This window comes from Salinivibrio sp. MA607, assembly GCF_001996245.1.
GTDB lineage: Bacteria > Pseudomonadota > Gammaproteobacteria > Enterobacterales > Vibrionaceae > Salinivibrio > Salinivibrio costicola.
Genome location: NZ_MUFJ01000021.1, coordinates 1 through 57,671 on the forward strand (window position 1 = coordinate 1; position 57,671 = coordinate 57,671).

Consider the following 57,671-nt stretch of genomic DNA (forward strand, 5'->3'; position numbering starts at 1 on the left):
ATGATATCCATTATCATTTGATGATAGGAAAAAGGTAGTGATTCAGTAGTACTGCAGGGATGCAGCCTCACCAACCCTGCAGTGTTGTGACGAATAAGGATAATTATGAACACCATAAAAGCAGTCGGCTTTTCACTCTCGCCGCTGGCGTTAGTGATGATATCCATTATCATTTGATGATAGGAAAAAGGTAGTGATTCAGTAGTACTGCAGGGATGCAGCCTCACCAACCCTGCAGTGTTGTGACGAATAAGGATAATTATGAACACCATAAAAGCAGTCGGCTTTTCACTCTCGCCGCTGGCGTTAGTGATCAGCGCCCATCTCGCCCATGCCGCCCCTTCTGCGGCCAATACCGAAACCATCATTGTGACCGGTAGTAAGATTCAAACGACCATCGCCGATTCCGCCAGCACCAACTGGGTAATCACCAATGAAGAATTAACCCGTGAAATTCRAGGCGGTGAGTCATTAAAAGGCGCGCTCGGGAAGCTGATCCCAAGCTTTGACTTTGGCAGCACCAACGCACGCACCAATGCCTCACAGAATTTGCGTGGCCGCAGCGCGCAAATCATGATTGATGGTGTCGCATTGAATGCTGCACGTACCATCAGCCGCCAATTGGATAGTATCGACCCCTTTAATGTCGCGCGTGTTGAGGTACTGTCAGGCGCGACCTCCATTTATGGCGCGGGCGCAACCGGCGGTATTATCAATATCATCACCAAACGCGGTGAAGCGGGCGATGCCCAGCTCGAGGTTCACACCGGCGTCACCACTGGGTTTAACAACAGCGACGACCTGACCAAAAAAGCCGCGGTCGCGGTATCCGGCGGCAGTGATACCTTGCAAGGGCGCTTGTCAGTAGCGTATGAAGGCAAAGGCGCGGCCTACGACGGCAATGGCGATCCTATTCTGCCCGATGTGACCCAAACCGATACCCAATTTAATGACAGCATTGATATGATGGGCAGCCTCGATTACCGCCCAGATGACGAACAGCATCTCTCTCTAACTGCTCAATACTATGATAGTCGGCAGGATACGGATTATGGGATTGATTATGGGCCTAAAACCAGTATTTATGGAGGAGCGATTACTGTATTTTCTGGCTTATTAGATTCTAATAAACTCAAGCGTTCAGAAGGCCTAGAGCTTGACGAACAACCTTTCACTGAGCGTATGATGTTAAACGCTCAATATAGTAATGTTAATTTACTGAATCATTCATTACTTGCGCAAGTTTACTATCGTGAAGAGACTTTTGGATATTTCCCATATCCCAGATTAGTTGGCAACACTTTCACCATGAGTGCTTCAGAGCAAAGCAATAATGTTATCGGAGCGAAGTTATTATTAGAGAAGGAGTTGGGAGCTTTCACACTCAACTATGGCGTCGATTATAGCCATGAAGAGTTTAATGCGTTCCAGCGTGTTTATGACCCTGATACTAGCTATGCTAGCAATGGCCTTGAGTTCAAACATATAGGGGACATAGGCCGCTATCCCGACTTTACTACCCAAAATGCAGGCATATTTGCGCAGGCGGATTGGTCAATAACAGATAAACTCAACGCTTTTGCAGGATTACGGTATCAATACACCAAGTATAAAGGCGATGACTTTATTGGATTTGCTCAGCAAGCATTAACATTAGTTTCCTCTTCTCCAGAAGCTGATGCCATTCCAGGTGGAACCACTGACAAAGACATCTGGCTGGCAAATGCTGGGTTAAAATATGACCTGACCGACAACCAGCAAGTTTGGGCTAACTTTAGCCAAGGCTTTAATATGCCGGATCCAGGTAAGTTTTACGGCAAAGGCGATTACTCCGGAACCACGTTAAAAGAGAGTGTGAATGTGGAAAACACCCCGCTGGATGGTGCTAAAACAAACTCCTTTGAACTTGGTTGGCGCACCCAACAACAAGACTATAATGCTCAGCTAGCTGCTTATTACTCCCTCTCAGATAAGACTTATAAATATAAAAAAGCTAGCTTAGAGTTAAACAGTAATAAAAAGCGTATTTACGGCCTTGAAGGACAGATTAAATATTACTTCACTGATGTCTGGTATAGCCGCGCGCAGGGTCACTTAGTGCAAAGCGAAACCAAGAAAAAWGGTAGCTGGGATGAGCTGAGTATCTACAATGCCAGCCCTTCTACTGCAATGGCGGCAGTGGGTTACGATAACTTCGATTGGGGCACCGAGCTCAACCTCCAACACGTTGGCGATTTGTCGGACGAGGCAGGATATAACCTAGAAGGCTACGAGCTTGTCGGTCTCAATGGTTACTACACCTTGCCAGTAGGCCAGATTAATTTTGGTATCCAAAACCTACTTGATAAGCAATATCAAACCATTTGGAGTCGTAAAGCACAAAACGCCTACAGTGAACAGCCTGAACCATCGAAACAAACTGCCGCAGCACTGTTTGACTACGCCGGCGTAGGGCGCACCTTTAGCTTAAGCTACAGCGCCACGTTTTAACTATGTTCCTTTTCGCGCCCAGTCCTCGCTGGGCGCCTTTTCTCCTAATTTGTTTCACTCATAGTTGCACCACAACATTGCCTTAGTAAGCCCGTGTCTGTAAGGAGTTGTCATGACACATCCCCTGAGTTTGAATGCGTTTTTTAATGCGTTGTTTGTTGAGCACCCACACACGCGGGTGATAAAAGGTCAGCCTGATCACGCCTGTTTTCCGTGCGAGCAGGGCGAATTATTGTTGCCGCTCACCTACACCTCAGCAGCCGGTCGTCATCGCTATCAAGGGGACATACTGTGGCGCGGTGGCGAAGGTGAAGCTGCCCCTACTACCTTTGCCGATGCAGTATGCCGTATCGCCGAGTTGGTACCCGAGTTGAGTGGCGAGCGTATCGATCGCTTTGCATCACGTGTTAGTCAGTCTGACGTTTATGTGCAGCGGGCAGAGGCACATTGGCAACACAGGTTCGCCGACCGCTGGCCACAGCGTTTTATCGAATCGGAGCAGTCTCTGACCGGCGGCCATAGCATGCACCCAGCCCCCAAGAGCAATGAACCGTTGACGCCTGAACAGCAAGCGGCGTATTTACCCGAATTTGCCCAGTCATTTGCGATTGAATGGTTTGCGGTTGCGCCGGAGCAATGGACAGGTGAAGGGGTTAACCATGATGTACTCGACACCTTACAATCTTTGTTTGTCGATAGCGTGGGCTTAACCCATGCGGCCAATTTACCGCAAGGCTGGCTCCCCTTGCCCATGCATCCGTTACAAGCGCAAGCGTGGCGTGACAGTGATGACGCACACACACTCAAAGACAGCGTGATTGATTTAGCCTTGACCAGTAGCGGCTGGCTGGCGACCTCATCGTCACGCGCCATTTATCATCCCGACCATCCGTGGATGTTAAAAGTCTCGCTGCCCGTCAAACTCACTAACTCGGTACGGCTATTAACCGCCACCGAAGCCAAGCGTGGTACCTTACTGAGTAAAATGCTCAACGCAGCCCCCGGAAAAACGCTACAGCAGCGAGCCGCCACGACGACCTTTATCGAAGAGCCGGTCTGGTGCACTATTTTGTCCGCGCAAGGTGAGCCTTTATCACTGCCTCTGGTGAGCTTGCGCGACAATATTTTCGCCCGCCAAGCCGATCAAGATGTCCACCTGCTCGCCAGCATCAATCAATCGCATGAGCAAAGCAGTCAAATTGGGGCCCTGATCGCGCAAGCCGCACAGCATCATCAATGGTCACAACACGACGCTGCACACTATTGGTTAGCCGCCTTCTTAGACCATATTCTGTATCCCCTGTGTTTGGCACGCAGCGATTATGGCATCTTGTTACTGGCCCACCAGCAAAATATCTTGCTGCGTACCGCGCACGGTTTGCCTAGCGCCATGATGTACAGAGACTGCCAAGGTATTTGGGTCACCGACCCTGCCCCTGCGCTGTTCCCCGATGCATTCAGTGAAGGGTTACCAAGCTGTTACGTCCCAACCGACAAAGTTGATCCGTATCTGAGCTACTACCTAATTGGTAATACGCTAATCAATACGCTTTCCGCGATCAGCGAAGCCACCGGTGTCACCGAGCAGCGTTTGTGGCAGGTATGCCGTCAAGCTTTCGCAACTTGGCGAGCGAGCCATCCTGTGGATAGCCGCCTGTATGACTATCTTCTCGACTCGCCGACCCTGCACTGGAAACGGAACTTCCACACTTTCCTCGCCGATCACAATGAAGCGACACTGGCCGATCCCAGCCAAATTTACACGGATATCGATAACCCATTTTATGGTGATAACGCACTGGGCTCATGCGTATTTAAACCGGTCAATCTTGATCGCACCGTGGGGCTTCGCAGCCACTCGCTCGACGCGTCTTATCACCTCATCGACGTGATGGAACATGGTCAAGCCAAAGCGACCTTCGTGCTGCACAAACCGGACAATGACACCGCAACGCTAACCACGCGCTATTGCAATGATCAATCACTCTGGTGGGCGGCGGTTGAGCACGCCTTTTATCAGCATCAGTGCCAAGCACTGTATGCCAGTGATTATCCTCACGCTCTGCAATCCGTCGTCGCCCCCTGCACACCACTGACACTGTCGCAGTTTAAACAACACTGCCCGATTTGGCACCAAGCTCAGTCACCCTCCAATGAGGTATACCAAACCGCAGAGAACGGTTTAACCCACCCAACGCGACCTGAGAAACCACAAGGCGTGTTCTATCGTCGCTACTTTTATCACCTCAAGCGCACACTAACGCTACGTCCAGCAGAAACGAAACGCGATCTTGCTTGCTTTCACGCCTGGCACAACCATCCGGATATTGCCCCGATTTGGGAGTTAGAGGGCTCGCTCGAGTTTCATCGCCAATATCTGCAAAAGGCCCATCACGATGCGCACTTGCTCCCCGTGATTGGCGAGTTTGATGGAAAGCCTTTCGGCTACTTTGAAATTTATTGGGTCGCGGAAGACCGGCTTGGACCTTACTACGATGTCGATGCTTTCGATCGTGGTATGCATATGTTAGTCGGTAATTCCGGCTTTTTGGGTCGCCAATACTTTAATACCTGGGCGCAATCTATTATCCATTACTGTTTCTTAGCCGAGCCTCGTACCCGAAACGTAATGGGTGAGCCTAATGCAACAAATTGGCGCGTAGCCCGGATTGCTCGCGGTGTGGGCATGAAAAAACAAAAAGAATTCGATTTCCCGCATAAGCGCGCCGCACTGTTGCAATGTGAGCGTAACGATTTTTTCGCACATTATGCGCAATAAGGATGCAGTGATGACAAGGCATTACTCTGTTTTAGGTGTCGGGCTTGGCCCCTTTAATCTCAGTGCGGCGGCACTGCTGGCTCCCCACACTCAAACGATTTCAAGTTTGTTTGTTGAGCAAAAGCCACGCTTTGCATGGCATCCCGGGTTATTACTGGATGATGCCAAAATGCAAACCTCGTACCTGAAAGACATGGTGACGGCCGTCGACCCAACAAGCCCTTACACCTTTATTAATTACCTGGTTAAGACCAAGAAATTTTATCCCTTTACCGCGCGGGGCGAACAGACGGTATCGCGGTTAGAGTTTTCTGATTATATGGCTTGGGTGGCTCACCAGCTTCCCAATACCCAATTCGACACACCCGTCATTAACATTACGCCACACGGCTCAGGCTTCGCGGTAAATACGCCACACGGACAATTGACCTGCGATCATTTGATCGTTGGTACTGGTACCCAGCCGTTTATGCCTGACTGTGCTGCGCCGTTTGTGGGTGATCAGGTCTTTCATGCCAGCGAACTGGCACTTCGACAACCGGACTTGAAGGGTAAAAAAGTTGCCATTGTTGGTGGTGGCCAAACCGGTGCCGATGTCTTCCAGCATCTCTTTGATGGTGAATTTGGTAAAGTAGCGCATATTGATTGGATTTCTCGCCGTCCTAACCTGCAAGGATTAGATGAGAACCCTTTTACTGATCAGTATTTTATCCCTGATTACGCAGAGCAGTTTCATAGCCTCGACCCCAAGATCAAACACACTCAGCTTGCGCAACAAAAGCTTGCCAGTGATGGGATTACCGACGACTGCTTGCAAGGACTGTATCAACGCCTGTATCACGATAAATATGTGCGCCGGTCCCCGCAATGGTGGCGACTGCTTCCAGGACAAACGCTTACTGGGATGCAATCACACCAAGCAGGTTACCAGTTAGCGACCACAGCTACCTTGACCGGAGTAACCACAGCACTCGATGCAGAGGTGGTGATCTTGTGTACTGGTTTTTCTCGCGCACTCCCTCAGTGCCTCGATACTTTAAGCGACCACCTCGACCTTGATGACGAGGGACGACCGAATGTGAATGCTCACTACCGAGTAAAAATGCGTGAAGACAGTTCACTCGCTTTATATATGATGAATGTCGGCACCCATTGTCACGGTATTATTGAGCCACAATTGAGTCTCGCGGCCTGGCGGGCAGCAACCATTATTAATGCGATTAGCGACACGCCCCTATACGACATTACGCATCATCACGGCTTACTCGACTGGACGCTGACTGAGTCCTCCACACAGTCAGCTCAGATGCAAAAGGTAGCAGGCTGGTAATGGCGTACACACAAACAAAGCCCGCGACACAGACCGCTAAATGGCAGCCTATCACCTTAACGTCTATTGCTGCTCTGATGGGCATTGGACAAAACGGGCTGTTGGTCTCGCTGCCACTGTTAGTGACACAAGGCGGATTTTCACTGTCAACCTGGGCGGTGATCATAGCGGTGGGTAGTGTACTCTTTCTCCCTGCTGCGCCTTTTTGGGGACGTATAAGCGATCAGTACGGCCCCAAATTTGTGGTTCTTCAAGCCTTAATCGGCATGGCTATTAGCTTTGTCCTGTTACTGATCGCCACGCTGGGCGCGCAAAACAGCCTCAACCAATGGCCTTGGTTAGCATTAGCGCTGATGGCAAGAGTCGTGTATGGCTTAACCGTAGCGGGCATGGTTCCCGCCAATCAGCATTGGGCCGTGTTACTCGCTGGCGAGGCACGCCGCATGCAGGCGATCACCTCAATCAGTATTGGTTTAAGTCTCGGTCGCTTGGCCGGCCCATTAATCGCCTCGGCGGTTTTGATCGTCAGCCCGTATGCCTCACTTGTGCTGATGTTATTACTGCCATTAATCGCCACATTGGTTATCAGCCTCATGCCTCACCGTGAGGGCCAGAAAGATACATCAAGTTCGCCTGTCAGTCAGTGGCTGGCGCCAAAATCTATTTGGCCCTACATGGGTTACGGCCTTGCCGTATGTGCAGCGATTGCCCTATTACAATACAACCTCACGCCGATACTCCATACCATCACCGAATGGTCTGCCAGTAAAGTTAGCCAGATGATGAGCTATTTGCTTACCTTAAGCGGCATTGCAACGCTCACCGTACAAGTGTTGGTGGTAAAAAAACAGCGTCTAAGCATCGACCACATGCTGGGCATCGGCGCAATCAGCTTAGTTGCAGGTTATAGCTTACTTTTACTCCCTACCCTGGGCGCATTAATCGTTGCTATGCTCGTAATATCAGGGGCCTGTGCGTTGCTGATCCCTGCCTATACTAGCCAAGCGATGCAAAGGCTCGACAATGAACCGGGGAAAGTCAGTGGTTATATCGCTATGGCGCATACGCTCGGATATGGATTCGCGTCACTATTAGCGACATTAACACTTAATTATCCACCTCTTCCCATCATCACTTGCGTCAGCCTTGCAACCATGGTGCTACTGGGCATATTAAATGCAGCATATAAACAGTGAACCAACTAAGGCTCACCGTTTTTTCCAGCGAGTTTTTGCCGTTTTTCCGGCAAAAACTGAATGAGATCACTCAATCACACTATTGATATTTAAACTGAATCATTACCGGATAGTGATCAGAAAGCTCATTGTAGTAACCATCATGATAGGTTTGTCCTGCTTCTTGTGGCCACTCACCTTCTAAGTAATCCCAGTACCAGCTATCCTTCGCTTTTAAGCGCACAACCTGCATTTGCGGCTGGTTAACAGGCTTGCCATGATCGCGACTCCATAAAATATAATCTAACGTCGTGTTGTAATTCAGATCATACTCAAAGTGATACGCGTTTGCTTTAGTAAACCAGTTATGTTCAGCGGAGAAAGAGGTCACTTCAGGCTCAGAGAAGCGCAGTGCACCATTAAGTGCCGCTTTCATATCCTTAATTTCATCTTGACGGCTCCATTCCACATTCATATCTCCGCCGACAATCACGGGTTCGTCAGTCGGTATGTCTTTGTTGTTAATAAATTGTTTAATCTCGCCAAGTTGCCCTAAACGAACCTCGTGTTCTTCATCAGACATGCCATCATGCGTGGCTTGTAAGTGCGTACCTATCAAATGGAAGATCTCGCCATTTTTATCGATCTTAGCGTACGCAAACCCCTTATTTGCTTGATAGTCCCAGCTGCCCCGTAAACTGTTATTATAAATGTGCGCTTGCTGGGTCAAAATCGGATACTTGGAAATAATGGTGACGCCACCCCGCACGACGAAAGGAGAGTTAGAGCAATCTCCTGTTAATGCATCCCAACCCTCACCACTGCAATCTTGCCCCACATTGGGCGTTTGGTAAGGATATAGGTTGGCAAGTTGGTTCATTGCTTGCTCTGCTTCAGCGTTGAAGGCTTCGCTAACCAAAATGATGTCGGGCTGGGTATCCATGTCGGCAATCGCAGTCGGTAAACGAGCCGCTCGTTCTGCTTGATCCCAATCTTGTAGGTTGCTCAACTGCATGATGTTATAAGCCATCACGTTAAGTTCGCCAGCATGAGCGCTGACACTCAGCAATAAAGCCGCTACCCCTGAAAACAGTTTTTTTCTGTTCATATTTCCTCTTTGCGTTTTGCTTTCTAATTATGTTTGGGGCCAAGCCCACTCAAAGATTAGAACCCTAACGAAAAGAGGTTAGACCACACCAAGAATCCTTCGTATTTTATGATATGTTTGTAACTAAGATCACACTTGCGTAACAGCGCTGACTATTTCGCTTACTCTTTGGTCAATAGTTGTGTGTCTGTGGTAAACGTATGCTTTCTTAGCATGGTTGCTAGTTCGTGTTGTCGAACAGGCTTAGCAATATAATCATCCATGCCAGCCGCTAAGCATGCTTCTTTATCTTCTGCTGTTGCGTTGGCAGTTAATGCAATAATGGGGATTCGGTCCGTGCGAGACGCTTTACGCCTGATCAGTGCTGCCGCCTCATAGCCGTCCATGATCGGCATTTGGCAGTCCATGAAAATGGCGTCAAAAGGCTGACTGCTCCAAAGAGCTAACGCTTGCTCGCCGTTATCCGCTGATCGCACATTGATGCCTAACTGCGTCAGCATAGCTTCTGTAACGCGTTGATTAACTTTGGAATCCTCAACCACGAGAACATGTAGCCCTGCCAGTGATGTCCCCTTTCCTGTTGAACGAACAATACCCAACGTGGGCTGTCTTTGTTGAAGGATCCGAACTAAATTAGCTTTTAAATCATTAAATTGATAAGGGCGTCCAAGATAACCTTCAATGCCTGATCGCTCGATGCGCGGTCTATCAATCACATCAGGCGCAGCCGTCAGCATGATAATGGCTGGGCTTCTCTCACCCAATTCAGTGACAATTTGCTCGGCGAGACTAAAGCCATCCATTTTGGGCATGATCTTATCAAGCAAAACGACTTTAAATGGAGATTGGCTATCAAGCCGTTCTTTAATAAGCGGCAACGCATCATCGGGATGCATACAACAGGTCACTTGACAGCCGAGATTACTCAGTTGCGCGGTTGTAATCCGCATATTAAGACGACTGTCATCAACCAGTAGCATTGGCGCGCCCGCGAATAAATACGCCTCTACGGGCGTCGCAAGCGGCACATCTGCACATTCAAAGCGCGCCGAGAACGAAAATAGGCTGCCCACATCCACTTCACTTTCTAGGGTGATTCGCCCCCCCATCAGGTTGACAATTTGCTGAGAAATCGCGAGGCCTAACCCAGTACCACCTGCGGTTGCTGCTGAAGCGTCGCCTTGCTCAAACTTACCAAAGATACGGTTTTGCGCTTCAATCGGGACACCAGGTCCAGTATCTTTCACTTGAAAACGAAGTACACAAGCGTTTCCCTCATCAAGAACTTTGGTAATCGAAACGGCGACGTCGCCTTGTTCAGTGAATTTAATCGCATTCCCGACTAGGTTGATCATCACTTGACGTAATCGCGGTGTGTCACCAATTAGCAAGGGCGATATCTCTGGGTCAATCTCACAGCCAAACTGTAAGTGTTTCTCTTTAGCTCTCAGCGTGAACAAGTTTTCCAGATCTTTACCCAACTCAAATACATTGAGCTCTAATGGTTCTAACTCTAACTTACCTGCCTCTATTTTAGAGAAGTCCAAGATATCGTTAATCACATCCAGTAACGACATCGAGGAGGTTTCTAGCATTTCAACGAACTCTTGTTGTTCATCATTCAAACGCGTACTTTTCAGCAGCGATGCCATCCCGATAATGCCGTTCATTGGCGTACGGATTTCATGGCTCATGTTGGCCAGAAACTCGCTTTTTTTGTGGCTGGCCTTTTCGGCATCCAGCTTCTCGTTCTCAACCCGCGATAGCGTTTGGCGAAATTGAGTGACCATAGCATTGTAGCGCGCCTCAAACCCCCACCAACCGCGACATTCTGGTGGGACACTGATTTGATTTGGTAAGCCGTTGTCCCATTGATTCATCTGTTGGTGCAGAGCCGATAATGGTGCGGTGAGATACCGTTGCACTATCCACATTGACGCTATCACGCCCAGCCCTGAAACCCCCAACCAACCTATAAACGCCCACTTCGCACTCTCTCCTAGATAAGCACGTAATGCGGTATAGTTCGAGGCCACATCAAGCTGGCCAAGTACATATTCATTGCCTTCTTTTTTGGCAATTAATGGCCAACTCATCTGGATCGATTGTTGAGTTGGCTCTACACCACGTTCAATTTGTGTGCTGTCAGCATCATAAACGTGTATGTAGTCGATTTCTGGTTGTGCAATAAGTTGTTCAATTTGTTGTTCAAATGCTTGTGTTTCTACTCGCCATAGGTGATCAGTCATGGTGCGGACATCACGGCTGCCAACATCTTGTAACACGGGCTGGACCTGTGATTTATGGGATTGATAATCGGCAAAAAGTAATAGTGATGCGAATAAGGCGATGAGTATTACCCAGCATAGCGCCAGCTTTGTCATCAACGATACTGATAAGGAATGGCGTAAAATGGCTTTGCCTGCTTTCATAATCACCTATTTAATCGAAGAGCTTGCCCTATAAGCATAGAGCCCGTTCGTCGTTGGGGCGAAAAATATCCGGCTAGATACAAGGAAAAGTAGACAAAAAAGCGCTCCGGTTAAAGAGCGCGAAGGGTTTTATTTTCTGAGCGATCAATCCAACACGCCGCGACGTATTTGATCAAGCTCAATCGATTCGAACAGAGCCTTAAAGTTACCCTCACCAAAGCCTTGATTGCCTTTACGCTGGATAATTTCAAAGAAAACAGGACCAATAACTGTATTGGTAAAAATCTGTAGCAAGATGCCAGTATCCGCGTCACCATCAATCAGAACACGAGTATCACGGAGCTCATCAATATTTTCTTCGTGACCGCTAACACGCTGATTCACTTGCTCATAATAGGTCTCTGGCGTATCCATAAACGCCATTCCCCGATCTCGCAGCGTGCGTACTGTTTGATAGATATTCTCTGTCGTCATTGCAATGTGCTGAATACCCTCACCATTGTACGCTTTTAGGTACTCGGCAATTTGTGACTTATCATCACTGGATTCGTTAATCGGGATACGGATTTTTCCGCACGGAGCAGTCAATGCACGAGATTTTAGCCCTGTTTTTTTGCCTTCGATGTCGAAAAAGCGGATCTCTTTGAAATTGGCGATACGATCATAGAAATCAGCCCATACATCCATGTTGCCAATATCGACATTGTGCGTCAGGTGATCGATAACCTTCAATCCTGCATCGGCTTCTTTAAGGCGCGCTTGCCAATCAGGATAGAAGTCGAAATCAACCTCGTAAATACTCTGATCACCGTAACGATCAACAAAGTAGAGTAACGAGTCGCCAATGCCATATACCGCCGGGATGCTAAGCTCCATCGGACCGATATTGGGCTCAACCACTTTGGCACCTTGTTTTGCCGCGTAAGCAATTGCATGAACAGCATCTTGAACACGGAATGCCATCGCATTCACGCTCGCGCCATGATGCTCTGCAAAGCTTTGTGCCTGAGACTCGGGTTCGCCATTAACAATAAAGTTGGTATCGCCTTGGCGATACAGCCAAACATGCTTGTGTTTGTGCTTGGCAATTTCAGCAAAACCCATCAATGAGAATAGACTTTTCAACGCATCAATACCGGCTTGATCGGGGGCGGTATATTCCACAAATTCAAACCCATCTGTCCCTAATGGGTTAATGGTTTTTACAGGTTTTTGCAGTGTGGATGTCATAATGGTTCCTCCTTGTTGATGCCAGTAGGAATAGCATGACGCCAAAGTAAGCACTAGTAATCCAGCACGCTCAGGTCGTTACAATACTGTTAACCAATGCTGTAACTCTTACTGAACAGGAAAGAGATAATCTTACAAAGTTCTTTTTTATCAAGCTGATAAAACAAAACGGCATGTAAAGAGATTCAATCACCTCTTACACACTTTGTTTACATTAAAGAAACAAGAACAGGAGAAAGGGCGGGGCATTTTAGATGAACGCACCGACGCTCCGAAGAGCGACGGCCAACCAAGTAGGTAAGAGAGGCGTGGCCGATTGATAATGGCTTCCGATGAGCAGAATGTCGGGAAACCAGCTGTCTACAGGTGGGATCCTGTTGAACATCGTCTGCCATCAAGGTTTAAATCTTCAAGCTCTAAATCTTCAAGCTTTAAACCTTCAAGCTATAGCTGGTTTGCTGTGCGTTGGGGGTAACCGTTTTTTGAACTTGGTCCATCAATGCCTGTTGCTGCTGATTGTACGCGTCCGCTTTTGTCTTTTGCGCCTCTTGCTCAGCAACACGATCAATTAAAGCTTGATAGTCGCGTTTATCCTCGCGCTGCTCACTCGATGCGGCAGTCTCTTTTTGCTCCTCCCGCTCTTTACGGATGACTTCAGCGCGTTCTTGCACACTCATCGAGTTATTGAGACCGCCGTTGACCTGATCATCCTGACGGTCACGTTGACGCTGCATATATTGCTGCGACAAAGGTTGCGAGTTGATTGACGTCGGCATAGGTCCTCTCTTAAACAAGGTGACATCTTGATTAAATTTTAGCCTATTTCTCCTCAGATTGATATCACAATGTATGCTTAAGACGCTTGCCTTTGGCCCAGTTGTTGCACGTTGATCTTTCAGTGGCGCAACGTTGCGAGAAGAAGCAAAGGCTTAGATGACCAACCGCCCAAGAACCTATTGATCAATACAACAAGGAGAAAAACTATGCTGACCGGTAAACACTGTGTCATTACGGGAGCCGCTCAAGGTATTGGCCGTTCCATCGTCGAGACATTTGTCGAACAGGGAGCACACACCGTTTACGCGCTAGACCGGACTGTAGATAACATGCAAGACTGGCAAAACCATGCCGTAATAAAACCCGTGGCGCTCGATGTCTGCCACAGAGACGCTGTCGCCAGTTGGGTGCAGACGCTGCACCAACACAACGCAGTCATCGATGTGCTCGTTAACAACGCAGGGATCACGCGTGATAATTTGCTAACCAAAATGAGCGAAGAGGATTGGGATGCTGTCATTGATGTGAATCTTAAAGGGGTATTTACCATGACACAGGCGATAACACCGCTGATGCTCGCTCAAGAGCATGGCGCGATTGTCAGTTTATCGTCAGTGGTCGGTACCGATGGCAATATTGGCCAAACCAACTATGCCGCATCAAAAGGAGGTGTCATCGCAATGACAAAAACCTGGTCAAAAGAGCTCGCTCGTCATGGCGCACAAATTCGCGCCAACTGTGTCGCACCTGGATTTATCGAAACGCCTATGACTGCCAACTTACCAGATAAAGTCATCGACATGATGAAAGGGAAGACACCACTCGGGCGAATGGGTACCGCACAAGACATCGCGAATGCGATCAGTTTTCTTGCCAGCGACAACGCGAGCTTTATCACAGGTCAAACACTTAAAGTTGATGGTGGATTAGTCATATAATGACGTGATATTCATCCACAACATTGAGCGTTTTATGACCCCGACACTTCTTATCACTGGCGCGAATCGCGGAATCGGCTTAGCCCTTACCGAGCGATATCTTGAACATGGCTGGCGTGTTATTGCTTGTTGCCGCTTTCCGGGTTCCGCGCCGCATTTAATGACGCTAAAAAATCACTATGCCTCACTGACAACACAGGCGTTGGACGTGACAGACCACGCCGCAGTGCAACAACTTGCATCAAACCTCAGTGACACGCCCATTCACTTACTGAACAATAATGCCGGTCAATATGGTCCCAAAGGCTATCAGCTAGGAGAAACGGACACAGAGGCGTGGCGAGAGGTGTTAGCGGTCAATACCATTGCGCCACTAGTCATGGCTGAGTCGTTTACCCCACATCTCACGCTTGCCAACAATAGCGGACATACTCCTATTTTCGCCTTCATCTCATCAAAGGTGGGGAGTATGAGCGATAATCAATCAGGAGGGGGTTATATCTACAGAAGCTCCAAAGCCGCTCTAAACGCAGTCGTCAAAAGCTTATCAATTGATTTACGACCAAAAGGGATTCGCACCGTCGCCCTACACCCTGGCTGGGTACAAACCCAAATGGGCGGTCCTAATGCGCTGATTACCGCCGACATCTCGGCGCAAGGGCTCAAGCAAGTTCTCGATACACTCACCGACAGCCAAAGCGGACACTTTTTAGATTATCAAGGCAACACCATTGCGTGGTAGGCCTGTAGCGGTGGCGTTCAAATCGGGAAAAAGGTCATAGAGGCCATACTGTGTACCACTTGATTGATATTACGATTGGTACTGTCCGCCACCATCAGTGCCATCATATCTTGGATCAAGATCATCTGACTCAGTAAGCGCTCATAACTATAATTGGGGACACCATTTGCATTCATGCCGTTACTGAGCAGCAGCAAATGACCTTGATCATCACGACGGTTATTTAACAGCCACGCAATTTTTTCAAGGTTACGTGCACAGTTGTAAAGCTTTTGCTGATCAATATCATCGAGTAAGAAGAACTCAGTCTGGTGATTATAGCTAGCGCTTATCATCCCAGTGACACCGGCCATCAGTGCGAATACACGATCACCCTCGAACTCAGTAGAAAATGCCAGCGGCAACAATGCAATGCCGTCCATTCCACCCAGCTCACGGAATCCATTCTGGGGACGCTGCTCCGCCATTAGCTGGTGAACGCGTTGGTCGATGGTCATTCCGGGCACTTTTTTTAGCTCTCTGGGATTACGTTTATAGAGCTTGATCAATAGTCGTTCGGTGATCTGACGAATTTCGGCGATATGAATATCGGTAATCAAATCCATATCTGATTTCGCAAGATTTTTTATATCAAACGGCCGTCCCAGCTTTTGTGCACATCCTGTTAGGCTGAGTATCAATAACCCCACCCAAAACCCGCGCATCATAGTGTTATCCTTACATCCTTTGTCGGCGCTAAGGATACGCATTTCACGCCCAGTCGTGGACTGAAAGAGATAACTTTGTATGGAATATCACATTTTTTACGAACAATCAGAATCGCAGTCTCTGTAGCCCCTGCTAAACTCTTCAAAAGTGGTCACTCGGAAGAGCCTTATGCGACGCTGTCTCATTCATGCATTTTTTATCACCATCGCATTTAGTGCATGCACTTATGCCACTGAAAATAAAACCATTATATATGCAATACCGCATTGGCCACCATGGAGTGATACCAGTGAGTATCCCTACCAAGGTATTGATGTTGATGTGGTTAATGCTCTAGCGAACAAGATCGCTGTTGATGTAGAAACCGTTCAATGTGCATGGAAACGATGTCTGCGTTTGTTAGAAACGGGTAAAGCAGATATCGCGACAAATGTACTGAAGCGAGCCTCTAGAGAGCGCTATCTTTATTATCTTTCGCCGCCTTATCGAACCAATCTCATATACGCTTTCTATACTCACAAAGGCAGTATGATATCGATTAAACATCAATCTGATTTGTACTCATACTCAGTGTCACTCGAACGAGGCGCCAGCTTTACATCCGATTTTGATAACGACTCGAATATTACTAAACGCCCTGTTAGTCAAATAGACTTTGCGATTAAACAATTAATCAATCAACGTGCAAGTGTGGTGATTGGCGAAAGTCATCAAATTGACTACATGGTGGCGAAGTTCGATCAAAACGATGTGCTTGAAAAGCAGCCTTTGACCTACTCCGAAGCCCTTGAAAGTTACATTGTCCTAAGCAAAACGTCATCAAATTCACATTTAAAAAAACAGCTTACCGATGCGCTGAAACAACTGGTCGCATCGGGAGAGATAACAGAGATTATAGATAACCATAGCCGCAAAGCTACTCGCACTGACTAACGATTGTTCGTGGTTATTCCATATCGATCATCGCTACGCAATCCATCGCGATCACGCGTTCTTCATCGGTCGGGATCACCCAAACGCCCACCTCACTGTCAGCGGCTGAGATACAGATTTGGTTCAGTTGATTCGCCGATGCATCTAACCTGATGCCAAGCCAACCACATTGGTGCACGACACTGTCTCGTACGGGTGCTGCATGCTCGCCAACACCCGCCGTAAACACCAAATGATCGAGTCCTCCCAAGGCTGCAGTCAAACTCCCGATCTCTCGAGCGATACGATAACAATAATGGTCGATCGCCTGCTGGGCTCTGGGTTTATCACTACGTAATAATGTTTGCATATCACTGCTAATCCCAGACAAGCCTAACAGGCCAGACTCCTTGTAAAGGAGTTTGCTTACCTCAGCGACCGTCATTCCTTCTTCACCGATGAGGTGTAAAACCAATCCGGCATCAATTGCGCCACAGCGCGTCCCCATGGGTAACCCTTCTAGCGCTGTAAACCCCATGGTCGATGCAATACTCTGTCCTGCTTGGATCGCACATAAGCTGGCACCGTTACCCAAGTGAGCCACAATCACACGTGCTTGGGGATCATAATTAGGAATCATGGAAGGTAAGCAACGGCAAATATAATCATAGGAAAGCCCATGAAAACCGTACCGTTGAAAGCCGCGATCGTACATCGCATAAGGCAACGCAAATTGGCGAGCCTCTAAAGGCTGCTTCGCATGAAAGGCGGTATCGAAGCAGGCAATTTGAGGCGTACCTGGCAATCGCTCGTCTAGCGCTCGAATGGGTGCGAGGCTATAAGGTTGATGCAATGGCGCCAAAGACGTCAATGCGTCGAGTAGCGTCACTTTATCCGGGTCCAGGCGGGTGGCACAATCATAGTGCATCCCCCCATGAACCACACGATGTCCGACCGCAATGAGGCGTTCGAGCACATTATGCTGCCCTAACCAATCGAGTAACGACATAATAGCCGCCTGATGATCGTTGGCCTCAGCCGGAGCAGTGGCATGATTCCCGGCATGCATGATCACCGCGGTTCGTTCTGTCCCTAGTCCAGAGAACTGCCCCCGAAATACACAGACTTGCTGATCCATGTTGTCAGAATTAGACATTGCACCAGCGTCGAACAACGCAAACTTTAGGCTCGACGAACCACTATTGATTACGAGTATATTTTTCATCATCCACTAGACACGCGACTTATCGAGCGATTTTCGTTGATAGTCCGCCAGTAATAACGCTAGCGCGCTTGACGCTATTCGCGTTAAAGCGTCATCGGCTCGACTGGTTAACATAATGGGCACTCTTGCGCCCACCACGACACCGGCGCCTTTGGCATCGGCAAGATAGCTGAGTTGTTTCATCAGCATATTGGCCGCTTCTAGATCGGGAGCCATCAAGATATCAGCACGCCCTGCCACTGGCGACTCAATACCTTTTGTTGCACGCGAGTCCTCAGAAACGGCACTATCAAAGGCCAGTGGGCCATCAAGGACCCCACCCGTGATCTGACCGCGTTCGGCCATTTTGCACAGCGCGGCAGCATCAATCGTCGCATTCAACTTCGGATTAATCGTTTCAACGGCTGACAATATGGCCACGCGCGGATGGGCGTTCCCGATCGCATGCGCCAGCTCAATCGCGTTTTGAATGATATCGCGCTTTTGCGCGAGCCCTGGGTAAATATTGATCGCAGCATCGGTAATAAATAACGGTCTTGGATAGGTCGGAACATCGAATGCCATTACATGGCTTAAACAACGTTCAGTACGCAATCCTCCCTCACGTTTGACAACCTCGTGCAACAGTTCGTCAGTATGCAACGCGCCTTTCATTAATGCTTCAATTTGACCCGCTCGTGCCATTTGCACGGCGCGCTCTGCAGCCGCGTGACTATGCGGAGTATCGACAATTTCGAAGTCCTGAATATCCACTTCGGCGGTGTCTGCAGCGGCGAGAATTTTATCTCTTGGCCCCACCAACGTTGGAATGATTAGTTGCTGTTTTGCCGACGCAACCGCGCCACGAATAGAACTGTCATCAACGGGGTGGACAACCGCCGTATGCATGGGATCAGGATGATCCGCTGCGGTAAGAATCGCGTGTAACTGCCCGCGCTCAGACAAGCGCACTTCTGGCATGACTGTCCGTTGACGGCTTACTTTTTTAGTGGGGGCTAATACGCGTGCTTCGCCTTCGATGACAGTATCGCCGCGTTGATTTTCGCAACGACAGGCAAACACAATATGATGGCGTTTATCGTCCATTTGGTCGACGCGTACGATTACTCGAAGTACGTCGCCAAGCATGACCGGTGCTTTAAAGGCCAACGTTTGGCCTAAATAAACCGTCCCAGGCCCGGGTAACTTGGTACCGAGCACCGTTGATATCAATGCGCCGCCCCACATGCCATGGGCAATAATCTCTTGGAAACGGCTGCTTTTGGCAAAGTCATCATCTACATGAGCAGGATTGACATCACCGGACATTATCGCAAAAAGCTTAATGTCCTCCATGGTTAAACGTTTTTCTAAAAACGCCTCATCACCGATTGAAATTTCATCGTACGTCTTATTCTCGATGACCTCCTCGTTATGTGTCCCTGTCATAGTAAGCTCCTTAATCGTCTATAACGTCGAAAAATACGCTGATTTAAAAACGAAGATGATGACCGGCGTCGACGTAGTGCGTTAGCCCTGTCAGTACACACCCTGCATCAGCGGTAAGGTAAACAACCGCATTCCCCACATCCTGTACCGTTGCCAGTCGACGTAACGGCGATCGCGTTTCACCGTCTACCGCCAACGCTTCAAATTCTTTTAATCCAGAGGCGGCACGCGTACGAATTGGGCCTGGAGAAATGGCATGAACACGGATACCTTGCGGCCCAAGTTCAGCGGCGAGATAGCGCGTGGTCGATTCGAGCGCGGCTTTAACCGGTCCCATCAAGTTGTAATTATCCACGGCTTTTTCTGCGCCATAGTACGACATGTTAAATAATGTGCCCCCAGCTGACATAAGAGGCTCTGCCCGCTTAGCCATGCGAATGAACGAGTGGCAGGAAATATCCATCGCGAGCGAAAAGCCTTCTCGAGAGCAATCCACCACCCGACCGTGTAAATCATCTAACGGCGCAAACGCGATCGAGTGAACAACAAAATCAATCCGCCCCCATTTTTCTTTGGCACGCGCAAATAGCGCATCCAATTGGTGGTCATCTTGCACATCACACAACATCATTTCAGGATCCCCCATTGACGGCTTCAGGGGGGTGACAAAGCGCTCTGCCTTAGGTGACCCATACGTCACCAGTACGTCTGCGCCTGCTTGGTGTAACGCTTGGGCGCAGCCAAAGGCAATGCTATTTTCATTCGCCAGGCCCGCCACAATGCCGACTTTACCTTCAAGTGAGAAAGGATGTTCCACGATGTTCTCCCTAGATTTATAACGAAAGCGTGAGCCGCTCCACGTGAGGCGTTCAACACATAGAGCAGTTACACTAAAAAATGTGCTGCCTACTTTAGAGGACTCACAAGCTTTTAACTTAGACCCAAATCAGGACTAAAGGCAAAATTATAGATGAAATGAGAAGCAATCTTTGTAAGAAAACAAGACACTTTTGCAAAACTTTAATGACAAGGCTGCACAATAGGCTCAATGGAGAGCTTTTACTCAATTAAAGTAGGCGTGTGATAAATGAGCACTGAGCCCATGACGAAAAAAACGCCGCTTTTTATAGAAAAAGCGGCGTTATGCTAGCGTATATCGCGTGAATTTAAGCCAATTCGGCCATTACACATTTTGCAAGATCAGCCGGGCGATAGTACACGGACTTCATGACCTTGCCTTGACGAATCAATTTACCGTCAACCGTCACATCTGTTGCACATTTGGCAATAATCCCGTCATCTTTGGGGCTTGCCACAACCTCAATGCCTTTTTTCTCATAGTAGGCTTGGGTGTCCGCGAACGCCTGCGCATCGCGGCAAACTTTACTCATATTACTGCTATGCACTTCGTCCCAACAGGTTATGAAATCGATCCCGAGTCGATTAGCAATTTGCAATAAAATATCAACCATATAACTGACTTCAAGTTGATCACGATACCCGCGCGACCCCATCTGTACGGCGCGCCCCATGAGGACATAAACACTGTCGACGATAGCATCAACTTGTTCAACCAGTGAGTCAGCCTCAGCCAGTTCGGTCATCTCCTCAACCGCCAATGCCGTATGAAGATCATCTGCTTTGTCGTCTAATGAGGTTGGATCGTTACAAGGCAAGTCAAACGTGATTCGAAAGGCTTCAATATCACGGTAAAGGTGGTCGTAAATCGCTTGATCGAGAACTGCAAATTTCATGTTTAAAGCCCTTTGAGAAACAAACACGCATGGCGTCATGCTGGTACACAAGGGGCAATACAATAGCACTGCTGGCGGGGAGTTAAAATCAATTGCGCAGATTCTTTAATATGACCTAGCGCTACAGCGCAAATATTACTCAAGCTTGGTGTCTACTCGCCGTTACCGTTTTATAATGAGAAAACACGTCAGGCGAATTCTCGGCCAAAAGGATTGTTATTATGACCAAACGCTTATCGCTTGCTACGCTTTGTGCGGGCATGTTACTCGCCACAGCAGCACAGGCCCAAACATCGCCACTCAGTATCGGCGCTAGCGCCAGTGTTACCGATGTTAAATACGGATCTCAAACAGAGACAGGTCACACCTGGGAAGTGAATGGCACGTGGCGGCTGACCGATTATACCAGCCTGTATTCAGGGTATGGTGAAACCAGTGCCGACTTTGATAACGCCAATGGTACAGAAACAACGTTGACGTCCACCTATATTCCCGTTGGCGTACAAGTTAACTTCCCTATGACGATCGGCAGTGTCTACCTGCGTGGTGGGGGAAACTACTATCAAACCGAATTTGGGACGGATAAAGACATCGGTTGGGGCGCCAGCGGAACGGTTGGCTTTGAGTTACAACCGACTGTCGGTCCTAAAATGAACTTTGAGCTCACCTATGCCGATCGCGGCGATGCCGAAACGAGCTCCGTGAGTGTCGGTACCAGTATCGGCTTTTAACCGCTCATAGCAGGGTGCCAAACAACGGTCGTTACGATATAGATTACCACCGCGCGACATAACGCGCGGTGATATCATCGAAATACGGCAGACTACATGCCACCAGCAACATCAAATAAACTACCCGTCGAATAAGATGCATTATCTGACAGCAGCCAAGCAATCATTTCTGCTACTTCCAGCGTCGACCCCCCACGACCAAGCGGGATATTATCAGCCACACGCGCGACACGATCAGGCTCTCCTCCTGCCGCATGCATATTGGTATCAATTGGACCTGGGCGCACTGCGTTGACACGAATCCCTTCACGGCCCACTTCTTTCGCTAGCCCCATAGTCAGTGTGTCTAATGCGGCTTTGGTCGCGGCATAATCAACGTATTCATTGGGTGATCCGGTTTTAACCGCTGCGGAGGAAACATTAACGATAGCGCCGCCGTTACCACCACGAGATTGCGCCATGCGATGCACCGCCTCTCGGCAGCACAAAAAGGCACTGGTAACATTGGCTTGAAACATCGCGTTGATCCGCTCCGCATCCATACCGCTGACAGACGATTGCGGCAACATGATACCGGCATTATTCACCAATGCGGTGATATTCCCTAAGCGGTTATCCGCTTCACTGAACAACCGCTTGACACCTTCTTCACTCGACACATCGGCCTGAACGGCGATCGCGTTTACTCCAATCGCTTGAAGTTCATCAACAAGCGCAAAAGCAGATTCACTGTTGCTCAAATAGTTGATGCAAATGGCATAACCACGCTGTGCCAATAACTTCGCCGTCTCGCGGCCAATGCCGCCACTTGCCCCGGTTACAATCGCAACTGGATTCATTGCTACTCCTTTTCGCTCATTCTGCTGATACCGGTGGGTAGTATCCCATTCTCACTGCGCCCCAATGTTTACCTGCAACAAAGAGCGGGACAGAAAGGTCATGCATGACTTCACCGGTATCGCGCTTATAGGTTTGCAGCAGCATGGTATCAGTATGTTGCCCACAACGCCTACCTGTACGGTCATCAAATAAGCGTTTAGTCCGGTTACCGGTGATATCTTGCGCATAATCACCGGTTAATGGCTGACAAAAACGTTGATTATGCGTGGGAACATAACCGTTCGTGTCATTGGCTATCACGTAAACAATATTGTCATCGATGTCCAAAATAGGCTCTTGAATCGGCGGTAATAATCGATCACAAAACGTATCGAAACGGGTGGTGTATTTTTGTGGATGCGTATTGGCAATGGGTTGATAGTGGCGGTCAAACAAATCGGAAGGACTAATTTCGCCCTTCGCAAGGGCCTGTTCAAAAGCCGCTTCAATCCGATCTCGACATACACTCGCCGCTTTGAAAAAACGCTGATGAGGGCTAGCATCGGAGAGCTCAGCAAAAACCGCATTGGTTTTTTCTGCGGTATCCATTAATCCCTCGGCTTCTTTACTCAAGACCGTGACTTGCTCATCACTGATTTCAAGTCCAGATCGGACCTGTACCAGCGCGGATGCAATTTGCTCTAAACTGGCGCTATTCTGTGATGACCCATGGGCTATCTCTTTTACCGCTTCTTCAACCTGATCGGCTCCCGAAGAAAGCTCGGTTAAAATGTACCCGACACGCTCAACATTTTCAGTGCCTGACTCGACATCGGATGACAAGGCTTGAATATGTGCCATCACATTACTCGACTCTGCCATAATGTGTTTTATGATTGTCGCGACTTCACTTGTGCTCTGTGAAGTCCGCTGCGCAAGCTGTCGTACTTCATCAGCCACCACCGCAAAACCACGCCCCTGCTCACCAGCTCGAGCGGCTTCTATTGCGGCATTTAATGCCAGCAAGTTTGTTTGTTCGGCGATATCATCAATAACTTGTGCGACGGCACTGACTTTATTGACGTTGGCGTCCAGAGCTTCAATTCGCGCAACCGTTTCGGCGGTTTTTTGGTTAATATCTCGCATCTCAGCAATGGATGCGGTCAGTTCATTTACACCCTGCTGACTAAGATCCCGCATACGAGTCACTTGCTCAACCGATTCAGTCTCGACTTGGCAAGCACGCGAAAGAGTTTGCTCAATATGTTGCGCTTTATCGGTAATCTCTACCACCGCAGAAAACTGCTCTGTCAAACGAGCCGTTAAAATGTCAGAGCGATGCGAGACTTCTGCGGCCGTCATCGCGTTCATTGTGGCACGCGTTGCTAATCGTCCAACGGTTTCAGTAGGAATGTCTAGTGTAGCGTTTTCAACTGCAGATTCTTGCTCGTGTCGCGGGAACAGATAGAGCTTTACGGCAAGACCTATGCCCACAGCTTGACAGGCCAATATCAACACAACCCATGTAAATTGCGCCGATACTACAACCCATCCTCCAAATATAGACAGCGCACAAACGACGCCAAATGCGACCCAAAATCCCATTTTGTTATCCACTACGATCCTTGTCATTTTCCACCTATAATCCTTATCTTTGGAACGGATTAGCACACTCAGTACGCTAAAAACCTAACGGTTACAGACACCTGCTAATACCGAGAGACTTTCAGCCTTGGTCCATTACAGATGCCATATTTTTTGGGTCATCGCGGTGAACACGATCAAATTTAGACTAAAGCCGTATGTCTAACATCTTGGGGATTAACTGTTGCGACGCAGTTGCGATACAAAAATAAATGCGACTCATAAACATCGAGAGTGTCTTTATATGATAATTACCACAAACGTGATTAAATCCCACGCAAAATGCGCTAAGCTCTCCCTAGATTATTGTTATTAATGAGAGAACCATGATCCCCCATCGACGAATTCGCCAATCGATTCAGGCCTTTTTTATTTTAGTCACGATGAGCTTTTCGCTGGTATGGTTCTCATTAGCGGTGCTGCCAGAAAGCGAACAATTCGCCGTGATTTGGTACGTATCGGCTGCCGGCGCATTCGGGTTTAGCTGCTTTTCAGGCTACGTGAGGCTTGTCGCAGCCGCAGGCTTTTTCACCGGCGTCTTTTATGCCGATACCATGATGGGGATTCCCGCTTCACTCAGTGCCAGCATGGCGGCTGTCAACACTGCAACCGCCGGATTAGGTTGCACCATTTACCGATTAACGTACAAACGTTACGGTAACCCGTTCGAGAGTATGTGGCCCTTTATTCGAGGTTTAGCGCCCACACTTATCATCAGCCCTCTATTTGGTGCGACACTCGGTGCCAGTGTTCAGTCAATAGGAACCCATCAACCGTTCGATTACTTAGTACTTCGGTGGTTTATTAGCGAATTTGTCGGTTTTGTCGCCCTATTTCCTCTCTTGTTAGTCGTCAAAGAGAACCTCAGCGAACGACCTAATGATCGACTTGCGAAATCGAGCACGTTTTGGATCGCCTTGATAGCCCTGTGCTTGGCCGCGATCAGTACAATCAGCCTGTTGTTATATCTTTCACCTCACCCGTTTTTGGCGCTCACAGCGCTGTTTTTGTTGGCGGCAACACTGCAAAGTCGTCTGATTGGTTTAGGCTGTATCGCGTTAACATTACTAAGCTTTGACATTTTATCCGCCCTCGGTGCACTGACATTTCAAGTAGAAGCGGATCAAAAAGCCTCACTGTCTCGCATGGCGATGGCTGGTGCCGCCATGATGGTCGGGGTGATAATGACACAATTCGCATATAGCTATCGACGTCATCAAAAGCATCATCTGGAGCAACATGCGTTATTAACCCAAGCGATGCATAACTCCCTTATTGGTATGGCCATACTCGACCCTCGCGGCATCGTTCAAGACGCTAACGCGAGCCTTGCGCAGTTTTTTGCCTGTGAACCGCGTGTATTGCTTGGCTCCCATGTTTCTATTTTTACCCGCGAGCAAGATCAAGCGGCATTAAAAGACTATTTTAATGAACTGATCATGGGTCATACCGATAATAAACGGCTGGAGAAGCGCTTCCTGCGCGCGGATGGGGAGCAAGTATGGGGAAGGCTCTCTGTCACTGCGGTCCGTGACAAACATGCCGGCCATGTGACGCATCTCATCAGCCAAGTCGAAGACATTAATGCACTGAAAGCGGCACAGAGAGAGCAAAAACGCTGGCTAGAACGTTGGCGTTTTGCTTTAGATATCAACAAACTCGCCGTATTTGAATTGAACGTTCATACTGGCGTTATTCTGTTTTCAGGTTGGTCAGCGCCACTATTGGGGATCAGTGCAAAAAGCATCCAAACCTACCAAGCCTGGACCGCCCGAATCCATCCAGACGATTTACACGGCTGGGAGCAAGCCATGCGCCTGCTGGTTGAAGGGCGTACTGATCGTATGATCGAAGTATTTCGCTTTCAAAATGATCAGGGAGATTACCGATATCTACGGCAAGCGTCGGCGCGACAAACCGGTGAAGAGACAGAAACCGTGCTAAGTACGGTAATCGATGTCACCGAACAGCACCTAGCCAACCAACAAACCGATACCTTACGCCGCCGCCTTGAAGCCGCGACCAAAGCGGCTAACATTGGTATTTGGGAGTACAACGTCGCAGACGACACGCTCGAATGGGATGCGCAGATGTATGCGCTCTACGATATACCCGTCTCTGACGGTAAAGAAACATTGGCCACTTGGCAACATCGCCTCCATCCAGATGATGCCGATAGGGTCAAGCGTATACTCGGCAAAGCCTTCAAATATCAACAACGTATCGATACCCAATTCCGGATTCTCGATACTCACGGTCGAACGCGTTACCTGCGTGCCCTTGCCAGTGTACAAATCGATGATAGCGGCAATACCATACGATTGATTGGCGCCAACTGGGACAATACTGAAATAAATGAACTCAACCAAACCCTTGCCCAGGAGCGCGAACAATTAAACGTAGTGATGAATTCCATCAACGATGCCGTAATCACCACCGACGACCAGGGTCATTTGGCCTATCTCAACCATACGGCGCAGCGACTGACTCTCAATGGTGAGGCTCGACCCCTTGGACAAACCATCGACGACATTTTCCAACTGTATCGTCAACAACAGCGCGTGTTGCTTTCGAGTTTACATAATAATCAAACCGCGACCTTTTTTGAAACACAGATAAAAGATGCCTACCAGCTTGTGTTAGCCAATGAGGAGCGCGTCTATGTCTCCGTGGCAGTATCGCCGTTAACCAGTCATCAAGGCTATGTGTATATTTTACGTGATGTGTCTGAAGAACATGCGTTAATGGCGCAACTCGACTACAACGCTAACCACGATCCACTGACACATTTACCGAACCGCCGGGCCTTTGAAACCATCATGGAAAGGCACCTTACACAACACCATGACGATACCCCGTCGGTACTTACCTTTGTCGATCTCGACCTGTTCAAAATCATCAACGATTCTGTCGGCCACCATGCGGGCGACGATGTTCTCTGCCAAGTGTCTCAAGCATTGGCTGATAACATTCGCAGTGATGACACCGTTGCACGACTCGGCGGCGACGAATTTGCAGTCCTCCTCACACACTGCAATATGCGGGATGCCAAACAGACAATTGCCGATTTAATCAGTCGGCTCGAGAATCTATCTTTTTCTTATGAAGAGCGGATTTTCGCCATCAGTGCCAGTGTCGGCTTAGTCAATATCGGTGATGACGCCTTAACTCTGTCCGACTTAATGAGCCGCGCTGACGTTGCCATGTATGAAGCGAAGTCAGCGGGCCGTGGACAAATCGTCGACTATAACGATATATCAGGCTTCGCCCAAGGCCGCCACAACGATATGCAAATGGTCGGAAAAATTACCCGCGCATTGGCTGAGGATCGATTTACCCTGTATGGTCAACAAGTCGCTCCCGCGAAAGGACCAACCATTGAACACTGGTATGAACTATTAGTGCGGATGATTGACACGGATGGCAATATCATGAATCCGGGGCAATTTATCCCCGCCGCAGAGACCTTTGGTTACATTCGTGACATTGATGCGTGGGTGGCTAACTATGTGCTCAATACTCGCGCCCAAGAATTGGCCGACTCTGGCCTTAAATTTAATCTCAACCTCTCCGCGCACTCAATCAGCGATCCCAAGTTCCAAACACATTTGAAGGCCCTGTTAGCCTCATCCGTCTTTCCCGCTGAGCGCTTGTGCTTCGAGATCACAGAGTCAGCCTTAATTAGCCACTTAAATACCGCCGTTTCATTTATCGATGAGTTACGCGCCTATGGGGCTCACATCGCACTTGATGATTTTGGCGCCGGCCTATGTTCTTTCCATTACTTGAAACTCTTTAACGTTGATGTCGTGAAAGTGGATGGCCAGTTCGTTGCCAACCTCACCGATAACGAAAACGACATTGACCGAGTGATCCTCGAATCTATCGTCAGTATCTGTGACACCATGGGGTATAAAACTGTCGCGGAGTGGGTGTCTGATGAAGAAAAACTCGCGCGCGTACAAGAGATCGGCATTCATTATGTGCAAGGGTTTTTAATCGACTATCCCACGCCACTTGATACCTTGCTTGCCAACAAAGTATCGAACAAACAAAAAGGTGCTGAATAGGGTTGCGAGACGCCGAAAAGATAGGCAATTTAAGCTTTTTTGCTTGGACTGCCTGTTATGAATCAATACACGCTTGCAGGGTGTGGTGCAATCCTACTGTGGAGCAGCAATGTCGCATTGATCCGCCACGTGACCGAATTACTTGGCCCTGTAGGTGGCGCTGCCGCCATTTATACTATCGCGGCGCTCTGCTTAGTGGTTTTTGTCGGTACGCCCAAACTCAGCGATTTTCCACGTCGCTACTTAATTGTCGGCGGCGTGTTATTCGTGGTCTACGAATTATGCTTGTCGTTATCCCTAGCATGGGCTAATACGCGCACACAAGCGATCGAAATGGGCGTCATTAACTATTTGTGGCCGTGCTTAACCGTCTTCTTTTCCGTGCTTATTACTCGCCAAAAAGTCAGCCTTTGGCTTTATCCTGCCTTAATGATCGCATTTTTAGGCGTTATCTGGACAGTAGGCGGCAAACAGGGGGTTTCTTGGCATCATTTAGTCGCCAATATTCACTCAAACCCATTGAGCTATATCCTGGCTTTCAGTGGCGCCATCATTTGGGCCATATATTGTAATCTGACCCGCATGAGTGCGCAGGGAAAAAACGGCATCACGTGGTTCTTTATAGCAACGGCCATCACACTCTGGGTCGGTTTTGCACTCTCTGATGCGCCTGCGCTTTCCGGTTCTTGGTCGGAGGCAGTTTATGTGCTCGTGGCCGGTGCGGCAATGGGAGGAGGTTACGGGCTGTGGAACCTTGGTATTCTTAAGGGCAATTTGGTGTTCTTAGCAACCTTGTCTTATTTTATCCCGATCCTATCAACGTTTTTATCAGCGATTCTCTTGTCGACCGAGCTGACGCTCTCCTTCTGGCAAGGCGTGGCGATGGTGACACTCGGCTCATTGGCAAGCTGGTGGCTGACGCGAGCGCCGACCACCAGCAACAAGACCTCGAGTACCGCTAAATCACACTAGTGACGATGTATCCAGCCGCTCTTGCGGCTGGATACAGTTTACTGTGCCAAAGCTAACGCCGGTGTTGCCGCGCCATAATAGAGGCAAATACGCTGACCATTGATTTGTTCAACCTCAAACTCAATCTCGTAAATACGCTCCATCACTGGCTTGGTCACTACCTCATCAACGGGACCGCTCGATACCACTTCACCATCTTTCATCGCGACCATATTGTCCGCATAACAAGCGCTAAAGTTAATATCGTGCATCACGACCACCACGGCCTTGTTATATCGATGTGCCAGGTCTCTGACCGTCTTCATGATCGCCACCGAGTGACGAATATCGAGATTATTAAGCGGTTCATCGAGAAAGATATAATCGGTGTTTTGTGCCACCACCATCGCGATGAATGCCATCTGCCGTTGGCCCCCACTTAATTGATCAATAAAGCGGTCTTGTAACTCCGTTAACCCTAATTGAGCTAACGCTTCATCAATCACCGTATCATCATCTGCAGTCAGTCGCCCTTTAGAGTGGGGAAAACGACCAAATGCCACGAGCTCACGAACACGAAAGCGCATATTGACATTATTCGCCTGCCGCAACACCGCCAGCCTTTTTGCTAATGCCTCATTGCTCCATTCACTGAGCGGTTTATCGCCAATCAAGACTTCACCTGCATCACTGTCAGTGAGTCGACTCGCCATAGAGAGCAGCGTACTTTTCCCCGCACCATTTGGACCAATTATCGCGGTCACGTTACCCGGTGGGAACAACGCACTGGCCTGATTTACCACCTGGGTTTGCCCGTAGGCTTTCGACAATCCAATTAATTCAATCATAATGGTTAAAACTTGTTTTTCGTTAGCAGGTACAAGAAATAGCTTCCACCAACAAAGTTAATAATCACACTGACAGTGGTTTCAAACCCGAACCACTGCTCAACAACATACTGACCGGTTAACAACAAAAAAACTGCCAATACACTGGTCGCAAGAATCAAAAAACGATGCTGATAGCTCACAAACATTTGCCGGGCAAGGCTGACCACAATCAAACCAAAGAACAATACAGGCCCGACCAAAGCCGTCGATACCGCAATCATGATGGCGATGATCACCATCACCTTCAGTGTGAGTCCGCGCATATCGACGCCTAAACTGGTGGCATTATCTTCACCAAGTAAGCAAACATCCAGCTGATTGGCATAGCGGTAAAGCGCCAACAAACACAGCCCTAACACCGGCACACTGATATACACCAGATCGCGATTCGCATTGTTGAAACTGGCAAACATGGCATCTTGAAGTACCGCAAATTCACTGGGGTCAACTAATAAGGTGAAAAACTGGCTAACACTGCCAAACACACTCCCGAGTACGATACCAATTAACAGCAAGGTATAGACATTAGCGCGATGCCGACGAAAATACAGCGTAAATAGCACGCTCGCCGTCACCGTCATCAATGCCACACTCACCGCAAAGTTTAAATAGGCATTCACCAAAAACAGACTGGTTGAACCAAAGATCACCAGTAACAGGGTTTGCAATAAGACGTACAAACTATCAAAACCAAGAATTGAGGGCGTCAATATTCGATTATTGGTGATGGTTTGAAACACTAATGAAGAGGCCGATATTGCGATCGCTGCCAGCGCAATCGAAAGCACCTTCGGCGTACGCCTAGAAAGAAAGTAAGCATAATTATCCGCGGTAAGGCCATGCCCTAAGAAATAACCGGCGACCAGTAAAACGCCCACCGCAACAAGAGAAAGTTTGAGTCCATCACGCATTGGCTTTATCCCTCATCACTAAGTAGATAAAGATCACACCACCCAAAATCGAAATGATCATGGCAATAGGGACTTCATAAGGGAAGATAATTACGCGGCCTAAAATATCGCAACTTAAGACCAGTACCACCCCCCAAAAGGCGGTCCAAGGCAAATTACGCTTAATGTTATCGCCCATGAACAATGAGACAACATTCGGCACAATCAGGCCAAGAAAAGGGATCACACCGACGATCATCACCACGGCCGACGACAACAAGGCAACCACCATGACACCAAACAGCACCACTTTTTGATAATCCAAACCAATATTCTTGGCGAAGCTTTCTCCAATACTGGCGGCGCTAAATTGGCTCGCATAGGCATAGGCCACGGCACATACAGGCATGGCAACAAACAAGATTTCATAGTTCCCCGCCAACACCGATGAAAAATTGGCCACCGTCCACGCTTGTAAGGTTTGAATCAAATCGTATTTGTAAGCCAGGAACTGAGTAAGAGACGAGACCACGTTGCCGTACATAATCCCGATCAAAGGAACAAGCACGGTATTTTTAAATTTGAGGCGCTGTAAGAAACGGACAAATAGCCAAGTACCTGCCATCGCCGTACCGACAATCACGGTCAGGTCAAGCCATTGGTTTGCACCACTAAAAACCACGAGCGTAACCACATAGCCAAGCAGCGCGCAATCAATGGTGCCCGTGGTATCTGGGGAGGCGAAGCGGTTTTGACAAATCTGCTGCATAATCAGGCCGGCCACACTCAGCCCAGCCCCGGCAAGACAAATAGCCAGCAGGCGCGGAATACGACTGGTGGTAAAAATGGTCCAGGCTTCTGAATCACCGGCCCACAAACTATCCAAAGAAACGTGGGCGACACCGATAGATATCGACAATAGCGCCAGCACCATAAGGATAGGAATAGAAAGATACTTCACAACACGACTACCGTTGGGTCTGAAACCACAAAGACCCGGGAGAAGCCCGGGTCAACTTTTATCTGTAAAAAAGCAATCTATACAGAAAGCGATGCGTCATCAAAAACGATTAAAGTACGCGATTGACATCGTCGATCATTTTATCCATCGCCGTCATCCCAGCCATGGTGATATACCAAGCAGTTGGATCTAAGTAGCTGATACGTTGATTTTGGTGCGCCGGTGTCTTATTTACCAATGGGTTATCGAAACGCGCTTTAGCTTTTCCCTGTCCCTCACCAATCGCTTGCTCACGATCAAGCACCAGCAACACATCTGGATTGGCATCGGCAATGTATTCAAAAGAAATCAGGTTGCCGTGAGAGCCAGCCACTTCTACGTCATCACTTTTCGCAGGTTTTAGTCCCAGCTCGTCAAAAACCAGACCAAAGCGGCTTTTCTCACCAAACATCGCCACTTTACTGCCGTTGCTCATCACCATAAGCGCGTTGAAGTTATCTGCCACCGCTTTTTCATGTGTTTGTGCAATTTTGGTATTTACCTGGTCGATAATGGCTTCCACTTTTTCTTGTTTGTCGAAGACATTACCCAGCATGCGCCAGTTTTGCTGAACACTCTGCCAATAATGGTCATAATCGGCTTGGAACATAATGGTTGGCGCGATTTCTTCTAATTCACTCATCAGCGACGCCATACGCGCCTCTGCGATGATCAAATCCGGTTTTGCCGTAAAGATTGCCTCATAATCAGGCTCTTTAACGGTCCCTACCGCTACATACTTATCATCTTGGTAAGTTTTTGCTAAGTAATCTGGCATCAATGATTTCACCACGCCTACAGGTTCAACCCCCAGGCGGTCAAGCACATCGAGGCTGCCTTGCCCAAGCACAACCACACGCTGCGGCACATCGTCAATCTCAACGGTGCCCATGGCATGGTGGATGGTTTTTGCAGCAGCGTGACCACTTAATACCAAAGAAACGGTTAAAAGAATGAATTGGAAAAATGAACGAAAAGCTTGCATAGCCCTTTCCTCGCAAAAATTGATGGCAGCATGCTAACGCAGTTAAAACGCCAAGTCACGAATAGAAGTGAGAATTATTCATATTCATAACTCTATTGATAAAGCCGGATCAACACACCATCACGATAAGGGCGTCAGTTACTAAAACTGTTTTGATCTTGCGCAAAATAAAGACAGATATCAGACAGTGTTGTGTCTATTTCCCGTTTTTATCCGCGAATAAACCATCGAATCGGACCTATTTGGTTACAACGCAAGCGATTGCACCGACACTATCAACATATTTAGTAATCATTGGCCGGTTTACGGGTTAACATGGATATAGTTGTGATCAAGATCGCGCGGATATATGCGCTGGTTACATACACTAGACTCATCTCGAGCGGTATGACTGAAACGATAATTAAAGACAGCTAAGACTGTCGCAAATTCGGTACCGGATTGAGCTGAACTGCATCTAACGAGTTGTTTGAGGGTTATAATGAACGAAATTTTACTTGCGGTCGTCGCTGGCGCCATTGTTGGCTTTTTCTTCAGCGCGATCAAGTTACCATTGCCTGCTCCCCCGGTGATTTCTGGGATCATGGGCATCGTTGGTATCTACCTTGGCGGCATGGCTTATCAAGCCGTGATCGAACGCTTTTTCTCTTAACTTTAGATAATTGGAGCACACTATGGCTACCCCACATATTAACGCTGCAGACGGCGCATTTGCTGAAACAGTCCTGATGCCAGGTGATCCACTGCGCGCGCAGTACATTGCCGAAAACTTTCTAGAAAACGCGGAACTGGTCACTGATGTCCGTAATATGTTCGGTTACACCGGCACTTACAAAGGCAAAAAAGTATCGGTAATGGGTCACGGTATGGGTATCCCATCGTGCTCCATCTACGTCCATGAGCTGATCAAAGATTACGGTGTTAAAAACGTCATTCGCGTCGGCAGCTGTGGCGCAGTAAAAGATGATGTCAAACTGATGGACGTGATCGTTGCACAAGGCGCTTCCACCGACTCAAAAGTAAACCGCACCCGTTTTGCCGATCATGACTTCGCCGCTATTTGTGATTTCCATCTTATGGAAACTGCCGTTGGTGAAGCGCGTAAACAAAACGTCTCTGTGCGCGTTGGTAACGTATTCTCTGCGGATCTCTTTTACAGCCCAGAAGCCGATCTGTTCAACAAAATGGACAAACTTGGCATTCTTGCCGTTGATATGGAAGCAGCGGGTATCTACGGTGTCGCTGCAGAGCTAAACGCGCGTGCTCTCACCATTCTGACCGTGTCTGACCACATTATTCGTGGTGAAGCACTGAGCTCAGATGAGCGTCAAAAGTCGTTTAATGAAATGATGACTGTCTCGCTCGAGACCGCGATCAACCTGTAAATGTGGGTTGGAGGAAACGTGCCAAGCGGTAAACTGCCACCCGCTGCCGGTCAATTGCAGCTGAATTTTTGTAAAACCTTGACCTGTCCTAACTTTGGGTCAATGGATGAGCAAGATTATTTGGTTCAGCGCTCTAATCCGGCACGCCCAACGCTAGTATGCCGAGAATGCGGGGCGTTTCCTCCTCTGCTCAACAACCAGCAAGTTCATGCCGAGTTGATAGCCCAACGTCAACTCCATGCAGATGGACTATGTGCCTGTACCAACCCCGCCTGTGAGCACTTAGGTAAGCCAGTCTTAACCTACCGTCACTGTTACCATGCCTTTGGCTACAGCGGCGATAGACAACGTTATCGGTGTAAAGGCTGTCAAAGTACCTTTGTCGACCGTTGGTCTGGGATTAACAAAAAGAGTGAGCTGCAACAAAAGTTGCTGGCCTTCCTTTTCACGGGCCATACCGTGCGAGAGATCTGTCGTCGGCTTTCTCTCAATCCAAAGACCTTTTATGATCACCTGAATCAAATAGCTGCGCGTTGTCGACAAAAACTTGCCGCGTACGACACACGCTTTTTATCTGATACCTCAACAGGCCACCTCGCGAGTGTTCATGCACCGCTGCAACCTAACAGCGAAAATGGCGTACAATGGCTAGCGACCGGAGAGGCGCATAGCGGCTATATTTTGCTTCAAGATGTCAACTATCATTCGTATGATCATGACCATCTCACCGAGCATCATGATCCGTATCAAGACGCTTGCCGCTTTATGGCGACCACCAATGCAGGCCAGCGCTCGGAGCCAACACCACGCCCTGACGGCTTATTGGGTCGCGTTGACGCAAAATACCGAGAGGTGTTTTCACGCTCAAATGTGGAAGACCCTTACACCCAGCCGTTGCACTTTATTTACCCTAATCGTGGTACCCTGATTCGTCCTCAGTACACCACCTATGCCCATTATTTAAACCTCAAGCCTTTTATTGATCATTGGCAACACATTGTGGTGTTTTCTCCGCAGGAGCCCTTATTGCGCTCGGCTTGTTTATCCGTTTTCGAAGCCGATATTCGTGACAAACGGGTAWGCCATGTTTACGTCGAGCAAGATCCTTATTGGCAACCCGGCTCAGAGCCAGAAAAAATTGATATTGTGTTACTCAGTTGGTGGCGCGATCGCTGGGCGTTTACGCGCAGCGGTGCAGGGAGCAAAGCCATTTGCGATCATGGGCAAAATAAGGGCAGAGAAGCCTATTGGTTAACCCATGCAAGCTGTGATGCGATGAAGAAATATCAACAACACTTCCATCAGCAATTTGCACTGTTGGTTAATGAGCCACGACGCCGGTTACGCCCTGGAGGGTTACTGCCGTTACTTGATATTTACCGTGCCTGGCACAATTTATGTTGGCAAGATCACGCCCACGTCACGCCTGCTCAGCGTCTTGGATTAACCGATCGCCCGCTCACACTCGCGGACCTCATGCTTTAACGTCTCACCGCCCGATTGTTATCGATAGTTCAACCTAACGCCCGCGTCGTCTCCCTTGACGATACCGATGTTTCGCGTTATGAATCTCGATACTAAAAAGCCAGTCACGAGGATATAAGTATTGGATATTCAACTGCTGCGTACATTTATTGAAGTCAGCAAGACCCGCCATTTCGGTCATGCGGCGGATAATCTTTATCTGACCCAATCCGCAGTCAGCTTTCGTATTCGCCAACTTGAAACCCAGTTAGGCACCGCACTGTTTATTCGTCAGCGCAATAATGTTCGCCTCACAGAAGCAGGTGAGCGTTTATTTCCCTATGCAGAAACTATGCTGCAAACTTGGCAACGTGCGCAACACGATGTCAGTGCCATACAAGCCGCCAGTAGCCAATTAACATTTGGGGCGTCACCGATGTTATGGGAGCTTGATGGCGTAAGCGCATGGATAAATCAGATAGGTGCAGACCATACCGACTGGCTACTCCGTGCTGAATCAACGCCAAGGCAATTACTCGCTCGCCATTTAATTGAGAAGCGCATCGACGCGGGCCTAACGTCAGAGTTACCAAAACTTGAAGGGCTGCAGTCTCATCACCTTGGCAATTATCAATTACAGTTGGTCAGCCACGTCGCTCATCTTCATCTGGATAAGAGTGATGAGCTACCGCTTATCTATCTTGACTGGGGCACACAATTTGCGAGTGCACAAAGCCAAATAGCGCAGTTACAGCGCCCACCGGTGTTACACACCCAGTCGTGCCACCTGGCGATAAACTATTTGCTCACACATGGCGGCATCGCATTTCTGCCTTCCTTGGCGATTCAACAGTACCTAGATAGCAAGCGACTTCATTTAGTCGATAAAGTACAAGCACTTACCCATCCTCTTCACCTTATCTGGCTGACAAACAACGATAAAAGCAATTTAATCAGTCAGTTAATAGAATCAAACGGTCAGCTTTACGCCGGTTAAAAAAACGGTCGTTTGCGGCGAATTTCACTAGTCGGTGAGGCATTTTTCGGCTATCTTAAAATTGTTAGGCAACAACATACTGCCTAATCATCCGGCTACACGTAGCCTTAAAAATCAACAAGCGTTAGGAAAGCACCACCATGGCACAGTGGGATCAATGGTTAAAACACGGCTCTCAACAAAAAGAGAAGTTTAAATCTCGCCACCACGACGATTTTGATGACGATATGTCACACGGTAAAAAAGGCAAAAAACGTCAAAGCAAACGCGCGCACCGACCTCAGCAAGAGGACAGCTACTTCGGTGATGACCGCTAACTGCGTTGATACGTTTGTCGTCAAAATTAAAAAAGGCAATGCGTCGGCGTTGCCTTTTTGTTGCCACTTATCACCGAGACGGTGTTAGGCTTGCATCGTTCGCCAATGGGTATCGAACGCCGTTAATACGGCATGTGTCGTTTGCCACAATGGATTTTGCTTAAGTGTCTGCCAATCAATCGGCGTCCGTACCCGGAGTGCATCTGCCATTGGCACGGATTGAATCGGTAATGCATCTAAAACCGACACCGCACTTGCGCGATCATTGCAGATCAGCGTCATATCACACCCTGCATCCAGTGCTGCCTTAGCACGAGAAGGGGCATCACCAAACACATGCGCCCCACCCATGCTTAAGTCATCCGAGAAGATAATCCCTTTAAATCCGAGTTGCTGACGCAAAATATGAGTTAGCCAATAGCGTGAGCCACTGGCAGGCTGTGTATCATGCTGCGGATAGACCACATGCGCAGGCATAACCGCATCCAATAAGCCTTGTTCAATAAACGCTTTAAAAATAGCGAAATCAGACGACTGCAGAATATCACGCGGATCTTCAGGGGTAACTAAATGAGAGTCTTCTAACACAGCACCATGCCCCGGAAAATGCTTCCCGGTCGTTGCCATGCCGGCACGGCGCATACCCATTGAAAAGGCGCTGGCGTATTGCGTCACCACCTGTTGTTCTTCACCGAACGCGCGATCTTTAATGGCGGCACACGCAAAGCCGCGATCAAGCACAGGTGCAAAGCTCAAATCAATCCCATGCGCAATTAACTCGGCGGCCATCAACCATCCAGCTTGCTCAGCCATCTCAGTGGCTGCACCAAGTGCATGATAAGACTGTGCGGCCGGGATCGGCGTAAATGCCTCTCGAAAGCGTTGAACGCGTCCACCTTCTTGATCCACCCCAATTAAGATATCTCGGCCTGCCGCCGCACGAATAGACTGTGTCAGTGCGCGAAGCTGCGCGGAATCGTAATAGTTGCGGGCAAACAAAATCACGCCACCGACGCTCGGATGCGCGAGAATTTCTTTCTCTTCATTATCGATTTGCTCTGCGTGCACATCGAGCCAAACGGGTCCCATTATGTCTCCTTCATCCTGCGTTTATCACAGACGAATAATCAAGCACTTTGCGAGATATCGCAATCTGTTTATACTCGCTGTTTGTGTATACCCATTGCGCATTACTGCTATCGTACCGTCGTCATTATGCAAGGAACAGCCACATGTCATACTCTGGAGCCGATATCTATATTGGTGTCATGTCAGGAACCAGTTTAGATAATATCGATGCCGTCGCTGTCAGGTTTAACCAAGCCGGTCAAGTCGAGTCAATTGCGCGACACAGTGATCCGATACCGCAAGACATCAAAGCCACGGTGATTACGTTAAGCCGAGGTCAGCCTGTGTCAGTGACAACGCTCGGTGAGCTCGATCGTCGCTTAGGCGAATGTTATGCCGCGGCGATTAATTCCTTGCTCGAACACGCCGCCTTATTGCCTAAGCATGTCGCCGCGATAGGCTGTCATGGACAAACGGTGTATCACCAGCCAAGTGGGGATTACCCGTTTACCATGCAACTTGGCGACGCCAATGTGATTGCCGCTCGAACCGGTATTACCACTGTTGCCGATTTTCGTCGCAAAGATATGGCGTATGGTGGCCAAGGTGCACCACTGGTGCCCGCATTTCATAACGATTACTTTTCCGATAGCGAACAACCGACTGCGGTGGTCAATATCGGCGGCATCGCCAATGTCTCAATGATATGCCCTGATCGCCCGTTATATGGCTACGACACCGGACCCGGTAACATGCTAATGGATGCGTGGACACAACGACATCGCCATCAAGCCTATGATCGAGATGGTGAATGGGCGGCAAGCTGTGCGCCTTATCAGCCCCTGCTCCACCGGCTACTGTCGGATGCTTACTTTTCTCGCCCTGCGCCCAAAAGCACAGGTCGAGAATATTTTAACCTCGACTGGCTCGACCGTCAGTTGCTCGCGTTTTCGCTCTCCCCCGATCAGGTACAAGCAACACTTTTGGCACTCACCGTTGAGAGTATCGCCATGGCCATACGACCGCTAAAGCGCGGACGCATCTTTGTTTGTGGTGGGGGAGCACATAATCAAACGTTAATGCTCGCGCTGCAACAAGCCATGCCCAACTGGGCAATCGCTCAAACCGATGAAGTCGGGATCCGTTGTGACGATATGGAAGCCATTGCCTTTGCATGGCTTGCTAAACAAACACTCAACCACCAGCCTGGCAACGTCCCTGCCGTGACCGGCGCCAGCCAAGCGTGTTGCTTAGGTGCCATCTATCTACCCTATTAAGGAACATCAATGACAGCCCCCAGCGTCGAGCAACTCAAGCATTTATTATCCGAAACGCGTAATCCCAACACTTACGGACTCGATCAGCAAGATACACTTGGCTTGGTGACCATGATTAATGCCGAAGACCAAGGCGTCGCACTTGCAGTCCAATCACAACTTCCCGCTATCGCTGACGCTGTCGACCACATCGTAGCCGGGTTTAACGCGGGAGGCCGGCTTATCTATATTGGCGCGGGCACCAGTGGACGCCTGGGTGTATTAGATGCCGTTGAGTGCCCGCCTACTTTCGGGGTCGGACATGAACAGGTAATTGGCCTTATTGCCGGAGGCGAAAAAGCGATGTTTATCGCCCAAGAGGGAGCGGAAGATGATCCAAAGGCAGGTGTCGCGGATCTAGACGCCCAACACCTCAGTTCGAAAGATGTTGTCGTCGGTATTGCCGCCAGTGGCCGAACGCCGTATGTGGTTGGCGCGCTTGAATTTGCTAAGCAACAAGGTGCTGTCACCATCGCCTTATCATGTAACCCCAACGCCACGATCAATTCGCATGCTGATATCGCGATAACGCCCGAGGTCGGCCCAGAAGCACTCACCGGCTCAACCCGTATGAAGTCTGGCACCGCGCAAAAGTTAGTACTGAACCTATTAACCACTGCCGCCATGGTCAAAATCGGTAAGTGTTATCAAAACTTAATGGTCGATGTAAAAGCCACCAATCAAAAACTGGTGACACGCTCAACCCTGATCGTGATGGAAGCGACAGGTTGTGATGAAGCGACCGCGGTTCAGGCTCTGTCCCATGCCGACGGTGAGGTTAAGGTAGCCATTTTTATGGTGTTAACCGGGCAGGATCCGCATTTAGCAAGAAAGCATATTGAGCAAGCTAAAGGACATTTACGCGATGCACTCGCGATGACGCCACAACGCTGATCCTCATAATATCCGTCGCTCTTGCGAACGATAGCTCATACAAACGATAGTTCTTACAAACAATAGCGCTTACAAACGATAGCTCTTACAAACGATAGCTTTGCGAACGACAGCTCTTACGAACAACAGCGCTTGCAAATGACAGCGCTAGTAAACGACAGCCTCGCGAACGGTTTACACTTTTTGAGATCCACCTATCCAGATGAAGAGCGCCGATTTCGTTCGCGTATCACTGTACTCGGCTGCGCACTGTCCATACGTTCCACGTACGCTTGGTATTGGCTAAACGGTAAGGGGCGTGAATAGTAGTAGCCCTGCGAAACGTCCACACCATAACGCCGAAGCAAGCTCTCGGCCTCTTCACTCTCAACCCCTTCGGCAACCACCATCACCCCTAACGATCGCGCCATATCGGTGGTTGCACGAACAATACTTTGGTGGCGGCTACTTTTGGGAAGATCTCGCACAAAGCTGCGGTCAATCTTAAGCTCAGTAAAAGGCAATTGAGATAGAAAGTACAAAGACGAATACCCTGTCCCGTAATCATCGATAGAGACTTCAATACCGTTTGCCGATAGATCTGCAATCAACTGCTTGAGCCAATTGTAATCTTCCACCATGATCGATTCGGTCAGTTCGAGTGAAATTAAATTCGTGGGTATATGGTACTCTCGAGCCAGTTCAACCACACGATTGGCTAAATCAGGGATATAGATATCAGACGCACTAATGTTGACCGAAAGCCGACGACAGTGGCCACGGTTAATAAGCTGCGCTTGCTGCTGAAAAGCACGCTTAATCACCCAAAGGGTAAGACTATTAATAATCCCGACATCCTCGGCCATTCGTACAAACACCTCAGGCGATATCTGGCCATACTCTGGGTGCGTCCAACGTGCCAGCACCTCTGAGCCATGGATAGAGCCTGTGCGTAAATCAATTTGCGGTTGGTGATAGAGATCCAACCCATCATTCTCAATCGCATCTCTCAAATCCGTGACGAGCGAGACATGTAGCTGATGGTGTCGCTGCTCATGAGAATTAAAGTGCGCATAGCTGCCAACAAAAGGACGGTGCTGGTCAATGGCATTTAACGCTCGGCTAATAAGTAATCCTGGATGCTCACCATCGGTTGGATAGTGACAAACACCGATACGCACATTGACTTGCGTAACAAAGGATCCCACGCATAAATCACCATTTAAGCTATCAACTACAGCAGTTAGCACCTGGTCACACGTCTTGCGATCCACATCCTCAATTAAAAAAGCAAACACCCCTTCTTTTAGGCAGCCCAGGCGGTGGCTGGGCATATCACTGTCCGTTTTGATCGCTTGTACCGGCTGAACCGCTAAGGTGTCATTCATACGTGCAGCAATCGCATTGATATATTCATCGCGTGCACTTTCATCTAGGTAAGGCAATAAATTGTTATAGTTATCAATCGATAAACAGCACAAATTGAAATTGTTGTTGCGGCTAATGAGGTCGCTGATCACCATGTGCAATACGTTGTTATTAGGAAGACAACTCAAGGTATCATGAGTCAGCGCTCGCATTTCCTGCATCCTTTGAAAACGAAACCGCTCGGCAAGCGCCAGAGAAAATAGAATCATGGTTAGCGCAAGCGCTAGCATCAAGACATAACTTGACAACAGAGTGTAATCAATGTAACCCAGCATCAGTGCGTAGAATGTCAGTCCACCAGCCATTGCGGGTAGCCAACACAAAATAAATAGAAACAACCAGTATTTACTCGGCTGCCATTGCTGCCACAAGTAATAAATAATCACTCCGTAGACTGGGATTTGCGCAATGAGAACAAAAGAGGCAGACATATAAGCCGGCGTAATAAAGCTCAGTAATGCGAGACCGAGCAGCCCACCCGTCGTGATTAAAAATAGAGATCGCGCGTGTTGATGAATAGAACTACGCGTAAAATCTAAGAAAAAATAGGTAAACCATAACCCGACCGTTAATAAACAAACAGTGAGTGCCACCAAGTGATTACTGATAAATATCTGGACAAAATCAGGGACAAAGTAACGACTAAAGCCATGATTCACACTCACCACTAACGCACTCAACACAGTTGCAAACACATAAATTAAGTACACGCGCTGCCGACTGTATACATAGACACCGGCGCTATAGAGTGCCATCAGCATGGCAAAACTCATAAATCCGCCCCATACCAAATGTAGTGATTTGGCGAAATGGTCATAGCGCCCATGATCCATCACCCATAGTGGCATGGTTGCCATGTCTCGTGACGTTACTTTGATCAAAAGTTGATTAGCATGATCAGGGAGCAAGGTCACGGGCACTGAGGACGGCAAGGGCAAGCGGTTCAGTCTTTCTGGTGTGATATCGCCAGCTTTTACACGCGAGCGAATCTGTTCACCATCGAGGACGTGATAAGCGTCAAGATAATCAATTGAAGGGTTATCAGTGATCACATGTATCGGCCGCTCAGTGAGGCCCGTATAGTCAAAGCCGATTTTGACCCAGTACGTTTGGTAAGCTAATTTCCATGGAATGTGGGTTGGCTCTGATACCGACATGAAAGGGGCATGTGCCATCACATAATCTAGTGATAGCTCGTTCGTCTCGTCAACAAAGTAACTATAGTTTACGTCAAGAAGAGGCTGCTCTTCGGTCGTACCCTCACTGAGATCAGCAATCCACACCCCGAACGTACTCAAGGCGAGTAATGCGAGCAATGTCGCCCCCCAGATCAGGGGTTGTCGTGATTGTAGTGCGTGCATCAAGCCACACTCCCTTAGCCAAAGACAAGCTCGTCATCATGCTATTTTTCTACGTAGCCGCGAGTCTCTTCTACACAGCCGCTAGTAGTTTTGTTTGAACGAGCACTAATAAACTTAGATAGTAATGGCTACTTTTTCAAACAGAGCACACCACGCATTCTCGTTTGCTCGCGATTTCAACGATATTCTCGCCAATCGATAACCGAGCACCGTAACAGCTTATGAACATTGGTATCGCGACAGAACATTTGTTCGTTTTGTATAACAGGCGTATACTGGTAAGCATTGCATTCATCGTGCCTTTAAACGCAACCTAAGGTACCGTTCAGTCGCGAGACCATCGAGCATGAGCATATCAACGCCCCCTGATCACTATCACGAAGACACCGACTTATTAACTGAAATCGCCATTTTGTACTATCAACAAAGCGCGACTCAGGAAGAAATTGCTCGCAAATATAAAATCAGTCGCCCCAAAGTAAGCCGTCTTTTACGTAAAGCACGTGAAGAAGGTATTGTGGAAATCACGGTCAAATTCCATCCCGTACACAGTGCCCAGCTCGAACAGCGATTGATGGCCAGGTTTAACCTTAAACGCGCCTTAATTTCACTCGACCAACCGAGCGCCGAAGAACAACGTACACAAGTCGCGACCTTGGTATCCTCTTATCTTGACGGTAACCTTAACGATGGCATGGTGGTTGCGGTGGGCCAAGGTCAAAATGTCGCAGCGGTCGCCGATCACCCGGGGGTTGTCTCGCATCGTCAAGCCCGGTTTGTTTGCGCAATAGGCGGCACACACCGCAGCGGTGACGCGTTTAATGCCGATCATATCTGTCGACGATTAGCCAAAAAGTTTGGGGGGAGCAGTGAAACCCTATACGCCCCAGCGTATGTGGATAATGAGTCGATTCAACAGGTGTTCGTGTCCCATCCGAATATCAGTGAAACCTTGAACCAGGCCAGAAAAGCAGAGTTTGCACTGGTCGGCATTGGCGATATGGATGAGAATAGTCATATGGTCAAATTGGGTTGCTTTACCGCACGCGAGTTTGTTGAAGCACGGGTGAATCATGGTATTGTCGGAGACATCGGCGGTTTTGATTTCTTCCGACTTGACGGACAACCCACGGATAACCTGATGCGTGGTCGTGTGGTTGGACTGGCGATGCCAGATTTGGCACGTATTCCGAGTGTTATTGCCATGGCGAGCGAGAGCCGCAAAGCCTTATCGATACTCGGTGCGCTGAGAACGGGCGTTATCGATGTACTCGCGACCAGTGCAAGCTGCGCAATGGCTCTGCTGAATATGTCGGAGCCTGCACCTGATGAAAGCGTGTTCACATTTCAACAGGATGAGTAAATTCGTGACAAAAGAGTGAGACGTAACTCTCTTTATATCGCAATACAATTGACAAGTGGCGTAAAAAACTCAAAGATCGTCACATCATTTGCTCAGACGCGTTGCATCTGTTCATATTCAGATCAAGCGTTAGCACGTAACTCGGCGTCTGGGCCTACCACGTAAAGAAGGTGAGTGAAGATGAGCAACAAACTGGACCAACTCCGAGCCCTAACCACCGTTGTCGCAGACACAGGCGATATCGAAGCGCTTAAAAAGTACCAACCGCAAGACGCAACCACCAACCCTTCGCTGATCCTGAAAGCCGCGCAAATCAAAGAGTATGCGCCATTGATTGATGAAGCGATTGCGTATGCGAAATCACACAGCAGTGATGCCGACCAACAAATCGCCGATACCTGTGACCGCCTCGCAGTGAACATCGGTAAAGAAATTCTTAATGTCATTCCTGGTCGCATCTCCACAGAAGTCGATGCCCGTTTATCCTATGACACCGACGCAAGCGTTGCTAAAGCACGTAAGCTGATCAGCATGTACAACGAAGCGGGGATCAGCAACGATCGTATCCTGATCAAACTGGCTTCAACCTGGGAAGGCATTCGTGCCGCTGAAATCCTGGAAAAAGAAGGGATCAATTGTAACCTGACGCTATTATTCTCGTTCGCACAAGCACGTGCCTGCGCAGAAGCCGGCGCTTACCTGATTTCACCGTTTGTTGGCCGTATTATGGATTGGTACAAAGCCAAAGAAGGCCGTGATTTTGAGCCTGCAGAAGACCCAGGCGTGAAGTCCGTTACCACCATTTATAACTACTACAAAGCACACGGCTACGACACCGTTGTGATGGGCGCAAGCTTCCGCAATGCCGGTGAGATCCTAGAATTAGCCGGCTGTGACCGCCTCACGATCAGCCCACAATTGTTGCAAGAGCTAAGCGATGCTGAAGGCGATATTCCTGTGAAGCTAAAAGACACAGGCGCCACCGAGAAACGCCCAGCAGCAATGACCCATGCGGAATTCTTGTGGGAACACAACCAAGATCCGATGGCCATCGAAAAACTTGCTGAAGGCATCCGAAACTTCGCGGTCGATCAAGGTAAACTTGAAGACATGATTCGCGAACAACTGTGATCCAACCCAAAGCGTGATTTAACACAATAAAAGCGGTTTAGGCCGCTTTTATGATATCGTTTTCTCTTATTTCACCTGTTCAACCTGTAGGTAAACACATGGAACGCAAAATGTTAGCCAACGCCATCCGCGCCCTTGCGATGGACGGTGTTCAAAAAGCCAAATCTGGTCACCCAGGCGCCCCAATGGGCATGGCCGATATCGCCGAAGTATTGTGGCGTGACCACATGAATCATAACCCGCAAAACCCAGATTGGGCTAACCGTGATCGCTTTGTGCTCTCAAACGGCCACGGCTCAATGCTGATCTATTCATTGTTGCACCTGACTGGCTACGATCTTGCTATCGACGATCTGAAGCAATTCCGTCAATTGCACTCGAATACCCCAGGCCACCCTGAATATGGCTATGCACCGGGTATTGAAACCACCACTGGCCCACTCGGCCAAGGGATTACCAACGCCGTCGGTATGGCCGTTGCTGAAAAAGCACTGGCAGCACAATTTAACCGTGACGGTCACAACATCGTCGATCACCACACCTACGCATTCTTGGGTGATGGCTGCTTGATGGAAGGCATCTCTCACGAATCGTGCTCACTGGCGGGCACGCTAGGTCTCGGTAAATTGATCGCATTCTGGGATGACAACGGCATCTCAATCGACGGTCACGTTGAGGGTTGGTTCTCTGACGACACCGCTAAGCGTTTTGAATCTTACGGTTGGCATGTGATCCCCGCTGTCGATGGCCACGATGCGGATGCGATTCAAGCTGCATTGAGCGCTGCGAAAGCCGAAACCGGCAAACCGACGCTGATCTGCACCAAAACCACCATCGGTTATGGCTCGCCAAATAAATCAGGCAGCCACGATTGTCACGGCGCGCCGCTGGGTGATGACGAAGTACAAGCCGCACGTGAATTCCTAGGTTGGGAACACGCGCCTTTCGAGATCCCACAAGACATCTATGCACAGTGGGACGCCAAAGAAGCCGGCGCAGCTAAAGAAGCCGCTTGGAACGAGCAGTTTGCCGCATATCAAGCACAATACCCTGAGCTTGCCGCCGAGTTTACCCGTCGTATGAACGGTGAACTGCCAAGCAACTGGGACAGCGAAACTCAAAAACTGATTGCGGATCTGCAAGCCAATCCAGCTAAGATCGCATCACGTAAAGCGTCGCAAAACGTCTTAGAAGCGTTCGGCAAACTGCTACCAGAACTGCTCGGTGGCTCAGCCGACTTGGCACCGTCTAACTTGACCATGTGGTCAGGCTCGAAAGCGATCACCGCAGACGACGCGAGCGGCAACTACCTGCACTATGGTGTGCGCGAGTTCGGGATGACCGCCATCATCAACGGTATTGCCCTGCACGGCGGGTTTGTTCCTTACGGGGCGACCTTCCTGATTTTCATGGAGTATGCACGTAATGCCATGCGCATGGCGGCACTGATGAAAACGCAGAACATTCAGGTTTACACCCACGACTCAATTGGCTTGGGTGAAGATGGCCCAACTCACCAGCCGGTCGAGCAAATGGCTAACCTGCGCCAAACGCCGAACATGAGCACCTGGCGCCCTTGTGACCAAGTCGAATCGGCAGTAGCGTGGAAAGCCGCGGTAGAGCGTAAAGACGGCCCAAGTGCGCTGATCTTCTCGCGTCAAGGCCTGGCTCAGCAAGAGCGCGACGAGACCCAACTGGCGAACGTTGCCAAAGGCGGTTATATCCTCAAAGACTGTGCAGGCAAACCTGACCTGATCTTTATTGCGACTGGCTCTGAAGTAGAGCTGGCTGTTGAATCAGCTGCTCAGCTAAGCGAAGCAGGCAAACAAGTCCGTGTGGTCTCTATGCCAAGCACTGACTTGTTTGATAAGCAAGACGCCGCTTATCGCGAGTCGGTATTGCCATCAGACGTCACCGCTCGTATTGCCATTGAAGCGGGTATTGCTGACTACTGGTACAAGTACGTTGGCCTAGACGGTCGCGTCGTCGGGATGACCACCTTCGGTGAATCCGCGCCCGCTGACGAGCTGTTCAAAATGTTCGGCTTCACGGTTGAAAACGTGGTTAACACTGCAGAAGAGCTGCTGTCTTAACAGCACACTGATTGCACGTTAACCCTGCTAAGGCCAGTCAACGATGACTGGCCTTTTTTTGTCCAAATGAACATCATCGCTTTACATGTGAACAGATTGCTGTACGGTGGTCACAGCTCTGGAACACGGAGCGTCAATGATTCATCAAGTAAAAGGCAACATAAGCTGCACTATTATCTGTATTATAGAGTTTCTAACGTTACCCGCTTTCGCTTCTAGACATGTCATCGACTCCGTTCAAAGCTATCCTAATTTTTGTAATTTAAGAGAGAATGATTATGTCTAATCAAGCAACTGGTATCGTCAAATGGTTTAACGAAGAAAAAGGCTTTGGCTTTATTACCCGCGAAAATGGCGAAAAGGACGTGTTTGTTCACTTCCGCGCTATCGTTGGTGAAGGCTTTAAGACCCTGACTGAAGGTCAACAGGTTAACTTTACCGTTGAACAAGGCCAAAAAGGCCCACAGGCTTCTGAAGTTTCTGTCGCATAAGAAATCAGACCTGATTGATAAGGGGCGCTTAGGCGTCCTTTTTTTTCATCTCAATTTGGCTATCCTACCGAATCACAAGCAAAAATCGCTTTGTTTTCCCCGCAAACATAGAGCACCTGAAAATTAAATATCATAAAGGCTTTACATGTGGGTGGATTGCTGTATTGTGGTGTCAGCTCTGGAACACGGAGCGTCAATGATTCATCAAGTAAAAGTCAACATAAGCTGCGCTATTATCAATATTATAGAGTTTCTAACGTTACCTACTTTCGCTTCTAGACATGTCATCGACTCCGTTCAAAGCTATCCTATTTTTAGTAATTTAAGAGAGAATGATTATGTCTAATCAAGCAACTGGTATCGTAAAGTGGTTTAACGAAGAGAAAGGTTTCGGTTTCATTACTCGTGACAACGGTGAAAAGGACGTGTTTGTACACTTCCGTGCTATCGTTGGTGACGGTTTCAAAACCCTAACTGAAGGCCAACGTGTGAACTTCACCGTTGAGCAAGGCCAAAAAGGCCCACAGGCGTCTGACGTTTCTGTAGCATAAGAAACCGAGTCTGATTGATAAAGGGCGCCTAGGCGTCCTTTTTTTGTGTCTATGATTCGGGAATAGCCCGTATATCGACACAAAACCAAAAAGCCCCAGCCAGGCAGTATGCCAAATGGCTGGGGCTTTTTGTTAGTTAGTTTTTGTTAGCTCTTCTGCATTTGTTGACGCTTTTTCAAAAAGGTCAGCCAGCTTTCTACTGCATCATCCGGCGCAATCTGTTTGGCAAGACGCGCTTGTTTCAGTGCCTGCTCATACTGCTTCAGTTTGTAGTGAGCTTGGACTTTAGCCAACGCAATATCTTTGTCCGAGGCCCCTTTATCAGCATGCTCAAGCGAAGTAAGCGCTTGCTGATACTCACCTTGCTGGATCTGCATTAACGCGAGTTGCCAGTGGTATTGGCTGTCTTTTTTCACCGCCTGTTTCCATGCCCCGATCGCTTGTGGCCATTCCCGAGCCTGCTGCCAAAGGCTTGCCTGTTGCGCCAGCGTTTGCGCATCTTGCTCTGAGGCGGGTAAACGTTTTAGCCATTGCGCCGCACGCTCTGGCACGCCCTCATTGGCATAGAGCTGAGCAACCGTACGCTGTTCGCTTGGCTCAAGGGTAATGCCTTGGCGCTGCGCCAGTAAGTAAGTGCTAATTGCCTCTTTTGGCTGTTGCAATCGCACATAGTTTCCGGCCAGTTGCCGCCACCACTGCTTATTGTCAGGCTCGCGCTTAATCAACGCTTTCAGCGTCGGTGTGGCACCACGCCATTGCTCAAGCTGAAGCTGAGCCCCTAATTTAAGTGATAAGGCCGATACACTGGCAGTGCTTGTGACCACACCTTGATAATCGGGATACGCCTTTAATACCTGGCCCCACTGTTCGCGCTGATAATGTGCCTGCATAATGCGCAGCCACACATCTTCACTTTGATCCGCCTTTTCTTTGGGGATCGCGCGAGCCAACGGATAGTAATATTGCAGCGCCGACGCATACTGGCCATCGATCAGCAATAAATCGGCTAACATGCGCTTGGTTTGCCACGCTTGTGCATCTTGCAGCTGCTCACTGTCCACCGCACGCTGAATATGCACAATGGCTTGGTCATTATTGCCATATTGCCAATAAAACACCCCTAATGAGCGATCCACAAACGCTTTGTCATACGCCCGACTGACACTCAAATTATCGAGCAGCGCAATGGCTTCACCCAGTTTTGCATCTTGCTCAAGGGTTTGTGCTTTTTCAATCGCGCGTGCCACCGATGGCGAAAGCTGCGCGGCAGCAGGCACCGACATCAATAGCAACGCGCCAATAAATAGTCTTTTCCACATCAGCGTAAATTAAACTCCAATTTGACCTGTTGCCCGGGTTGCGCCACCGCATTACCGTCGACCACTTTCGGCTCGTATTTCCACTTCCGTAGGGCACGTAATGCCTCACGTTCAAACACACGCGGTGGATTGGCATCAACCACTGTTAAATCTTGCGGGCGACCCGATGGAGCAATGGTAAAACGCACCACCACATAGCCTTCTAAGTTTCGGCGCATCGCACGCGGCGGGTAATTGGGCTCCACCCGGAACAATGGCATCGCTTGTTGGTTATTGGGGCCGGTATTCAGATTTAGCTCACCCAATGAAGGCGCTTGTACCATCACCCCTTGGATCCCACTTTGCAGATCCAAATTAGGCATATCAGGCTGTGGTGATGAGGTAGACTGCGATTGCGTCTGCGTCACCGGCGTGGGTGTGTCAGGCACTTCGGGCGGTTTAGGCCGCTCTGGCACAGTCCGCTGGCGACGCTGCACCTTGGTATCCGGCTCTTGCATAAAAATATCGATGCGCGTTGACGACGATGTTTCCTTCGGACGTTGACTGCTATGACCTACCATCAATGCCATCAACATAAAAAGCCCTAAAGTAAACACCAACGCCACCGGCATTGAAATCAACCATCGCTTCATTGCGGTGACTCCGTTGCCAACGCAATACTGCCAATACCCGCCCCTTTTGCCGCATCCATCACCTTGACGACCGTGCCATTATACGCCAGTTCATCAGCCTGAATCACCAAAGACGCATCCGGTTTATCCAGCAATAAGTGCTCTAGCGTGGCTTCAACACGCTCAACATCCACGAGACGTTTATCGATATAGATCTCGTTAGAGGCCGTCACCGCAATAAATATACCGGCCTCTTTCTGGCTGGTGGCGTGACTCGCTTCTGGACGGTTCACTTCAACGCCTGACTCGCGCACAAATGAGCTGGTGACAATAAAAAAGATCAACATGATGAACACAATGTCCAACATGGAGGTTAAATCCACTTGCGCTTCTTCGCGCTGTTTTTGGGCTCGAATCAATCGCATTACTGACTCCGAAGCGCCTGCTCGAGCGCAATTTCGCGGCGCTGACAGGCTTTAACTAAACGAGCATGGGCAAACATCCCAGCTAAGGCCGCAACCATTCCCGCCATGGTGGGTAAGGTTGCCATGGAGATCCCTGATGCCATCAAACGTGGGTCGCTAGTGCCTTGACTTGCCATCACATCAAACACAGAGATCATACCGGTCACCGTGCCAAGCAATCCGAGCATCGGGCAAATCGCCACCAAGGCTTTAATAAATCCTAAATAGCGCCCCAACTCATGCTGGGCTTGAAACAAGACCCCTTGACGAATGGCTCGGGCATACCAAGAGCGCTGATCGGCGCGCGCCTGCCAAGCACGCACCCATGCATCACGTTGTGCGGGAAAGCGAGAGAACAAATACAACAGCCGTTCAATCACCAGCAACCAACACACAAACACGACCGCCCCGAGCCACCACAACACCGGGCCACCTTCCGCCATAAAGTGGCGCAAGGTGCTCCCCAAGTCTTGCTGATTCAGCTGTGAGAATAACTCGACGTCTATCATGCCGTTGGTCCGATTGCCGCCTGATTGTCTGTGGTTTCCGCTTGCTCGGCGACTAAACTAATGCTTTGTTTTTCGAGCATGCCGCGAATATGGTCCGCCTGCCCGCTGAGAATATTATGCGCCAACAGCAAGGGAATCGCCGCAATCAGACCCAATACCGTGGTCACCAGGGCCATTGAGATCCCATCGGCCATGACTTTCGGATCACCATTACCAAACTGGGTGATCACCTGGAAGGTTTCAATCATCCCTGTCACCGTCCCCAACAGGCCTAGCATAGGGGCAAGCGCCGCCAAGAGTTTGAGCATCGACAGGCCTTTTTCACAGCCGTGCTGCTCATCGACCACCGCTTCAAGTAAGCGTAACTCGAGCGATTCGACATCACGCTGGGGCGCATCGTGATAGACCTTAAGCACACGGCCAAGCGGGTTATCTTCGGGGGTGTCTGGGTGCTTCAATTGGCGATGCATTTTGGCATGAATCGACAGCAACACTGCCCCGCGGTATAGCGCAATGAGCAAGCCGACGGCCAACAAGGTGGCAATCACTTTGGCAACAAAGCCGCCTTGTGCGAAGCGATCGCCCAGGCTCGGCGCGTTTTCTAGCTGGCCGAGCAACGTGCCACGGGCCGGATCAATCAGTACCGTCTCACCCACTGAAGACACCGCTTGCTCAAGGGTTGACGTGGTTAACGTATTGTCCGGTTGGGCACGATACGGCACGGCGACTTGGCGATCGGTTTGCCAATTTAGGTAACCTTGATCATTCACTAAGCCGACGTTGCCCACACGCACCACCGCTTGCTCCGATGCCACACCTTGCGCATTTACCACCGGTAACGACACGGTTTGCAGCTCACCGCTGGTTTGCATTTGGGTCAGCATCCCTTGCCATAGGGCATTGAGCTGCTTGAGTGATGGCAATGTATCGGCCGCGACAATATCCGAGACAGTTTGATTAAATGCCGGCTGAGTGATCGCCACATAGCTAGAAACGCCATCGGTTTGAATAGTTTTACTCGCTTGGCGCACCACGCCAAATAGCTCACCTAAACTGCCCGACTCTAAGCGAAGTTTGTCTTCCAACGACGCCAATTGCTGCTCGTTGTCACTAAAAGTATCACTGAGTTTTTCGGTTTCCGTCTCCAGCGCATTCCGAGTTGCCTTGAGCTGATCACGCTTTTGGCGCAGCTCACGTTCCGTCATCGCAAATTGTGCTTCACGCGCTTGGTTGTGCTCACGTGCCTGCTGCTGAGCTTGCTCGGTTTGTCCGACCAAATCATCGGCGTGAGTCAAAGGGGCAACCGCGATCAAACAGGCGGCGGCAATCAGGGTTTTCCAGCTCATGATTTCACCCCTTGGTTGGCACTTAATGGCAAAGATAACAACGACGGGGCCACTTGTTTTTGTGCCACCGCAAAGGCCTTATCCACCGCTTCACCGGCGCTAGCATCTAGCTCGACCCAGGTTTCATCACGGGTGCTCCACACCCAATGCTGCTGACCATCGAGGCGACGCGCCACCAGCGACACACGGCCCAGATGCAAGACATCCACTTGATGCTCGCGACCGTTAAGCACAATGGTATCTTGGTAGGCATCGAGTTTGCTGCCGTAATCACGCTCTATCTGATATGCCTCAAGAATACGACGGAATTTTTCTGAGTCCGCCACATCGGCGCGGCCCATCATCGCCTTCAGTTTTTCAACACGTGCTTGGCGTTGATCGGCTTTGAGCGGAATGTCGTTAGCAAGCCACTGCTCAAGCCCGCCGAGCATGCGATACATCAACGGCACAATGCCTTGACGCGTCTCTTTGATCTCGGTGATTTGATCGCGCAGGCTTTGTGCTTCTGCCTGTTGGTTGCTGACTAAGTTTTGTAAGTGATCGCGGTAGATTTCGAGGTTACTGATTTGCGCCTGGATTTGTTCAATTTCTTGGCGCATGGCTAAACTGCTGTCCGCGCGGCGGTTAATACGAGATTGCGACTGAGCCGCTTCTTGGGTGGTGTTACCCTCGATGGCTTGCGCCTGTTCGAGCTGATCCGCACTGGCAACGGGCGTCAGGGCCAAACAAGCGGCCACTCCCCAAGCAAGGCGAAAAGAAGACGATTTTATCATGGTGATATCTGCAAACATGCTTAATGACAGGGCTTTCGCCCCAAACAAAAGTGAGAATAGTTTCTATTTGCGTGTAATGTACCGAGTTTGGCGGAAAAGATCTAGCCTAGCAGTAAAGGAGCTCGGAGAATATTGCGGCTTATCCGTAAATGACAACGTATATCTATTGACTATATACAAAAACCATTTAGAGTGTATATTAAATAGATACACAGGATGGTGTTATGGCTACAAAAACAGCGCCAATCAACATGCGGGTACAGCCATCGGTAAGAGACATTATCGATGCTGCGGCAAGTTTGAAAAAAGTCGATAGAACCGTATTCATTCAGCAAGCAGCGCTTAATGAAGCGCATAGCATACTGGCCGAACAACGGGATTTTGTCCTTGAAGCAAAGGCGTTTGAAGCTTTCGACAACGAACTTCGTGCAGAGCCGCGAGCGCTTGAAGGCGTGAAGGATCTGTTCAATAGGAAAGCGCCTTGGGAATAAGTGCCCCCACACTACTGACTGATGAGCACCAGATTAATGCCTTTCAATGTGGTATTGAAGCACTCGATACATGGTTAAGAAAACAGGCGTTAAAGAGCCAAAAGCGCGGAACCGCGAGAGTGTATGTTGCCAATGACACAGCAGCCCACCAAGTGATTGGGTACTATGCCATTGCCATGGGTTCAGTATCGAGAGAGCACGCATTTAGCTCACTACGGAGAAATAGCCCTGACCCGATTCCTATGGTGATTTTAGCAAGGCTTGGGGTGGATAACGCCTATCAAGGTCAAGGCATTGCAGCCGGTCTTTTAAAAGATTGTATCATTCGCTCAATACAAGCAATGCACGCTGTTGGTGGCGCGGGCATTTTAGTTCATGCCATTGATACCAGTGCGCAAACGTTCTACAAAAAATTTGGCTTCAAAGAGTCAACGTTTGACCCTTTAGTACTCATGGCACGCATCTGTGATATCGAAAAATCATTGTCCATAGACTGAGGTGATGACTCGCTGCCATGATTCAAACTCCTTATGCATTGTCACGCCAGAGAGTAGGAACGAGTGATCAATACGCTGTTTTTTCCGAGGTGTTTTCTCTCGTTCCCACGCTCCTGCCAAAACTGATAAGCGCGGTCACCTTTTTGGGCTTTTTTATAAAACGCCAATTGATCCAAAATTTGCTTAACGTTGCGCTCAGCAAGGTATTGAATCAGATTTCTCGCCGTCCATGATTTAAGTCGAGCAAGATATTGACAGTGACCGGGCGCGTGAATACCGGGATCCAGTGCAGCACAGTCAAGGTGACGAAGTGCGGTAAGTGAGGCTCGGTGATTTTGTAGCGGCTTCTCCCCATGATTCACACTCCATATGCATTACCACGCCGGAGCGTGGGAACGAGGTATCCTTTAGTTTGTTATCTAACACCTGCCAATACCCCCCTTCTTGGGGCCATGGAAAGCGAGTCTCTTTTGTTGTTTCAACTTAGCCACGGCGCGTTCAATGGTACTTGGCGATTTGCCTAAGTAAGCAGCAATCTCGGCTAAGGTTAAGGTTGGCTGATTGGCTAACAAGCTCATAACTTGATCTGGAGTTTTTACCCGCGTTTCTACCTGCTTTTCTACCCGCACTTTTAACTCGTTCCCACGCTCCTGCGTGGGAATGCATATCAAAGTTATCTCCTAGCTATCATACTTTTCCCCCAACGCCTTTAAATTTATCGACAAACGCAGCAATTGTGTCACGATTGAACCTCCCAATGGCCGGCTTTATCAGAGCCGACCCGTTTAATCCTTTGCGCTTGCTGTAACTTGGCCAAGGTGCGACCAATGGTGCGAATGTCTTTGCCGATCCGCTCGGCCAGCTGCGGCCGCGTGAGCGTTTTATCGGCCGCTAGCAGGGCGATGATAGCCTCCGGCGCCTTCAATCCTTTAATATCCACCGCATTAATATCATTTACAGGGGCGTTTACAGAGGCATTTACAGGGGCGTTTTGTGTTCTCGTTCCCACGCTCCCGCGTGGGAATGCATAACAGCCATTTACTTTTATCCTTCAGTATTATTAATTTTCTGCGGGCGAATCTGCGTCTCAAATTCATCCATCAAAATAATTTTCTCTATTAGCTTTTCTTTGATAAACGGGTAATCATATTCGCCGATACGAACCTGGTAGCAACGATAAGTGTTTTTTATTTCATTCCACGGTTGCTCGGTGTCTTCTTTGCAAAAATGCGCATCTGCAATGCTACGTCGCTCGTTATTTGTGATCTGTGCGGAGTAGAAATTGATCACAATTTGCTTTTCGTCACGCCCATCAAGATAAAGCACGATATCCGATTGAACCACCCAATTAACACCGGCGAAACGAATAGCCGGATACCCATGCCAGTTATCAAGGGTGGGTTTCAGCTCTGGTTTTACCGCGTTTTGCAGATCGTGCAGTAAAGCACTCTGCAGCGACTTAATTGCTTTTTCTTGCAACGTTTCTGCCGCTTTAAAGTCAGCTAGGTGATTCACTACAAAGCTGACACTTTCGTGATCAAGAGTGGGTTGTTCCATCACGTTCTCCAAATGTAAAACGAATTCTCGCAGAAAAATCGACCATTTATTCAATGGATGTTGCAGGAAGTGATCAGCAAGTTTTGCTTTAATAGCTGAAGTGAAGGTGCGGTAGCTAATACCAATCCAGTTCGGTCTTGCCACTTCACCGGTTGGCGATAGAACAATATACAGCGGCTTTTTGTCTCCGATGCGGGGGTCGTTTTTGTTGTCCTTGACGAACCGTTCATAATCATCAAACGGATTATTCTGCTGGTGAAAAATCTTGTTTTCTATGACCATTACCCAGTTTTGGCTCTCCAGCACTAAGTCAATGCGCTTTCCGGAGGCTGTCACCACTTCCCGTTTCGGGTTCCCAACCAGTGTCGTATCTAGCCCACTGCATGTTTCCGTACAGCTAAACAATGCTTTTAAGACCAACGATCCGAAGCCATGCACTTCGTCCGTATTTAAGAAAAAAGCGAGTAGATCTGTTGTGGGGTTCTCGTAATATCCTCGACTGCCAACATCAAAGATTGTTTTCTCGCTCTCATAGAGAGCAGGCAGCGCTTTTATCGCTTTCAATAAAGCTTTAACGCGATCATAAGGGTCTGTTTCCATACTCAACCTATGCTGGTTCCCGTTCAGTATTCACCCGAAGGCTCAATTACCTCTTTGCACTTCATCGTCTAAACGCCTTGAGAATGCCGTCAGCTCGGCGTGTAGATCACTACTTAAACATTGGTGATCAACGTATTTAGGAAAGATCATATCGAGTTTCAGTTTTTTAAACTCGGGATGTTCGAACAGTATTTCTATATACCGGTCCAACCGATTTTCTGACGTTGATTCACGCTGCAACTGCTTTTTGAGTAGCTGACGAAACTTATCAACAGCGTCAGGAGAGTCACAAATATCCTCATGTTCATCAACGTAAAGCTCCTCGAACAACACATCTGCAAGCTGTTTCTGGCTCCAACCTAACGCTTCCAGAATATACCGTATTTGTTTTTGCTTTTGGATTGTCCCCATTTGTCCCTACCCAGTGCGTTATTGTTCTCGTGTCTCAGCGGAGACCCTACAGTTCATAAACGAAAAGGAAAACATTATGTCCAAACATAACGTACCAATGACCCCCGAAGCTGCTGCTCGCGTGCAAGCAGCGCAAGCCAAACAAAATGGTGGCCAGGTTGCCAAAGGTTCATTCGCCGCTCGCGCACAACGCGCAGCCGCTCATCATCAGAAACCAAATAAGTAAGGGATAAGTGATGAACAAACC

53 protein-coding genes are annotated in these 57,671 nt (G+C 48.9%); 25 read left to right on the forward strand and 28 right to left on the reverse strand.

The window, feature by feature from the left end:
• The first annotated feature begins 261 nt into the window (after window positions 1–261).
• From BZG81_RS10685 to BZG81_RS10700, 4 genes are all read left to right on the forward strand, one after another.
• On the forward strand, window positions 262–2,490 hold the full coding sequence (locus BZG81_RS10685) for a TonB-dependent receptor (protein ID WP_077677343.1): 2,229 nt from the start codon (window positions 262–264) through the stop codon (window positions 2,488–2,490).
• Window positions 2,491–2,602: 112 nt separating this feature from the next.
• Window positions 2,603–5,269: a GNAT family N-acetyltransferase gene (locus tag BZG81_RS10690; RefSeq protein WP_077677344.1), complete on the forward strand. Its 2,667-nt coding sequence runs from the start codon at window positions 2,603–2,605 to the stop codon at window positions 5,267–5,269.
• Between the two features lie 10 nt (window positions 5,270–5,279).
• Entirely contained in the window at window positions 5,280–6,599 is a 1,320-nt protein-coding gene (locus BZG81_RS10695) for a lysine N(6)-hydroxylase/L-ornithine N(5)-oxygenase family protein (RefSeq protein WP_241827385.1), read from the forward strand.
• Complete coding sequence (locus BZG81_RS10700; protein WP_077677346.1) at window positions 6,599–7,795, forward strand: MFS transporter; 1,197 nt, start codon at window positions 6,599–6,601, stop codon at window positions 7,793–7,795. Before BZG81_RS10695 ends, BZG81_RS10700 begins: the two co-directional genes overlap by 1 nt.
• 79 nt (window positions 7,796–7,874) lie before the next feature.
• Here the strand turns inward: BZG81_RS10700 and BZG81_RS10705 are convergent, their stop codons facing one another.
• The 4 genes from BZG81_RS10705 to BZG81_RS10720 all read right to left on the reverse strand — a co-directional run bounded on the left by BZG81_RS10705 (window position 7,875) and on the right by BZG81_RS10720 (window position 13,320).
• Window positions 7,875–8,882 carry a sphingomyelin phosphodiesterase gene (locus BZG81_RS10705; RefSeq protein WP_077677347.1) on the reverse strand — a complete coding sequence of 336 codons (1,008 nt, stop codon included), beginning with the start codon at window positions 8,880–8,882 and terminating at the stop codon, window positions 7,875–7,877.
• A gap of 161 nt (window positions 8,883–9,043) precedes the next feature.
• Window positions 9,044–11,314 carry a response regulator gene (locus BZG81_RS10710; protein WP_077677348.1) on the reverse strand — a complete coding sequence of 757 codons (2,271 nt, stop codon included), beginning with the start codon at window positions 11,312–11,314 and terminating at the stop codon, window positions 9,044–9,046.
• Window positions 11,315–11,458: 144 nt separating this feature from the next.
• On the reverse strand, window positions 11,459–12,544 hold the full coding sequence (gene hppD / locus BZG81_RS10715) for a 4-hydroxyphenylpyruvate dioxygenase (RefSeq protein WP_077460864.1): 1,086 nt from the start codon (window positions 12,542–12,544) through the stop codon (window positions 11,459–11,461).
• A 431-nt stretch (window positions 12,545–12,975) separates the two neighbouring features.
• Window positions 12,976–13,320 (reverse strand): hypothetical protein, encoded by a 345-nt coding sequence (locus tag BZG81_RS10720; RefSeq protein WP_077460863.1) that lies wholly within the window; start codon window positions 13,318–13,320, stop codon window positions 12,976–12,978.
• Window positions 13,321–13,527: 207 nt separating this feature from the next.
• Here BZG81_RS10720 and fabG point away from each other — a divergent pair, with 207 nt between their 5' ends.
• Window positions 13,528–14,259: a 3-oxoacyl-ACP reductase FabG gene (gene fabG / locus BZG81_RS10725; protein WP_021023758.1), complete on the forward strand. Its 732-nt coding sequence runs from the start codon at window positions 13,528–13,530 to the stop codon at window positions 14,257–14,259.
• Between the two features lie 34 nt (window positions 14,260–14,293).
• Entirely contained in the window at window positions 14,294–15,001 is a 708-nt protein-coding gene (locus BZG81_RS10730) for an SDR family oxidoreductase (protein WP_077677349.1), read from the forward strand.
• Between the two features lie 17 nt (window positions 15,002–15,018).
• Here the strand turns inward: BZG81_RS10730 and BZG81_RS10735 are convergent, their stop codons facing one another.
• A complete protein-coding gene (locus BZG81_RS10735) occupies window positions 15,019–15,708 on the reverse strand; it encodes a hypothetical protein (RefSeq protein ID WP_077660611.1) in 690 nt (229 codons plus the stop codon).
• A gap of 169 nt (window positions 15,709–15,877) precedes the next feature.
• Here BZG81_RS10735 and BZG81_RS10740 point away from each other — a divergent pair, with 169 nt between their 5' ends.
• Window positions 15,878–16,642 carry a substrate-binding periplasmic protein gene (locus BZG81_RS10740; RefSeq protein WP_077660610.1) on the forward strand — a complete coding sequence of 255 codons (765 nt, stop codon included), beginning with the start codon at window positions 15,878–15,880 and terminating at the stop codon, window positions 16,640–16,642.
• A 13-nt stretch (window positions 16,643–16,655) separates the two neighbouring features.
• Here BZG81_RS10740 and BZG81_RS10745 read toward each other — a convergent pair whose 3' ends face one another.
• From BZG81_RS10745 to BZG81_RS10760, 4 genes are all read right to left on the reverse strand, one after another.
• Entirely contained in the window at window positions 16,656–17,849 is a 1,194-nt protein-coding gene (locus BZG81_RS10745) for an acetate/propionate family kinase (protein WP_077677350.1), read from the reverse strand.
• A 3-nt stretch (window positions 17,850–17,852) separates the two neighbouring features.
• Window positions 17,853–19,274, reverse strand: a complete 1,422-nt coding sequence (locus BZG81_RS10750) for a bifunctional enoyl-CoA hydratase/phosphate acetyltransferase (protein WP_077460859.1) — start codon at window positions 19,272–19,274, stop codon at window positions 17,853–17,855.
• Window positions 19,275–19,317: 43 nt separating this feature from the next.
• Window positions 19,318–20,091: an enoyl-ACP reductase FabI gene (gene fabI, locus BZG81_RS10755; protein WP_021023763.1), complete on the reverse strand. Its 774-nt coding sequence runs from the start codon at window positions 20,089–20,091 to the stop codon at window positions 19,318–19,320.
• A 349-nt stretch (window positions 20,092–20,440) separates the two neighbouring features.
• Window positions 20,441–21,028 carry a nucleoside triphosphate pyrophosphohydrolase family protein gene (locus BZG81_RS10760; protein ID WP_021023764.1) on the reverse strand — a complete coding sequence of 196 codons (588 nt, stop codon included), beginning with the start codon at window positions 21,026–21,028 and terminating at the stop codon, window positions 20,441–20,443.
• Between the two features lie 221 nt (window positions 21,029–21,249).
• Between BZG81_RS10760 and BZG81_RS10765 the strand changes: the two genes are divergently transcribed.
• On the forward strand, window positions 21,250–21,759 hold the full coding sequence (locus BZG81_RS10765) for an outer membrane beta-barrel protein (protein ID WP_021023765.1): 510 nt from the start codon (window positions 21,250–21,252) through the stop codon (window positions 21,757–21,759).
• A 92-nt stretch (window positions 21,760–21,851) separates the two neighbouring features.
• Here BZG81_RS10765 and BZG81_RS10770 read toward each other — a convergent pair whose 3' ends face one another.
• Together BZG81_RS10770 and BZG81_RS10775 are read right to left on the reverse strand one after the other, a co-directional pair.
• Window positions 21,852–22,598 carry an SDR family oxidoreductase gene (locus tag BZG81_RS10770; RefSeq protein WP_021023766.1) on the reverse strand — a complete coding sequence of 249 codons (747 nt, stop codon included), beginning with the start codon at window positions 22,596–22,598 and terminating at the stop codon, window positions 21,852–21,854.
• 16 nt (window positions 22,599–22,614) lie between these two features.
• The gene (locus BZG81_RS10775) at window positions 22,615–24,210 is read right to left on the reverse strand and encodes a methyl-accepting chemotaxis protein (RefSeq protein WP_077677351.1); all 1,596 of its coding nucleotides are present in this window, start codon (window positions 24,208–24,210) and stop codon (window positions 22,615–22,617) included.
• Between the two features lie 338 nt (window positions 24,211–24,548).
• On the opposite strand from BZG81_RS10775, the gene BZG81_RS10780 reads away from it, so the two are divergent.
• Both BZG81_RS10780 and yddG read left to right on the forward strand, forming a co-directional pair.
• Window positions 24,549–28,292: an EAL domain-containing protein gene (locus BZG81_RS10780; RefSeq protein ID WP_077677352.1), complete on the forward strand. Its 3,744-nt coding sequence runs from the start codon at window positions 24,549–24,551 to the stop codon at window positions 28,290–28,292.
• A 57-nt stretch (window positions 28,293–28,349) separates the two neighbouring features.
• Window positions 28,350–29,264 (forward strand): aromatic amino acid DMT transporter YddG, encoded by a 915-nt coding sequence (gene yddG / locus BZG81_RS10785; RefSeq protein ID WP_077460854.1) that lies wholly within the window; start codon window positions 28,350–28,352, stop codon window positions 29,262–29,264.
• Between the two features lie 38 nt (window positions 29,265–29,302).
• On the opposite strand, the gene BZG81_RS10790 is transcribed toward yddG, so the two are convergent.
• The 4 genes from BZG81_RS10790 to BZG81_RS10805 form a co-directional block, all read right to left on the reverse strand.
• The gene (locus BZG81_RS10790) at window positions 29,303–30,091 is read right to left on the reverse strand and encodes an iron ABC transporter ATP-binding protein (protein ID WP_021023770.1); all 789 of its coding nucleotides are present in this window, start codon (window positions 30,089–30,091) and stop codon (window positions 29,303–29,305) included.
• A 5-nt stretch (window positions 30,092–30,096) separates the two neighbouring features.
• Window positions 30,097–31,044 (reverse strand): iron chelate uptake ABC transporter family permease subunit, encoded by a 948-nt coding sequence (locus BZG81_RS10795; RefSeq protein WP_021023771.1) that lies wholly within the window; start codon window positions 31,042–31,044, stop codon window positions 30,097–30,099.
• On the reverse strand, window positions 31,037–31,957 hold the full coding sequence (locus BZG81_RS10800; protein WP_077677353.1) for an ABC transporter permease: 921 nt from the start codon (window positions 31,955–31,957) through the stop codon (window positions 31,037–31,039). The genes BZG81_RS10795 and BZG81_RS10800 overlap by 8 nt, the downstream gene beginning before the upstream one ends.
• A 136-nt stretch (window positions 31,958–32,093) precedes the next feature.
• Window positions 32,094–33,008: a siderophore ABC transporter substrate-binding protein gene (locus BZG81_RS10805; RefSeq protein ID WP_077677354.1), complete on the reverse strand. Its 915-nt coding sequence runs from the start codon at window positions 33,006–33,008 to the stop codon at window positions 32,094–32,096.
• Window positions 33,009–33,489: 481 nt separating this feature from the next.
• On the opposite strand from BZG81_RS10805, the gene BZG81_RS10810 reads away from it, so the two are divergent.
• From BZG81_RS10810 to BZG81_RS15610, 5 genes are all read left to right on the forward strand, one after another.
• Entirely contained in the window at window positions 33,490–33,660 is a 171-nt protein-coding gene (locus BZG81_RS10810) for a XapX domain-containing protein (RefSeq protein WP_021023774.1), read from the forward strand.
• A gap of 22 nt (window positions 33,661–33,682) precedes the next feature.
• Window positions 33,683–34,393, forward strand: a complete 711-nt coding sequence (gene deoD, locus BZG81_RS10815) for a purine-nucleoside phosphorylase (protein ID WP_077460852.1) — start codon at window positions 33,683–33,685, stop codon at window positions 34,391–34,393.
• An 18-nt stretch (window positions 34,394–34,411) separates the two neighbouring features.
• Window positions 34,412–35,878 (forward strand): lactate dehydrogenase, encoded by a 1,467-nt coding sequence (locus BZG81_RS10820; protein ID WP_077677371.1) that lies wholly within the window; start codon window positions 34,412–34,414, stop codon window positions 35,876–35,878.
• 121 nt (window positions 35,879–35,999) lie between these two features.
• On the forward strand, window positions 36,000–36,854 hold the full coding sequence (gene hdfR, locus BZG81_RS10825; protein ID WP_077660604.1) for an HTH-type transcriptional regulator HdfR: 855 nt from the start codon (window positions 36,000–36,002) through the stop codon (window positions 36,852–36,854).
• Between the two features lie 140 nt (window positions 36,855–36,994).
• Complete coding sequence (locus BZG81_RS15610) at window positions 36,995–37,171, forward strand: hypothetical protein (protein ID WP_158009955.1); 177 nt, start codon at window positions 36,995–36,997, stop codon at window positions 37,169–37,171.
• Between the two features lie 84 nt (window positions 37,172–37,255).
• Here the strand turns inward: BZG81_RS15610 and nagZ are convergent, their stop codons facing one another.
• Window positions 37,256–38,260, reverse strand: a complete 1,005-nt coding sequence (gene nagZ, locus BZG81_RS10830; protein ID WP_021023779.1) for a beta-N-acetylhexosaminidase — start codon at window positions 38,258–38,260, stop codon at window positions 37,256–37,258.
• 143 nt (window positions 38,261–38,403) lie between these two features.
• On the opposite strand from nagZ, the gene BZG81_RS10835 reads away from it, so the two are divergent.
• Both BZG81_RS10835 and murQ read left to right on the forward strand, forming a co-directional pair.
• A complete protein-coding gene (locus BZG81_RS10835; RefSeq protein WP_077677355.1) occupies window positions 38,404–39,516 on the forward strand; it encodes an anhydro-N-acetylmuramic acid kinase in 1,113 nt (370 codons plus the stop codon).
• Between the two features lie 9 nt (window positions 39,517–39,525).
• The gene (gene murQ, locus BZG81_RS10840; protein WP_077677356.1) at window positions 39,526–40,449 is read left to right on the forward strand and encodes an N-acetylmuramic acid 6-phosphate etherase; all 924 of its coding nucleotides are present in this window, start codon (window positions 39,526–39,528) and stop codon (window positions 40,447–40,449) included.
• 194 nt (window positions 40,450–40,643) lie between these two features.
• On the opposite strand, the gene BZG81_RS10845 is transcribed toward murQ, so the two are convergent.
• On the reverse strand, window positions 40,644–43,217 hold the full coding sequence (locus BZG81_RS10845; RefSeq protein WP_077677357.1) for an EAL domain-containing protein: 2,574 nt from the start codon (window positions 43,215–43,217) through the stop codon (window positions 40,644–40,646).
• Window positions 43,218–43,563: 346 nt separating this feature from the next.
• Here BZG81_RS10845 and BZG81_RS10850 point away from each other — a divergent pair, with 346 nt between their 5' ends.
• The 5 genes from BZG81_RS10850 to cspE (BZG81_RS10870) all read left to right on the forward strand — a co-directional run bounded on the left by BZG81_RS10850 (window position 43,564) and on the right by cspE (BZG81_RS10870) (window position 48,846).
• The gene (locus tag BZG81_RS10850; protein ID WP_077460847.1) at window positions 43,564–44,580 is read left to right on the forward strand and encodes a sugar-binding transcriptional regulator; all 1,017 of its coding nucleotides are present in this window, start codon (window positions 43,564–43,566) and stop codon (window positions 44,578–44,580) included.
• A gap of 180 nt (window positions 44,581–44,760) precedes the next feature.
• Window positions 44,761–45,711, forward strand: coding sequence for a transaldolase (gene tal / locus BZG81_RS10855; protein WP_077677358.1), 951 nt, complete (start codon window positions 44,761–44,763; stop codon window positions 45,709–45,711).
• Window positions 45,712–45,809: 98 nt separating this feature from the next.
• On the forward strand, window positions 45,810–47,804 hold the full coding sequence (gene tkt / locus BZG81_RS10860) for a transketolase (protein WP_077660598.1): 1,995 nt from the start codon (window positions 45,810–45,812) through the stop codon (window positions 47,802–47,804).
• Between the two features lie 278 nt (window positions 47,805–48,082).
• Window positions 48,083–48,295, forward strand: coding sequence for a transcription antiterminator/RNA stability regulator CspE (gene cspE / locus BZG81_RS10865; protein ID WP_077677359.1), 213 nt, complete (start codon window positions 48,083–48,085; stop codon window positions 48,293–48,295).
• A gap of 338 nt (window positions 48,296–48,633) precedes the next feature.
• Window positions 48,634–48,846, forward strand: a complete 213-nt coding sequence (gene cspE, locus BZG81_RS10870) for a transcription antiterminator/RNA stability regulator CspE (protein ID WP_021023787.1) — start codon at window positions 48,634–48,636, stop codon at window positions 48,844–48,846.
• A gap of 146 nt (window positions 48,847–48,992) precedes the next feature.
• On the opposite strand, the gene BZG81_RS10875 is transcribed toward cspE (BZG81_RS10870), so the two are convergent.
• From BZG81_RS10875 to BZG81_RS10900, 6 genes are read right to left on the reverse strand one after another with little or no spacing between them, the layout of a single operon-like run.
• A complete protein-coding gene (locus BZG81_RS10875; protein WP_077677360.1) occupies window positions 48,993–50,165 on the reverse strand; it encodes a tetratricopeptide repeat protein in 1,173 nt (390 codons plus the stop codon).
• Window positions 50,165–50,797, reverse strand: a complete 633-nt coding sequence (locus tag BZG81_RS10880; protein ID WP_077677361.1) for an energy transducer TonB — start codon at window positions 50,795–50,797, stop codon at window positions 50,165–50,167. The genes BZG81_RS10875 and BZG81_RS10880 overlap by 1 nt, the downstream gene beginning before the upstream one ends.
• Entirely contained in the window at window positions 50,794–51,201 is a 408-nt protein-coding gene (locus tag BZG81_RS10885) for an ExbD/TolR family protein (protein ID WP_021023790.1), read from the reverse strand. The genes BZG81_RS10880 and BZG81_RS10885 overlap by 4 nt, the downstream gene beginning before the upstream one ends.
• Window positions 51,201–51,749: a MotA/TolQ/ExbB proton channel family protein gene (locus BZG81_RS10890; protein WP_077669862.1), complete on the reverse strand. Its 549-nt coding sequence runs from the start codon at window positions 51,747–51,749 to the stop codon at window positions 51,201–51,203. Before BZG81_RS10890 ends, BZG81_RS10885 begins: the two co-directional genes overlap by 1 nt.
• Window positions 51,746–53,095: a MotA/TolQ/ExbB proton channel family protein gene (locus BZG81_RS10895; protein WP_021023792.1), complete on the reverse strand. Its 1,350-nt coding sequence runs from the start codon at window positions 53,093–53,095 to the stop codon at window positions 51,746–51,748. The genes BZG81_RS10890 and BZG81_RS10895 overlap by 4 nt, the downstream gene beginning before the upstream one ends.
• On the reverse strand, window positions 53,092–53,868 hold the full coding sequence (locus BZG81_RS10900) for a DUF3450 domain-containing protein (protein ID WP_108742876.1): 777 nt from the start codon (window positions 53,866–53,868) through the stop codon (window positions 53,092–53,094). The genes BZG81_RS10895 and BZG81_RS10900 overlap by 4 nt, the downstream gene beginning before the upstream one ends.
• Window positions 53,869–54,092: 224 nt before the next feature.
• On the opposite strand from BZG81_RS10900, the gene BZG81_RS10905 reads away from it, so the two are divergent.
• Window positions 54,093–54,359, forward strand: a complete 267-nt coding sequence (locus BZG81_RS10905) for a type II toxin-antitoxin system TacA family antitoxin (RefSeq protein ID WP_021023794.1) — start codon at window positions 54,093–54,095, stop codon at window positions 54,357–54,359.
• Window positions 54,350–54,856, forward strand: coding sequence for a GNAT family N-acetyltransferase (locus tag BZG81_RS10910; protein WP_077677362.1), 507 nt, complete (start codon window positions 54,350–54,352; stop codon window positions 54,854–54,856). Before BZG81_RS10905 ends, BZG81_RS10910 begins: the two co-directional genes overlap by 10 nt.
• A 211-nt stretch (window positions 54,857–55,067) precedes the next feature.
• Here BZG81_RS10910 and BZG81_RS15715 read toward each other — a convergent pair whose 3' ends face one another.
• The 5 genes from BZG81_RS15715 to BZG81_RS10935 form a co-directional block, all read right to left on the reverse strand.
• On the reverse strand, window positions 55,068–55,211 hold the full coding sequence (locus BZG81_RS15715; protein WP_198533648.1) for a hypothetical protein: 144 nt from the start codon (window positions 55,209–55,211) through the stop codon (window positions 55,068–55,070).
• A gap of 64 nt (window positions 55,212–55,275) precedes the next feature.
• On the reverse strand, window positions 55,276–55,434 hold the full coding sequence (locus tag BZG81_RS15930; protein WP_077677372.1) for a helix-turn-helix domain-containing protein: 159 nt from the start codon (window positions 55,432–55,434) through the stop codon (window positions 55,276–55,278).
• A gap of 161 nt (window positions 55,435–55,595) precedes the next feature.
• Entirely contained in the window at window positions 55,596–55,865 is a 270-nt protein-coding gene (locus BZG81_RS10925; RefSeq protein ID WP_131826433.1) for a hypothetical protein, read from the reverse strand.
• 35 nt (window positions 55,866–55,900) lie between these two features.
• On the reverse strand, window positions 55,901–57,013 hold the full coding sequence (locus BZG81_RS10930; RefSeq protein ID WP_077677364.1) for a PDDEXK-like family protein: 1,113 nt from the start codon (window positions 57,011–57,013) through the stop codon (window positions 55,901–55,903).
• Window positions 57,014–57,055: 42 nt separating this feature from the next.
• Entirely contained in the window at window positions 57,056–57,424 is a 369-nt protein-coding gene (locus BZG81_RS10935) for an elongation factor Ts (RefSeq protein WP_077485099.1), read from the reverse strand.
• A gap of 76 nt (window positions 57,425–57,500) precedes the next feature.
• On the opposite strand from BZG81_RS10935, the gene BZG81_RS15490 reads away from it, so the two are divergent.
• Window positions 57,501–57,650, forward strand: a complete 150-nt coding sequence (locus BZG81_RS15490; protein ID WP_108743484.1) for a hypothetical protein — start codon at window positions 57,501–57,503, stop codon at window positions 57,648–57,650.
• The last annotated feature ends 21 nt before the right edge of the window (window positions 57,651–57,671 follow it).

Bases quoted from the DNA above. Each gene is read 5' to 3' on its own strand.
- yddG (WP_077460854.1), top strand. From the start codon at position 28,350: ATGAATCAATACACGCTTGCAGGGTGTGGTGCAATCCTACTGTGGAGC.
- BZG81_RS10710 (WP_077677348.1), bottom strand. From the start codon at position 11,314: ATGAAAGCAGGCAAAGCCATTTTACGCCATTCCTTATCAGTATCGTTG.
- BZG81_RS10735 (WP_077660611.1), bottom strand. From the start codon at position 15,708: ATGATGCGCGGGTTTTGGGTGGGGTTATTGATACTCAGCCTAACAGGA.
- BZG81_RS10905 (WP_021023794.1), top strand. From the start codon at position 54,093: ATGGCTACAAAAACAGCGCCAATCAACATGCGGGTACAGCCATCGGTA.
- BZG81_RS10875 (WP_077677360.1), bottom strand. From the start codon at position 50,165: ATGTGGAAAAGACTATTTATTGGCGCGTTGCTATTGATGTCGGTGCCT.
- BZG81_RS10790 (WP_021023770.1), bottom strand. From the start codon at position 30,091: ATGATTGAATTAATTGGATTGTCGAAAGCCTACGGGCAAACCCAGGTG.
- tkt (WP_077660598.1), top strand. From the start codon at position 45,810: ATGGAACGCAAAATGTTAGCCAACGCCATCCGCGCCCTTGCGATGGAC.
- BZG81_RS10705 (WP_077677347.1), bottom strand. From the start codon at position 8,882: ATGAACAGAAAAAAACTGTTTTCAGGGGTAGCGGCTTTATTGCTGAGT.
- BZG81_RS10700 (WP_077677346.1), top strand. From the start codon at position 6,599: ATGGCGTACACACAAACAAAGCCCGCGACACAGACCGCTAAATGGCAG.
- BZG81_RS10745 (WP_077677350.1), bottom strand. From the start codon at position 17,849: ATGATGAAAAATATACTCGTAATCAATAGTGGTTCGTCGAGCCTAAAG.
- BZG81_RS15490 (WP_108743484.1), top strand. From the start codon at position 57,501: ATGTCCAAACATAACGTACCAATGACCCCCGAAGCTGCTGCTCGCGTG.
- BZG81_RS10750 (WP_077460859.1), bottom strand. From the start codon at position 19,274: ATGACAGGGACACATAACGAGGAGGTCATCGAGAATAAGACGTACGAT.
- BZG81_RS10695 (WP_241827385.1), top strand. From the start codon at position 5,280: ATGACAAGGCATTACTCTGTTTTAGGTGTCGGGCTTGGCCCCTTTAAT.
- BZG81_RS10770 (WP_021023766.1), bottom strand. From the start codon at position 22,598: ATGAATCCAGTTGCGATTGTAACCGGGGCAAGTGGCGGCATTGGCCGC.
- BZG81_RS10845 (WP_077677357.1), bottom strand. From the start codon at position 43,217: ATGCACGCACTACAATCACGACAACCCCTGATCTGGGGGGCGACATTG.
- deoD (WP_077460852.1), top strand. From the start codon at position 33,683: ATGGCTACCCCACATATTAACGCTGCAGACGGCGCATTTGCTGAAACA.
- nagZ (WP_021023779.1), bottom strand. From the start codon at position 38,260: ATGGGACCCGTTTGGCTCGATGTGCACGCAGAGCAAATCGATAATGAA.
- BZG81_RS10720 (WP_077460863.1), bottom strand. From the start codon at position 13,320: ATGCCGACGTCAATCAACTCGCAACCTTTGTCGCAGCAATATATGCAG.
- BZG81_RS10895 (WP_021023792.1), bottom strand. From the start codon at position 53,095: ATGAGCTGGAAAACCCTGATTGCCGCCGCCTGTTTGATCGCGGTTGCC.
- BZG81_RS10885 (WP_021023790.1), bottom strand. From the start codon at position 51,201: ATGCGATTGATTCGAGCCCAAAAACAGCGCGAAGAAGCGCAAGTGGAT.
- BZG81_RS10690 (WP_077677344.1), top strand. From the start codon at position 2,603: ATGACACATCCCCTGAGTTTGAATGCGTTTTTTAATGCGTTGTTTGTT.
- BZG81_RS10730 (WP_077677349.1), top strand. From the start codon at position 14,294: ATGACCCCGACACTTCTTATCACTGGCGCGAATCGCGGAATCGGCTTA.
- BZG81_RS10835 (WP_077677355.1), top strand. From the start codon at position 38,404: ATGTCATACTCTGGAGCCGATATCTATATTGGTGTCATGTCAGGAACC.
- BZG81_RS10780 (WP_077677352.1), top strand. From the start codon at position 24,549: ATGATCCCCCATCGACGAATTCGCCAATCGATTCAGGCCTTTTTTATT.
- cspE (WP_077677359.1), top strand. From the start codon at position 48,083: ATGTCTAATCAAGCAACTGGTATCGTCAAATGGTTTAACGAAGAAAAA.
- BZG81_RS10740 (WP_077660610.1), top strand. From the start codon at position 15,878: ATGCGACGCTGTCTCATTCATGCATTTTTTATCACCATCGCATTTAGT.
- BZG81_RS15715 (WP_198533648.1), bottom strand. From the start codon at position 55,211: ATGGGGAGAAGCCGCTACAAAATCACCGAGCCTCACTTACCGCACTTC.
- BZG81_RS10765 (WP_021023765.1), top strand. From the start codon at position 21,250: ATGACCAAACGCTTATCGCTTGCTACGCTTTGTGCGGGCATGTTACTC.
- tal (WP_077677358.1), top strand. From the start codon at position 44,761: ATGAGCAACAAACTGGACCAACTCCGAGCCCTAACCACCGTTGTCGCA.
- BZG81_RS10850 (WP_077460847.1), top strand. From the start codon at position 43,564: ATGAGCATATCAACGCCCCCTGATCACTATCACGAAGACACCGACTTA.
- fabG (WP_021023758.1), top strand. From the start codon at position 13,528: ATGCTGACCGGTAAACACTGTGTCATTACGGGAGCCGCTCAAGGTATT.
- cspE (WP_021023787.1), top strand. From the start codon at position 48,634: ATGTCTAATCAAGCAACTGGTATCGTAAAGTGGTTTAACGAAGAGAAA.
- BZG81_RS10880 (WP_077677361.1), bottom strand. From the start codon at position 50,797: ATGAAGCGATGGTTGATTTCAATGCCGGTGGCGTTGGTGTTTACTTTA.
- BZG81_RS10800 (WP_077677353.1), bottom strand. From the start codon at position 31,957: ATGGTGCTGGCGCTATTGTCGATATCTATCGGTGTCGCCCACGTTTCT.
- BZG81_RS15930 (WP_077677372.1), bottom strand. From the start codon at position 55,434: ATGAGCTTGTTAGCCAATCAGCCAACCTTAACCTTAGCCGAGATTGCT.
- BZG81_RS10900 (WP_108742876.1), bottom strand. From the start codon at position 53,868: ATGATAAAATCGTCTTCTTTTCGCCTTGCTTGGGGAGTGGCCGCTTGT.
- BZG81_RS10805 (WP_077677354.1), bottom strand. From the start codon at position 33,008: ATGCAAGCTTTTCGTTCATTTTTCCAATTCATTCTTTTAACCGTTTCT.
- hppD (WP_077460864.1), bottom strand. From the start codon at position 12,544: ATGACATCCACACTGCAAAAACCTGTAAAAACCATTAACCCATTAGGG.
- BZG81_RS10935 (WP_077485099.1), bottom strand. From the start codon at position 57,424: ATGGGGACAATCCAAAAGCAAAAACAAATACGGTATATTCTGGAAGCG.
- BZG81_RS10810 (WP_021023774.1), top strand. From the start codon at position 33,490: ATGAACGAAATTTTACTTGCGGTCGTCGCTGGCGCCATTGTTGGCTTT.
- BZG81_RS10890 (WP_077669862.1), bottom strand. From the start codon at position 51,749: ATGATAGACGTCGAGTTATTCTCACAGCTGAATCAGCAAGACTTGGGG.
- BZG81_RS10760 (WP_021023764.1), bottom strand. From the start codon at position 21,028: ATGAAATTTGCAGTTCTCGATCAAGCGATTTACGACCACCTTTACCGT.
- BZG81_RS10775 (WP_077677351.1), bottom strand. From the start codon at position 24,210: ATGACAAGGATCGTAGTGGATAACAAAATGGGATTTTGGGTCGCATTT.
- BZG81_RS10795 (WP_021023771.1), bottom strand. From the start codon at position 31,044: ATGCGTGATGGACTCAAACTTTCTCTTGTTGCGGTGGGCGTTTTACTG.
- murQ (WP_077677356.1), top strand. From the start codon at position 39,526: ATGACAGCCCCCAGCGTCGAGCAACTCAAGCATTTATTATCCGAAACG.
- BZG81_RS10930 (WP_077677364.1), bottom strand. From the start codon at position 57,013: ATGGAAACAGACCCTTATGATCGCGTTAAAGCTTTATTGAAAGCGATA.
- BZG81_RS15610 (WP_158009955.1), top strand. From the start codon at position 36,995: ATGGCACAGTGGGATCAATGGTTAAAACACGGCTCTCAACAAAAAGAG.